Consider the following 40,452-nt stretch of genomic DNA (forward strand, 5'->3'; position numbering starts at 1 on the left):
ACTGCTCGAGCTGCGCCTGCGGACCGAGGCTCGCCACGAGCGCGTCATCGCCCGAGATCCACATCGCCACGAGCACCAGCACGAGCAGGAAGCCGGCGGCGACCGCGCCGGTGGTCCACCGGATGCGGTACAGGGCGGCGGGGAGTTGCAGCGCGAAGAAGCGCGGGATCTGCCGCAGCACGTTCTCGGGCGCGCCGGTCAGCTGCAGCCGTGCCCGTCCGAGCATGGTGGAGACGTGATCACCATGGGGCGTCCGGCCGGCCGCGGTCTTCATGCCCGCCAGGTCCGCCGAGGCGGCTCGGTAGCGCGTCACGAGCTCGTCGACGTCGGATCCGCTCAGCCGTCGTGCACGGCTGAGGTCGTCCAGCCGCTGCCATTCCTCGCGCCGGGCGGCGGCGAGCGCGTCGAGATCCATTTGCTTTACTGTACCCATGCCCCGCCCCGCAGCACCCGTCACGTCGCCCGCGCGCGCGGTCGTCGAGATCCACCAGGACGAGGTCCTCACCGGCGAGGCGGTCGCCCTCGACGTCCAGCCCCTCGGCTTCTTCCTGCGCGGGCTCGGCGCTCTCATCGACTTCGCCCTGGGGGTGGCGGCCCTCGTCCTCTTCGCCTACGTCGCCATCAACCTGGTGGCCGCCGGCCTGCTGGACGAAGCCGTCGCCCCCATCCTCACCATCGTCGTGCTCGTCCTCATCACTGTCGTCATCCCGACTGTGATCGAGACCGTGACGCGCGGGCGCAGCCTCGGGCGACTCGCGGTCGGCGGCCGGATCGTGCGCGTCGACGGCGGAGCGGCCGGGTTCCGGCACGCCTTCATCCGCGCACTGGTGGGGGTTTTCGAGCTGTGGTTCACGCTGGGTGCGGTGGCCGCGCTCGTGGGCGCCTTCACCCCCCGCTCGCAGCGACTGGGGGATCTCGTCGCCGGGACCTATTCAGAGCGCACGCGAACCCCGCGGCTGCCCGCACCCGCTCCGGGCGTTCCGGCGGCGCTGCACGCCTGGTCAGGAACGGCGGACGTCGCGCGGCTCCCCGACCCGCTCGCCCGTCGTCTCGCCCAGTTCACCGCCAGCGCGGAGCGGATGGAGCCCTCGGCACGCATCCGCCTCGCGGCGTCGCTGGCCCGCGAGGCGTCGGATTTCGTCTCGCCGACCCCGGCCTCGGACCCCGAGACCTTCGTGCGCGCGGTCGTCGCCGTCCGGCGTGACCGAGAACTGCGGGCGCTCACGCTCGAAGAGCAGCGCGTCGCAGCGCTCGTCGGTGCGCGCGCCGCTCGTCGCCGAGGCCTCCCGGAGCGCTGACCCGAAGGATCAGTACCGGTAGTGGTCCAGCTTGTACGGGCCCTCGACCGGCACACCGAGGTATCCCGCCTGCTCGTCGGTCAGCGTCGTCAGTTCCACACCGAGCGCACCCAGGTGCAGGCGAGCCACCTTCTCGTCCAGCGTCTTGGGCAGGGTGTAGACCCCGGTCGGGTACTCCGAGGTGCGGGTGAACAGTTCGATCTGTGCGAGGACCTGGTTCGAGAACGACGCACTCATGACGAACGAGGGGTGCCCCGTGGCGTTGCCGAGATTCATCAGGCGACCCTCGCTGAGCACCAGGACGCTCCGCCCCGTGGGCAGCCGCCATTCGTGCACCTGCGGCTTGATCTCGATGCGCTCGGCACCCGGGATCGCCGCGAGCCCCGCCATGTCGATCTCATCGTCGAAGTGGCCGACGTTCGCCACGATCGCCAGGTGCTTGAGGCCGAGGAGGTGCTCCGCGGTGACGACGCGGGTGTTGCCGGTGCCGGTGATGACGATGTCGACGTCTCCGATCACCGACTCCAGCCGTGCGACCTGGAAACCATCCATCGCGGCCTGAAGAGCGCAGATGGGGTCGACCTCGCCGACGATCACGCGGGCGCCCTGTCCGCGGAGCGCCTCGGCGGCGCCCTTGCCGACGTCGCCGTAGCCTGCGACGAACGCGACCTTGCCGCCCATCAGCACGTCCGTGGCGCGGTTGATGCCGTCGGGAAGGGAGTGGCGGATGCCGTAGATGTTGTCGAACTTGGACTTCGTGACCGAGTCGTTGACGTTGATCGCCGGGAACAGCAGGCGTTCGGATGCCGCGAGCTCGTACAGGCGGTGGACACCGGTCGTGGTCTCTTCGGTGACGCCGATCAGGCCGTCCGCGATGCGCGTGAAGCGCTGCGGATCCCGGGCGAGGCTCGCGCGAAGGGTGTCCAGCACGATGCGGTACTCGGCCGAGGTGCTCGCGTCAGCCGCCGGCACCGCACCGTCCCGCTCGAACTCGACGCCGCGGTGGACCAGCAGTGTCGCGTCGCCGCCGTCGTCGAGGATGAGGTTGGGGCCGTCGAAGCCCTCGGCGGACCAGTCGAAGATGCGATCGGCCAGGCGCCAGTACTCCTCGAGCGTCTCGCCCTTCCACGCGAACACCGGGACGCCGGCGGGGGCATCGGGCGAGCCGTGGGGTCCGACCACGACGGCGGCGGCCGCCTCGTCCTGCGTGGAGAAGATGTTGCAGCTCGCCCACCGCACCTGCGCACCGAGGGCGGTGAGGGTCTCGATGAGCACTGCCGTCTGCACCGTCATGTGCAGCGACCCCGCGATCCGCGCGCCGCGCAGCGGCTGGGTGGGGCCGTATTCCTCACGGAGGGCCATGAGTCCCGGCATCTCGTTCTCGGCGAGGCGGATCTGGTGACGCCCGACGGCGGCGAGGGTCAGGTCGGCGACCTCGTGGTCGAGCGTGCGCGGGCGTGCGTCGGCGGTATCGATCGGCATCCGGCCATTCTTCCACCTCAGCCCGGAGCGAGGCTCCCCGACGACTTCGGACGACGCGCGGGACGTCCGCTCAGGCGCGCATCGTCTCGTGCCGGACCACGACCCAGCCGCGCGGCACCGACAGGCGGTCGGTGTGGATCGCGCAGAGGTCGTGGGCGTGCGGGTCCGCCGCCCGGCCGAGCGGGCCGAGCGCAGCCATCTGGTCGCCGTAGTCGTACGTCAGGGTCGACACCGCCTCGCGGGCGCACCCGACCTTGGAGCAGAGTCTCTCGCGCATTGCCCCAACGCTACTCACCCCCGGGTGATGCGCCGCGGTGCCGCGCCGAAGCGAGCGCCTAGGATGGGCCCATGGCGTGGCGTCGGACCAAGACCTCCCCGAGCGAGCCTGCGGCGGCGCGCCCGCCGCGGCCGGGACGACACGGCCGCCACGGCCGCGAGGGCCGCAGTCCCGTCGTCCGGCCCCCGCTGCCGCCGCTGGAGACACGCATCGATCGCTTCGATCTCGCGGTCGGAACGGCGGCGGAGTTCCTGCGCTCGGCGTGGCCCGAGCTGCGCGACGTGAGCTTCGAGATCGCCGACATGCCTCCCGGGACCGGCGCCGACGGCATCCCTCGGTGGACGGTCATGTCCGAGACCCGCCGGATCGTCCTGTACCGGCTGCCGATCGAGCGCCTGAGCCATCTGCACCGCAACGACGATCTGCACCGGCGCATGATGGTCGAGAGCTCGGTGTTCCGCGCAGCCGCCGAGTACCTCGACCGCGACCCCTGGGACCTCGGACCGGAGCGGTTCCGGTTCCTCTGAGCCGGCGGACTACGGGTAGACCGTGATCGGGGGCGCCGCCGCGTCGGCGGGCCACACCGGGTAGCCGGCGAGCGCCCCGTCTTCGGCGAGCGAGACACCCGCGCGGACACTCGCCTCTCCCGGGTCGAGGAGGTACAGGGCCTGCGTCCGCAGACGCACGGCGGCGCTCCCGCCGCCGGGCACGGCCACCTCGCGCGCGTCGCCGCCGATCCGCTCGAGGGTGACGACGATGTCCTCGTCCGAGAGGTTGCTGAGCACCAACGAGGCGGGCGCACCCGCGGGCACCGCGAACAGGCTGGGAGACGCGACAGCCGGGGCGGGCGCGTACCACGCGAAGTCGTCGCCGGCGTCGAAGCCGGTGACCTGCCACGCGCCCGACACGACGGGCGCATCGGCCTCGATCCGCACGGTGTAGAGCCCCTCCGGCAGATCGCCCAGTGCCACCTCGGTGGGGACGCCCGCCGTGAGTGGGACGTCCTGCGCCGAATGCGCGGCGACGCTCTCCCCCACCGCGGTCACGGTGACGGCGGCGACGGCGTCGCGGGAGGGCGAGACGACGCGGACCACTCCGGCGGCGTCCGTCCCGGCTTCGGAGGCGGCGCTCACGCGCAGGCCCTCGACGACCTGCACGGTCTCGGGCCCGACCACCGGGCCCACCTGGTCGGCACCGCCGGGCTCGAGCACCCGCGTGATGCTGGTCTGCAACGACGCCTGCACCGGCGCACCTGCGGCTGTCACCCGCAGCACGGGCCTCTCCTCGCCCAGCGCCAGGCCTGAGAGCGGGATCACCCTCTGGGTGCCGGGCGCGACCACGACCGCCTCGCCCCCGGCCGGCACCGCGGCGCCCTCGGCGCCGTAGACGGTGAGCTGCACGGTCGCAGCCACCGAACCGGGGTTGGCGAGGACGACCAGATCCGCCGCCCCGGTCGCCCCCGACCCGCCCACCAGCCATGACTCCAGCAGCGGGGGGCGGCACGCCGACGCGGCGTAGCCGGCGATGTCGTCGGCACGCACGCTCGACGAACCGGCGGCGGCGACGTCCGTGCGCGATCGCCCGTCCGGCGCAGCGGTGAGAGCCACGGGCCCCTCCCCTTCGTCGACGGATGCCGCCTCGAGGCGCACCTCGTCGGGCTGCGGTGCCCCGTCGACCACTCCGGACACGACGCTCTGCTGCGTGGCCGAGGCGATGCCGGCGGCGTCTTCGAGATCGCGCCCGATGATCATGAGCCCACCGGTGCAGGCCAGGACCGACGCCGACGGCGCGGGCACGGCCGACACGCTGAGAGGCTCGCGCTCGAGGGTCGGCCAGGGCACCGAGATGGAGGTGATCGTCGCGATCACCGCGACCGCCGACACCACCGTGCCGGCCAGCATCCGGGTGCTCGTCGGCGCCCAGCGGAATCCGCGTCCCTCGCTCATCGGACCTCCCTCCAGTGCGGCCCGACGATGCGCGGCGTGCGTCGAGCAACCCGGCGCGACGCGGCCGTCGGAACGGCGAGCAGCAGCGCGATCGCGACCACGGCGACCTGCAGCGTGGCGATGAGGCCGGCGACGTCGTGCACCCAGCCGGGCTCCGCCGGTCGCGGGGACAGGTCGTCATCCACCCGCCACAGCGTCCCCTTGTCGGTGTCGCCCACCGAGTCCAGCTGTTCGCGCTGATCGAGCGCGTTGGCCGCCGTGATGCGCAGGGTGCGCGCGGCGTCGGACTCCGGGGTCGCGGCGGGCGCGAGCAGCACGAACCCGATGCCCGTCCGGGCGAGGTCCGCCACCACGTCGTCCGCGGCGGGGGTGAGGAGGTCCGCCGCCAGTTCGGCGACGGCGACATCGTCGGCGGTGGGCTCGGGCCGGGTCGATACCACCGTGGACTGCGCGCCGATCGTCTCGCTTCCGCCCCACACGACCTCGACGGCGACCCCTCCCGCGTTCTGCGGCGTGAGGACGACGGTGCCGAGGTCCGGATCGTCCCGGCCCTCCGCGGCGACGTAGGCCGGCAGAGTACTCGCCGGCCCGTTGGTCAGCATCGCGGTGCCGCGCGTCATCGCCGTCAGCGAGGGCACCGCCAGCACGACCATAGCGGCGCACAGGACGACGGCGGCGACGGTGCGGAGGGGCTCGAGCCGGGGGGCCAGGCCCGCGTCCAGTGCCACCAGCGCGCCGCCCATCGCACCCAGCCATGCCAGGCTGAGCCCGGCGCCCGGCCAGAGCGCGATCGACTCCGAGCCGGCCGCGGCCACGCTCACGCCCACCGCCGCGGTGGCCGTCGCCAAGCCCGTCGCGGTCACGATGAGAAGCACGATGCCCGCCGCCCACCGCTGGGTGACGGGTGCGACCACGGCCAGGAGCGCGAGCGGCGCGGCCAGCAGCGGCACCCACCACACCGGTCCGGCCGGCAGCAGCGTCGCCCACCCGGCGATGTCGGGTGTGGGGATGCCGGAGGTGAGCAGGGCCCGGCCCGCGGAGTCGGGCCCGACCTGCGGACCGGGCCACGGCACACCGGGGTCGGCCAGGAGCGCCCACGGGGTGCCCCCGAAGAGGTGGTGCCACACCAGCGGCGCCGCCATCACGAGAGTCGGGACGAGGGTCCACACCAGCCGGCTGACCCCGCGCCCGGCGCGGACGACGATCGCGATCACGACCGCGGCGAACCACAGCACGATCATCGCGGGTGTCAGGGACGGCGAACACGCCAGAACCGCCGCCAGGAGGAGGGACGCCGCGCCGGCACCGGACCACGAGCGATGCGCCACGGATCCGGCGTAGAGGAGCCACGGAAGGAGGAGGTGCACGAGCACCCCGGTCACCCGACCGTCCACCAACGAGACCAGGAAGGTCGGGGCCAGCGCCCAGACCGCGCCGCCCGTGATCCGCAGCAGCGAACGGTCGGTCACGCGCGTCGCGGCGAACCAGCCGCCGAGGGCGGCCAGCGGGAGCGCCAGCACCCACACGACGACGATGATGCGCGAGGGATCCCACGGCGTCAGGGTTCCGAGCACCGCGACGACAGCGGCGAACGGATCCGCGGGACCGACGGTGTCCAGCCCCAGCGCCCGTCTGCCGAACGACGCATCCGCCCACAGCTGGCCCACACCCGCGCGCAGCGGTGCGAGCGCACCGCCGCCCAGCACGGGCCACGCCAGGAGCGCGGTGAAAGCGGCGATCGAGGCCAGCAGCGCGGCCAGGACGAGCCACGCACCGCCGCCGGCGAAGAAGCGGAGCTCGCCACGATGATGCCGCCCGCCGGCGTCGTCGTCGGTCTCGTCGTCGAGGTGCTCCCGCTCCTCGGCACGGGTGACCCGCAGCGGAGCCAGCTGAGCCCACCCCGCGCGACGGTTCGACGAGATGCGCCGACGCGCACGGATGACGGCGAGAACCCTGACGGCCACGACGACCGCCGCCCCCCACTCCGGCATGATGAGGCTCGGCCGCTTCCGCAGGAGGTGCAGCACTGTTCGCCCCGCGGCCGCCGGGAGGATGGTCAGCCACAACAGCGGGACCGCCCACGCCGGCGCGTACACGAGGCGCCGGTGCAGTCGCGCCACCCGTGACGCATAGGCTATCCGGCGGCGGCGACCGGCGTGCAGCGGCGCAGGCAGGCCCGCGACGCCGTCACCGGAGACGGCCACGAGCGCGGCGGGCGCCAGCACGACGCGGGCGCCGGCGAGCCGGGCACGCACCCCCAGGTCCAGACCTTCGTCCGCGCCGGAGAGCGCCGGGTCGAGCCCGCCGAGCGAGTGCCACGCATCCGCGCGGACGAGCAGACCTCGGACGTCGGCGCCCAGCACGTCGTCTCGGCCGTCGTGCTGCCCCTGATCGAACTCGCCGTCCGCGAGGCCGACGGTGCGGCCGTACCTGTTGGCCGACACCCCCAGCGAGACGATGACAGTGCGGTCGTCCCACCGCACCAGCTTCGGAGCGGAGAAGGCGACCGACGGTGCCACTTCGAGGGCGCCCGCCAGGTGCCCCAGCGCTTCGGGCTCCGGGGCGGTGTCCTGAGCGAGCAGCCACACCGCATCCGCGGCGGGATCGGCCTCGACACGGGCGGCGGCCGCCGCGTAGGACGTCGAGGCCGGCGCGCGCACGATGGTCGCCGACGCGGAGGCAGCGACCTCGGCCACGCCGGGGTCGTCCCCGCACACCACGATCGTGAGCGCGTCGACCGGTCGCGTCTGGGTTCCCACAGCCGCGAGCGTGCGTCGGAGGTGGAACGCCGCGGGAGTGCGACCGTCGGGACGCACGACGACGAGGGCGTGTACTCGGGCGGGCATGACCAGGTCAGCCTAGGCGGAGCGCCGCGTCAACCTCGCGGCACGCGCCGGTGCGCGCCGGATCCCGTGGATCCTCAGCTCGCGCGCCGCTTGAGCTTCCGGCGCTCGCGCTCGGAGAGCCCGCCCCAGATGCCGAAGCGCTCGTCGTTCTGCAGCGCGTACTCCAGGCACTCGCCACGGACGTCGCACGTGCCGCACACGCGCTTGGCGTCGCGGGTGGAGCCGCCCTTCTCCGGGAAGAACGCCTCCGGATCCGTCTGCGCGCACAGCGCATCGGTCTGCCATGCGAGAGGATTGTCGTCCTCCCCGTCGACCGGGCGACGGACGCCCGGGACCCCCAACTGAACTGGATCGACGAACCAATTGTCGGGAACGCCGGAACGGTACTGCGAAGCCGTCATCTCGTCCTCCCCCTGTGTTCCCCCCACCACGCCGGTCCGCGTGTAGGAGTAATTACACCCGTGTAGTTCCCCGCGGTCAAGTCGCAGATACTAAAACCTCAAGCCCGCGTTTAACCTTCACGACTCGCCGTCGGCGTGTCGCAACCGGATAACGGTCCCCTGCCCGCACCGGTCGACACGGCATCCATCGATCGCGTGCGCGCGACCGGAGTAGCCTGTGTGTCGATGGCCGTCCAGACGAAGCACCCGGTGTCGGCCCCGCCGGCTCCCCCGGTCCGAGAGAAGACGGGACACCTGCTGCTGCGGGGCTGGTGCATCTTCGTGCTGTTCAGCGCTTTCGCCGGGGCAGGGTGGGTCCACGCATTCGGCGAGGTCGGCGGCGGGATCGTGGCCCTCGGCGGCGGCGCGGTGTCGCTCGTGCTGTGGAGCGTGATCCGCCCCCCGATCCACTGGCAGCGCCTGCCGTGGATCGCCCTCGGCTATGTGGCGTGGGCCACCGCTTCGCTGCTGTGGTCGGCATGGCCGTCGGCCACCGCCCTCACCCTCGCGCTGCTGTACGTGACGACACTCCAGGGACTGTTCGTCGCCGGCGTCCTGACGTGGCGCGAGCTCGTGCGGGCCATCGCCTCGGCGCTCAAGTGGGCGCTGGGCCTCTCGCTCGTCTTCGAGCTGTGGGTCGCCCTGCTGGTGGGGGTGCCGGTGCTGCCGGGATTCGTGCCCCGCACCGAGCCGGTCGACCCGATCCTCTACTGGTCGCGCAGCAATCTGCTCGACGGCGGACGCATCCAGGGGATCATGGGCAACGCCAACCTGCTCGCGCCCGTCGCGCTGCTGGCGATCATCGTCTTCGCGATCCGCTACGCCGCACGGGCACCGCGGCGCACCCTTCTGCTCGGCTGGATCGCACTGTCGGGGTACCTCTTCATCCGCGCCGCCTCGGCGACGGCGTTCCTCGCGGCCGTGGCCGTAGCCGTCGTGCTCGTCACCGTCCTGCTCATGCGCACCGCCCGCAGACCGGGCGAGCGGACGCGGTACTACCTCGCGTACGCGGCCGTGGGCGTCGGCGGTGGGGCAGCGCTGTGGTTCGGGCGCGAGGCGCTCTTCGCCGCCGTGGGGCGCAGTTCCGACCTCACCGGACGCGAAGACATCTGGCAGGACGTCCTCGCCCGCGCAGCCGAGCGCCCCGTCGCCGGCTGGGGCTTCAGCACCCCGTGGCTGCCGTGGGTGCCCGAATTCGACGGGTGGATCGTCGACCACGGCGAGACCGTCCTGCAGGCGCACAACGTGTGGGTGGACGTGTACCTGCAGCTCGGAGCGATCGGCGTCGCCCTTCTGGTGCTCACCTATGCGGCCTACATCTGGCGGTCGTGGTTCTTCGCCGTCGACCGCCCGCGGTGGGACCTCCGCGACGACCGGCCGTTCTCGCCGCTCAGCCTGCTGCCGACGCTCGTGGGCGCCGTCCTTCTCGTGCAGGGCTTCGCCGAGTCGACGCCGCTGCTGCTGTGGGGCTGGATGCTGGTGGTGATGCTCGGAGGCAAGATCAAGCAGTCGCCGCACATCGGCGTCGGCCCGGCCGAGCAGAGCGCGGCGATCGAGCGGGGCGAGCCGGCGAGTCCGCTCCCGTGACCTCGACGGCGCATCGCGAGCCGGGCCGGCTCGCCGCAGTGCTGGCCTCCGCCGCGTTCGCGCGTGCGTACACGAGCGTCGTGCTCGGCGCGGTCTTCGGCTCGTACGCCATCGAGCGCCTCACCAGCCACATCACCTACATCACGATCGTCGTGGGGCTGTGCGTCATCGGCGCGGGGGTGCTGGGCGCGCGCCGCGAGGAGATCTCCCTCATCAGGCTGGTGCCGACCACGCTCGTCGTCTTCCTCGGGTGGACGCTGTCGAGCGTGTTCTGGAGCACCGATCGCGGGCTGTCGTTCACCAGCTGGATCTCCACAGCGGGGATCGCGTTCCTGGCCATCGTGCTCGGCCATGTGCGCGACACCCTGCAGACGGCCCGGGCCCTCGGCGATGTGCTGCGCGTGCTGCTGTCGGTGTCGCTGGGGATCGAGATCCTGTCGGGCGTGCTGCTCGACATGCCGTTCCGCTTCCTCGGCGTGCAAGGCGACATCGCGCAGCTGGGACCGATCCAGGGGATCTTCGGCACCCGCAATCTGCTGGGCTTCGTCGCGGTGCTCGCCCTCATCACGTTCCTCATCGAGTACCGCACGCAGTCGGTGCGGGTCGGCACCTCGGTGGCCTCGGTCGCCCTCGCCGGCTCGCTCGCCGCACTCAGCGACTCACCCACCGTCCTCGTGCTCGCCGTCGGCGTCGGTGCGGCCACCGGGGCGCTGGCGCTCGTGCGGCACACGTCCGCGTCGGGTCGCACCACCCTCCAGTGGGCGCTGGCCGTCCTGGTGGTGCTCTCGATCATCGTCGGCTACGTCGCCCGGCATCCGATCATCGCCTTCATCAACGCGGGGCAGGACTTCTCGCTGCGGGTGGACCTCTGGAACGCGATCGTCGACTTCGTGCGCGCCCGACCCGTGCAGGGATGGGGATGGTTCGGGCCGTGGGTCGCGGACGAGCTGCCGTTCAACGTGATCAACTTCCGGCTGGACAGCACCCACGCGACGGCGCTCAACGCGTACTTCGACGTCCTGCTGCAGGTCGGGTGGGTGGGCCTCCTCGCCTTCGGCGCGTTCGCCGGCGTCGCGCTGGTGCGCTCGTGGCTCGATGCCGGCGAGCGCCACAGCGTGGTCTACGCGTGGACGCCGCTCATGCTGATCGCCATCCTCATCGACGCCTTCTTCGAGAGCTTCGCTCTGGCAGGTCTCGGCTGGCTGATGCTGGTGCTGTGCGCCGTGCGCGCGGGCCAGTCCTCGCGCGCCTGGCGGGAGAGGCTGGACCGCCGGCCGCCCTCGTCGGGGCTGCTGTAGGGCTCCCGGGGGTCGCCCAACCTGTCGCGCTAGGATGCACTCTTGGTCGCGCCCGGCCCATTCCGCTGAACCCCGGAGCTGTTTTGACTCACGTTCTCCAGAAAGTCGTCCTCCCCCAGGAGCGCGACCCGGACCTCCTCCCCCTCTACGTCGACCCCGAGACGTGGTCGATCATCGACGAGGAGCACGTCCGCGTCTCGAACCGCGCACACATCGGCAACGTCCTCGGTCGCCACCGCTCGCGCATCCAGCCGGGTCGGCGGGTGTCGTTCGGCACGTACTTCAACGCCTTCCCCGCGTCGTACTGGCAGCACTGGACCTCGGTCCGTGAGATCCAGCTGACCGTGCGCACCTCGGGACCGGCGACGATCCTGGTCTACCGCTCCAACGGCGGCGGCACCCCGCAGCGCATTGACACGCGAGAGGTGAAGGGGCAGTCGAGCACGACCTTCGATCTGACCCTCACGCAGTACAGCGACGGCGGGTGGATGTGGTTCGACATCGTCTCGGACGACGAGGTGGCCATCTTCGAGGGCGCCGAATGGACGACGGAGGAGCAGCCCGCGCGCCATGGCAAGGCGTCGGTCGGGATCACCACTTACAACAAGCCGGACTACTGCATCGCGACGCTGCAGGCCATCGCCGCCAACCCCGACGTCGTGGAGCTTCTCGACCGCATCTTCGTGGTCGACCAGGGCACGCAGCGGGTCGACGCCGAGGCGCAGTACCCCGAGGTCGCGTCATCGCTCGGCGAGACGCTGCAGATCATCACCCAGCCGAACCTCGGCGGGTCTGGAGGCTTCGCCCGGGCCATGCTCGAGACCCTCGACAGGCCGGAGAGCGACTTCGTCCAGCTGCTCGACGACGACGTGCTCATCGAGCCGGAGTCGCTGCGTCGCTCTGTCGTCTTCGGCCGCTTCACGACGGATCCCACCCTGGTGGGCGGGCACATGTTCGACCTCCTCGACCGGCCGAAGCTGCACGCCTGGGCCGAGGTCGTCGACGACAAGCCCTTCATGTGGCGGAACCTCTTCCAGGAGAAGATGCCGCATTACTTCGGCGAGACGAACCTTCGCCAGACCGGCATCCTCCACATGCGCATGGACGCCGACTACAACGGCTGGTGGATGTGCCTCATCCCGAAGCAGGTCATCCGCGAGATCGGACTCTCGCTGCCGGCCTTCATCAAGTGGGACGACGCGGAGTTCTGCGTGCGCGCCGGCAAGGCCGGGTATCCCACGGTCTCCGTGCCGGGCGTCGCCCTGTGGCACGTCTCGTGGCTGGGCAAGGACGACGCCATCGACTGGCAGGCCTATTTCCACGGCCGCAACCGTCTCGTGGCCGCTCTGCTGCACTCGACGCAGAAGCACGGCGGCACGCTCATCCGTCACAGCCGTCGCATCGACATCAAGCACCTGCTGATGATGCAGTACTACCCCGTGGCGCTGCGCAATCGCGCGCTCCGCGACGTGCTGCGCGGTCCCGAGCACATGACGAAGAATCTCGCGACCGCCATGCCCGCCGCCCGGGCGCTGGCCAAGAAGTTCCCCGAGACCGTCGTGCACAAGGACGTCGACAAGATCCTGCGCGCCCGCAAGGGCCGCCAGACCTTCGGGCGGCTGAAGCGGAACGTCTTCGACAGCCCGACGGGCTTCTGGCTGCGGTGGTTCACCGCGACGACGCTCGTCACCCATTGGTTCCACGCCCCCCGGCCCGAGAACGTCGAGATGCCCGAGGTCGAGTTCGGCAAGGGCGACGCGAACTGGTGGCGCCTGCCGCTCCACGACAGCGCGCTCGTGAGCGCGGCGGACGGATCGGGCAAGAACGTCTACATCCGCGACCGTGCCTTCTTCCGGCGCGCGATCGTGGAGTCGGTGCTGCTGCACTGGCAGCTGCAGTGGTCGTGGCCGCGCCTGGCGAAGCGCTACCGCGCACACCTGGGCGACATGACCTCGCCGGAGTCGTGGGCGCGCATCTTCGACGAGAGCGGCCGCTGACGATGGCCGATGCCGCGGATCGCCGCGACTTCGACCCGGCCACGGCGACGATCGCGATCGTCACCTTCAACCGCTCCCACCTGCTCGCCCGCCTGCTGACGAGTCTGACCCGGATGGATCCGCAGCCCGGCCACGTCGTCGTCATCGACAACGCCTCCACCGACGACACCACCGAGGTGGTGGAGTCGTTCCGGGAGCGCCTCACGGCGGAACTGGTCTACCGGCGCCTCGACACCAACACCGGCGGCTCCGGCGGGTTCAGTGAGGGCATGCGCGTGGCCTACGAGCTCGGCTCGGAGTGGATCTGGCTGATGGACGACGACGTCGAGGTCATCCCCGACGGCCTGGCCAAGATGGGCCGGTGGGCTCCGCGATTCCAGAGCATCCAGGGTCGCCGCTACGACTACGACGGCAGCGAGTTCTACTGGCAGTACCGCATCGCGGAGCGCATGGGGATCCCCATCCCCTTCGCGCCCGCGGGGTTCGACGAATCCGGTTTCAAACCCATGAACTCCGGATGCTTCGAGGGGATGTTCATCCATCGCGACATCGTGCGGCAGATCGGGCTTCCCGACCCCCGCTTCTTCATCTACTGGGACGACCAGCTCTACGGCTGGCTGGCCTCGCGCAGGACCACGTCGGTGATCGTCGACGAGTTCGTCCTGCGTCGCACCCGCGAGATCAAGCAGTGGGACATGGGCGTCCGCCACATGAACGCCTCGAGCAACGCCTACCGGTACTACATCATGCGGAACCGGTCGATCATCAAGCAGTACTACCGCTCGCTCGGTGTCTACAACCCGGTGCTCTTCGGTCTCGGCACCGCGCTGACCTTCGCCAAGGAGCTCATCCGCCTGCTGTTCGTCGAGCGGACCGTCCGCGGCACCTCGAACCTGTTCCGGGGTCTGCGTGACGGCCGTGCGATCGCCCGCGACCGCTCCTGGCGGCCGATGCCCGCGCTCGACTGACCGCTCACCCGCCGAGGATCGCGCTGATCTCGCGATCGAGGTACGGGGCCAGCGACCGCGCGTACGTGGCGGTGAGATGCGATCCGTCTCTCGTGGTCACGACGCCGCCGACCACCATCGAGCACACAGCCTCGTCGCACATGAAGTCGTTCAGGTCCACGAGGTGGGAGTACGGGTCCAGTGCCACGGCGTCGGCGAGTCCGTCGTCACGCAGAGCCGTATCTCGGGGCAGGCTGCACCGACCTGAGCGGGCGTCCTCCGCGTCCAGGACGCACGTCATCGCCTCGCTGCCGAAGATCGGATTGTCTCGCACTGCGATGACCGGCGTCGTGGGGTCGCGTCGGTTCGCCCACGCAGAAACGTACCCCTCTGCACGACTTCTCATCGGATCCGAGGTCGGATCGACGACGTACCGGGCCCGGCTCGAGTTGGTGACCAGGATGCCGTCCAGGTCTGTGCTGCCGACGTACCGGTCGACCGCCTCGTTCCACGCCGCGCACCGCCGGGTCAGCGCGGCGTTGTGCTGCTCCCTTTCGGCATCCGTCCAGTGACAGGCGGCACGGCCGGCGATGTCCACCCGCCACCCATGGGCGAGGGCGATCTGCTCGTACACGCCCAGGAGCGTGTTGCTGTGCGAGTCGCCCACCGCGAAGAGATGCTTCGTGTACCCCTCCTCCCGTCCGACGCTGCACAGTGCGAAGTCCTCCGAGGACGGACCCGCCCAGCATCCCGCCCGATTGTCGTCGTCCTCGCGAAGATCGGCGAGGTCCGGCAGGAGCGGCTCATCCTCGTCGATGGCGTCCGCGCATTCGGGTCGGTCAGGATCGGCGGCCGCGGCGCCGTGGCAACCGCCGGCGTCGACCGAGGGCCGCACACGATCGCTGACCCACAACGCCCCCAATGCAAGAACGGGAACCAAGAGAATCGATGTGAGGGCGATTCCCGCGCCGCGCAGCGCGCTCGGACGCGACAAGTGCCGGATGACGGGTCTCTCCACGCCCCACCACGTCGCTGCGGCGAGGACCAGGGATACGCCGAGAACCACCACGGCACCGCGCCAGCCCACGCGACCGTCGACGCGCCCGCTGAGCGTGAGAAAGCCGATGAGGACGGGCCAGTGCCACAGATAGAGCGCGTAGGAGATGCGGGTGAGCGCCGACAGCGCACGCGACCGCAGCAGTCGCGTGGCACTGATGCTCCTCCGGCTCCCGATCGAGAGGACGACGAGCGCGGCGCCGCCGATGGGGACCAGGGCGCCCGGTCCCGGATAGGCGGTCGCTCCGTCGACGAGGAATCCACTCCCGAGGATCATCGCCAGGCCGGTCCACCCCGCAACGGTGGGCATGGGCATCCGCGCCGCCGCCCCGATCCCCAGCAGTCCACCCACGATCAGTCCTGCGCCGAACTCCCAGGCGCGAGCGAAGGAGTCGAAGTACGCCGCGGCGGCGTCCTCCGCCTGACGGACGACGGCGTAGGCGAACGACGCGAGGGTGGCCAGCACCGCGAGCATCCACAGCACCACGCCGGGACGCGGCCCCGCTCCGCGCACGGAGTACACGAGGGCGACGAGTGCGGGCACCACCACGAACAGCTGCCCTTGGATCGATAGGGACCAGAAGTGCTGAACCGGGCTGGTGAGGGGGCCCGCCGCGCCGTACGCGAGCTGGGAGCCGATGAGCTGCCAGTTCTCCACGTAGAGAGCCGCTGATACGACCTCCATCACGGTCTGAGCGCGCGTCCAGGGCGGGAGCACCGTGAACGCCATCACGGCCACGGCCGCGAGCACGATCGCCGCCGGCGGCGCCAGGCGGCCGAACGTCCTCGCCCATCGATGGAGCAGACGGCGCTCATTCCCCCGGTCCACACTGGAGCGCAGCGAGATCGCCATCACCACCCCCGAGACGAACAGGAAGACGTCGACGCCGCCCGAGACGCGCCCTTGACCGAACAGGTGGAAGACGACCACGAGGGTCAAGGCGACAGCGCGCAATCCGTCGATCTCAGGGATCCGGGACGAACCGCCGGGTCCTTGCCGCACGGACCGGCGAGAACCGACAGCCGGGGCGAGGTCGTGCACTGCGCTCACACGCGTGCCCCACCGACGCCCGCCGACAAGACGACGCTGACGTGAGAGCACGCAGCACTCACGGGCTGTCCGCGTTGTAGCGGTCGAGGACCTCATCGATCGGCCCGTCCATGGTCAGCCGGTGCCGTTCGAGATAGAGGCCGCGGGTGCAGAACCGGCGCAGGTCCCGTTCGTTGTGGCTGACGAAGAAGAGGGTCCGCCCCGCGGCGAGCATCTCGTCGATGCGCCGGTAGCACTTCTCGCGGAACGCCTTGTCACCGACAGCCAGCACCTCATCGACCAGGAGGATCGGCTCGTCCAGCTGGGACACCACCGAAAAGGCCAGCCGCACCTTCATCCCGTTGGAAAGGTGCTTGTAGGGGGTGTTCTGGAAGTCGGCCAGCTCGGCGAAATCGATGATGGAGTCGTAGCGTCGTGCGACTTCGGAGCGCGGCATCCCGTGGAGCCCCGCGGTCAGTCGCACGTTCTCCTTCACCGTCAGATCCCCCACGAATCCGCCGGTGATCTCGATCAGCGGCGCGACGCCACCGTTGACGACGACCTCGCCCTCGTCCGGAAGCAGGACTCCCGCGACCAGCTTGAGCAGTGTCGACTTCCCCTGGCCGTTGCGTCCGACGACGCCGATCGCCTCACCCGCACGCACATCGAACGACACCCCGCGCAGAGCCCAGAACTCGTCAGGACGGCTGCGGCGAGCGGGGTCGGCGAAGAGGTCCTTCACCGATCGGCGACCGCGGCGGTTACGGCGGAAGCGGATTCCGAGATCGCGGATCCGCATGGCGAAGTCGTCCGACTCCGGCATCACAGCTCCTTCAGCACGGGGCGCTCGAGGCGGCGGAAGGCCCAGATGCCCACCGCGAGGAACAGGAAGCACATCACGGCGCCGACGATGACGCTCACCGGGTCCCACTGGCCGGGGAAGAAGCCGACCCGGTACAGCGTGAAGATACCGGCGAGGGGATTGAACGCCGCCAGGTGCTGGATCCCAGCCGGCAGATCGGCCACCCCGTAGATGATCGGCGTGGCGTAGAAGAGCGCGCGAAGGATCAGCCTGGTCGTCCGCTCGAGGTCGCCCCACAGCACGCACAGGGGGGCCACCAGCAAGCCCAGCCCGACAAGAAGAACCGTCTGCAGCAGCACCGCCACGGGTATCCAGAGCAGACCCCAGCCGACCTGGGCGCCCGCGGCGATCGCGAAGATCGCGAGGACGGGCAGGGAGAAGAGGAACTCGATGCCCTTGCTGAGCACGATGCGGTTCACCCAGATCGACCTCGGGATCGCGGTGGACCGGACCAGACGCGCATCCTTGCTGAAAGCCTTGGTGAAGTCCCCGACCGCGGCGTTGAACCACACCCATGGCAGGAGGGCGGTGATCAGGAACACGATGTACGGCTCCTCACCGACCCCTCGCCCGAAGACCTGCGTGAAGACGAACCAGTAGATGAGGCTCATGACGAGCGGATCGAGGACCGACCACAGGTACCCGAGTGCACTCGTCGCGTATCTGACGCGCAGATCGCGTGCGGACAGAAGCCACAGCGAGTGCAGGTAGCGCCGCGGCGATCCGGCGGCGCCGACGAGGGCGGTGGTCACGTACGGGAGTCTATGGTCCGAGGCGTCACGCGAGTTGGTTGTTCCACATCGACAGCGCGGCGCCGATCGCCATGTGCATGTCGAGGTACTGGTAGGTGCCGAGACGACCGCCGAAGTACACGTCCTTCTCCCCTTTGGCCAGATCGCGGTAGGCGAGCAGGCCGGTGCGGTCCTCGGGTGTGTTCACCGGGTAGTAGGGCTCGTCCTCGCGGGCGGCGAAGCGGGAGTACTCCCGCATGATGACGGTCTTGTCGGCGGGGTAGCTCTCGGCGCGCTCGGGGTGGAAGTGCTTGAACTCGTGGATGCGCGTGTAAGGGATGCCGGCATCGGCATAGTTCATGACCGGTGTGCCCTGGTAGTCGCCGACCTCGAGCACTTCCTCCTCGAAGTCGAGGGTGCGCCAGCTCAGCTCGCCTTCGGCGAAGTCGAAGTAGCGGTCCACCGGGCCGGTGTACACGACGGGCACCTGTCCCACGGTGGCGCGCTTGTTCAGCGGCTGCGACTCGTCGAAGTAGTCGGTGTCGAGCTTCACGTCGATGTTCGGGTGATCGGCCATGCGCTCCAGCCACGCTGTGTACCCATCTGTGGGCAGGCCCTCCCACGTGTCGTTGAAGTAGCGGTTGTCGTACGTGTAACGCACCGGAAGCCGGCTGATCACCTCGGCGGGCAGGTCCTTCGGGTCCGTCTGCCACTGCTTCGCGGTGTAGTCGCGGATGAACGCTTCGTACAGCGGACGGCCGATGAGGGCGATGCCCTTCTCCTCGAGGTTCGCGGCGTTCTTGACGTCGAATTCCCCCGCCTGCTCGAGGACGAGCGCGCGGGCCTCGTCGGGCGTGTAGGCGGCCTGGAAGAACTGGTTGATCGTGCCCAGGTTGATCGGCATCGGGTACACGACGCCCTTGTGGTTGGTGTACACGCGGTGCACGTAATCGGTGAACGTCGTGAAGCGGTTGACGTACTCCCACACGGTCGCATTCGAGGTGTGGAACAGGTGCGCGCCGTACCTGTGCACCTCGATGCCGGTCTGCGGTTCGTTCTCGCTGTAGGCGTTGCCGCCGATGTGGCGGCGTCGATCGATCACGGTCACGCGGCGACCGGCGTCCGCCGCGCGCTCGGCGATCGTGAGGCCGAAGAATCCGGAGCCGACGATGAGAAGATCCATGCCTGAGTGCCTCGTATTCGGTTCGTGAGCGCGACGGTGCGACGACCGGAGCCGCCGCGACCTGACGATCCTAGTCGATGGGCCTGACCGAACCCTGTTGCACGCGAGGCCTCACGCGGGGTAGAGCTGGTCGGCCAGCGCCTGCTTCCGTCGCGCGAGTGATCGTGCCCGCTCGGGGAAGGCGGGATCTCGCGTTGCCTGGTGAGCCGGGTCCCGCATGTCGTCGCCGGCCTCGATCATGCGCCAGCCGGTCCCCAGGGCGAGCAGCGAGCGGTGCTTGACGTCGTAGTAGCCGGGACGCCCTGAGATCACGGTGCCCGCAGCGCCCGCCGCCGCGGCCATCAGGTGGACGTGGAAGCGTGTGGTGAGCCAGTCCTGCCCAGCTCGAGCCGGCAGGCCGTCCGCCCAGACATGGCCGAACGGATAGAACTTCGCGCTCGGCGCGGCCAGGCGGGCGAAGTGGATGTCATCCGGGGGCACCGCTTCGATGAAGCCCACCTGCTGGAGGGGCACGCCATCGAGGAATCCTCTCAATGATCGGAGGACGTCGTCGTCGGCCCACGACCGAAGGTCGCCCTGGACGAGAGCCATCCGATCCGGGGACGAGGATCGGTCGAAGACGGCGCGACTGCCTGCGAGGGCGAGGAACGCGTCGTCGAGCCCGACATCGCCTCCGGTGATCGCCGCGGATTCGGCGTCTCGCACCTCGATGACATCGAACGCGGCAACCTGCTCCCGCAGCCACGGACCGTACTGGCCGAGCGGCGCGAGGCCTTGACCGGTCATGTGAACCGGGATGCCGAATTCGCGCCGGAGGGTGCGCAGTGCCGTGACCAGGCCGAGGTTGTCCTGCCACATCTCGTTGAGGTACCCGCCGCCGAGGAGATGAACGGACGACATCGATCTCAGGGCGAGCATCCCCTGGTCGTACTTCGGAGACCCGAGGTCGGTCAGAAGACGGACGACACGAGCCTCGTCCTCGCGCGGGTCGTGCGACGGACTTGCCATCGCCAGCTCCCACAAGGTGTCGGTGAACCTGACCCGCGGATGTGTGTCGTGGAACAGGTGGACCGCGCGTCCGGGATGCGGACAGTCGAGCCACACCTCCCGTTCAGGGTGCCGTACCGCGAGATGGTCCAACCACGCGCGGGTGATGAGCTCGTCGCCGTAGTTCGGATGGCCTGCCGTGGACACCAGGTACACGGGGGGCGGTGCTGCGGTGCGTCGGAACGGAAGCCTCATCGGCAGGACGGCCTTTCGAACGGCGCGGACGACGCGCGTCCCCGGGACCGCCGCGGGATGGTGGCGGCGAGCACCACCCTATCGGCGAGACCCATGCCGGGCACGGAGGAACGACCGCGTAAAGTCTTCACGTGGCAGACGGCGATTCACCCCCCGCGCAGAGCGGCCCATCCCTGGGCCAGCGCGCCGCGCGAGGCAGCGCGATCACCCTGGCGACGCAGCTGACCCGGTCGCTGATCCTGCTCGGCGGCACGATCGTCCTGGCCAGACTGGTGGCGCCCGAGGACTTCGGCCTGATCGCCATGGTCCTCGCCGTCAGCGGGGTGGCCGAGATCCTCCGGGACTCAGGTCTCTCATGGGCGGCTCTGCGCCGAACAGACCTCACGCAGCAGCAGCGCTCCAACCTGTTCTGGATCAACACCGCCATCGGCCTCGGCCTCGCCGGTATCGTCTTCGTCCTGTCCTGGCCCCTCGCGGCGTTCTACGGGGAGAGCGTCCTTATCCAAGCGGTGCAGTGGGTCGCGCCCATCTACTTCCTGAACGGCGTGGCCACGCAGTTCCGTGTCGCCATGAACCTCGAGCTGCGGTTCGGCGCGCTCGCCGTCGTCGACATCCTCGCCCCGGCCGTGGCTCTCGTCGTCGCCGTCTTCCTCGCCTCCGGAGGCCAGGGTCTGGCGGCGCTCGTCGCACAGCAGGTCGCGACATCGGCGATCGGCCTCCTGCTCGCGCTGTCCCTCGCGCGATGGTGGCCGAGCCTGCCGCGTCGGGCCCCCGAGATGAAAGCCCTCTTCGGCTTCGGCGTCAGCTTCGCCAGCGTGCAGCTGTTGTCCTATGCGACGCGGAACGTCGACAGCATCGCGATCGGACGGGTCTTCGGCGCTCGCCCGCTCGGGCTCTACGACCAGGCATATCAGCTCTCCGTAGCGCCGCTCGTCCTGCTGAACTCGCCGATGAGCCGGGTCGCGGTACCCGTCCTCGCGCGAGTCCGAGGCGAGCAGGACCGCTATATCGCGGCCCTCCGGGATGCCCAGCTCATCGCCGGCTACGTCACCGCGACGGTCCTCCTGGTCGCGGCAGGGCTCGGCACCCCGCTGATCACCCTGCTGCTCGGTCCGAACTGGGCCGCGGCCGGCCCGATCTTCTCGGTTCTCGCCATCGGATCCGTGTTCAGGTCGATCCAGCAGATCGCCAACTGGATCTTCGTGGTCGAGGACCGCGCGGGTTCCATGCTGCGACTCAATCTGATCGGCCAGCCGATCATCGTCGCACTCATCCTCCTGGGGCTGATGGCGGGGCCCATCGGGGTCGCCGCGGGAGGTGCGCTGGGTTGGTGCGTCTTCTGGCTCATGTCCCTGGCGTGGGTGCATCGGACGACCGGCCTGCCCGTTCGGCCCTTGCTGATCGATGCGGTCCGAATCGTCGGCCTGGTCGGCCTCCCGGCCGGAGTCGCCACGTTCCTCGTCGCGTCCTTCGTGCCCCTCGCGCCGGTCTGGGTCGTGCTCCTCGGACTGGCGGTCGCGGCCGCCTGGTGCGCCTGCATCGCGCTGCTGTCCCGACGCGTGCGGGCGGACATCCGGACCCTCACGCGCTTCGCACGACTGGCGGTCAAGCGTCAGGGGCCGTCCGCGGCTGCGCCCGCCGAGTGAGACCGTCTGGTCACCGCGGTTCGGAGACGCGGATCACCTTCGCCGGGACGCCCGCGACGGTCGCGTGGTCGGGGACGTCCTTCGTCACGACCGCGTTGGCCGCGATGATCGCGTGTCGTCCGATCTTGACGGCGCCGACGACGACGGCTCCCGCGAAGATCACCGCGTCGTCCCCGATCTCCGGGTAGTTCCCCGCCTGCCAATCGCCCACTCTGGCGCCGCCCAGGGTGACGTTCTGGTAGATGCTCACGCGCTCGCCGATGCGAACGCCTTCGCCGATGACGATGCCCACCGGGTGCGGCATCCGCATCGTCGTCGAGAACACCGCCTTCGGGTTCACGTAGACCCCGTACCTCCGCGCCAGCCGGGCCGACACGAACTGCGCGAGTTGCGGATGGCCGCTCGCCTGCAGGCGTGCCAGCCGCCGCAGGCGCCGGCGCACGCTGGGTCCCGGTGCCCCCACGAGGGCACCCGCCAGCTCCCTGAATCTCCGCCGCATCGTCATCGGGCGCGTCGGTACTCGCCGTACCAATCGACGAATGCCTTCACGCCGACTTCGAGCGGCGTCTCCGGCACCGCCCCGACCAGCTCGCGAAGCAGCGAGGGATCCGCCATCGTGGCAGCGACGTCGCCGGGCTGCATGGGCAGCATGTTCTTGCGCGCGACCTTGCCGGTGACGTGCTCGACGGCCTCGATGAAGGCCATCAGCCCGATCGGAGCGCCTCCGGCGATGTTCACCACTCGCCAGGGGGCGACCGGTGACAGCGAGTCGAGACCGGGAGGACCCACTCGCTTGCCGAGTTCGGGAGCGCACGAAGCGAGCGCCACGATCCCATCGACGAGGTCGTCGACGTACGTGAAGTCGCGTGACATCCGGCCCTCGCCGTACACGTCGATGGCCTCGTCCCGTTCGATGCGCTCGACGAACTTGTAGAGCGCCATGTCCGGACGGCCCCATGGCCCGTAGACGGTGAAGAACCGGAAACAGGTCGTGGGCACGTCGAACAGGTGGGCATAGGAGTGGCTCAGCGCCTCCCCCGCCTTTTTCGTGGCCGCGTAGAGGGACACCGGGAAGTGCGACGGGTCGTTCTCACTGAACGGCACCTTCTCGTTCCCGCCGTAGACGGAGGACGTGGAGGCGATCATCAGGTGCTTGGGCGCCCGGGCCCGAGCGGCCTCCAGGATGGCCTGGGTGCCGACGAGATTGGCGTTGATGTAGGACTCGGGGTTCTCCAGGCTGTAGCGGACACCGGCCTGGGCCGCCAGGTGGACCCAGATCTCCGGATCGTGCCCGTCCAGAGCCTCCGCCATCGCCTCGGGATCCTCCAGCTTGCCGTGGACCCAGCTGAAATTCGGATGCTGGTCGAGCACGTCCAGCCGCGCCGCTTTCAGCGCGGGGTCGTAGTACTCGGTCACGGCGTCGAGTCCGCGGACGGTGTGACCGTCGGCGAGGAGCCGGCGGGCGAGGTGGAATCCGATGAAACCGGCGACCCCGGTCACGAAGTACTTCACAGCCACCCCGCGTTCGCGCCGAGGGACTGGAGCTTCTCGGCGAAGTCGACGTAGCCGCGAGAGATCTGCCAGGCGTCCGTCACGGTGGTCTCACCGTCAGCCATCAGCCCGCAGATGGCGAGCGCCGCTCCGGCACGTAGATCGAGCGCTCGTACGGACGCGCCGCTGAGCTTGCCGCCCGCGCCCTCGATGCGCAGCCAATCTCCGTCCACGCGGGAGGTCAGGCCCATCTTCCTCATCTCGTCGGCATAGCCGTAGCGGCCCGGGAAACGCAGGTCGATGATCTTCGACTCACCTCGGGCCCGGGCCGCCCAGGCGCCCATGATCGGCTGCACGTCGGAGTTGATGCCCGGGTGGGGACCGGTGCTGATCTCGAACGGGTAGCAGTGCTCACCACGCACGAACAGCGCGCCATCCCGCTGGAGGTAGGTCGCTCCGGCGGACCGCAGATGCGCGAGGACCACCTCGAGATCATCGACCGGGAATCCGGCGATCTCGACCTCGCCGCCGGTGACGCTCGTGGCGATGAGCCACGTCAGCGCTTCCATGTTGTCCGGCATGACCGAGTAGTCGGCTGCGCCCAGGGCTTCGACGCCCTCGATCTCGATGTGCTCCTGCCCGTGCACGACGATCTTCGCGCCCATCGAGTTGAGCATCGCGACGAGGTCGAGGACTTCCGGGCGGATGTGCGGATTCCACACCCGCGTCGTTCCTGTCGCGAGGGTCGCGGCGAGCACGGCGTTCTCGGTGGCGCCGGTCGAGCGCAGGCGCAGGTGCACGTCGGCGCCCACCAGACCGTTCGGAGCCTCCGCGTAAAGATACGACTCGTCGTCCCACACGCGGGCGCCGAGCTGCTCGAGCAGACTGACGTGTATGTCGTACTGCCGCTCCCCGAGCCGGCACCCGCCGGGCAACGGCACCGCCGCAGCGCCGTAACGCGCGGTGAGGGTACCCAGGATGAGCAGGGTGTTGCGGATGGACCGGCCCGGCCAGACGAGCTGCGTCGACAGCGGCGCTGCTTGCGTGATCCGGATCTCGTCGGTTCCGATGGTCTCCGCCGACTTGCCGAGCGCTTCGAGCATCCCCACGTGGATCTGGGCGTCGAGAAGGCCCGCCGGGTAGTTGGTGAGTCGCACGGGAGCGTCGGTGAGGATCGAGGCGGCGAGCAGACGGAGCGCGGAGTTCTTGGCTCCAGCCACCGTCACACGGCCCTCCAGTCTCGACTTCGTCACATGCAAACTCTGGTAATCTGGCATGTCGTCCAGCCTATCGGCCCATTCGCGGCCACTGATTCACCCCCTCCCAACCCCGATCGACATGTCGGTGCCGAGCTTCATGCACGAGCAGCTCTGCCTCTCACCGGGCAGCGACGACGAGCCGGGCGTCGCGTGGGACGGAGCAGCCCTTGACCATGATCAACCCTGACCTCGTCGGACTGCTCGAGCAGATCGCGCCGGACGGAGTTCGCACCGGTGTCGACATGGCGGAAGTCTCCGCATGGCGCATCGGCGGACCCGCAGCCGTCTTCGTGGAGCCCGACACGGCAGAGCAGGTCGCGGGCGTCCTGAGGCTGATGTCACGGCGGCCGGAGCCCCTGCTCGTCATCGGCGAGACCACGAACCTCTTCTTCGACTCCCGCGGATTCCACGGAGTGCTGCTCCGCATCGGCCCGAAGCTGTCACGCGTGAGTATCGACGGCAGGCGCGTGCGCGCGCAGGCGGGCGCTCGGGTGCCCGAGCTCGTCCGCGCCCTCGCCGAGGCAGGCCTCGGCGGCATCGCGCACGCGGGCGGCGTCCCCGGCACGATCGGCGGTCTCGTGCTCATGAACGGCGGCAGCCAGCGGAAGGGCATCGGCACCCACGTCGCCAGCGTGCTCGTCGCCGACCCTGCGGGTGACCTGCAGCGCATCGACTCCGCCGGCCTGGGCTTCTCCTACCGGCGCTCGAGGCTTCAGGGCGACGGCTCCGTGATCCTCGACGCCGAGCTGGAGCTCGAGCACGGCGAACCCGACGAGCTCATCGCCGAGATCGACGAGATCATCGCCTCGAGAGCGGCGAAGTTCCCGCTCGACCTGCCCAACGGCGGGTCGGTCTTCCTCTCCGACCCCGCCATGTACGAGATCGTCGGCCCCCCGGGACAGGCGATCGAGACGGCCGGGCTGAAGGGCCTGACCGAGGGCGGCGCGCAGATCTCGCCCAAGCACGCGAACTTCATCGTGAACCTCGGCGCCGCCACCGACGACGACGTGCTGCGGCTTGTGGCGACCGCGCGCAACAGGGTCCGGGCGACAACCGGATTCACGATGGACTGCGAGGTGCGCCACGTCGGAACGGACGGTCGGCTGCGACCCGCGCACGAAGTCGCCGACGAGCGCTGGCCCTCCCTCGACCTCACGGAGCGATGACCGTGCCCACGGTGTCGGTGATCACGGCCTTCTACAATCGCGCGCCCGTGCTGCGACGCACGATCGAGTCGATCCTCGAACAGTCCTACGCCGACCTCGAGCTGATCGTCGTCGATGACCACTCGAGCGACGACACGGTCGAGCGGCTCGCCGAGCTCGCTGCCGAATGGCAGGACCCGCGCCTGCGGATCATCGTCAACGAGCACAACAAGGGCTTCGTTCAGACGATGCGCGACGCGATCGAGCAGAGTACCGGCGAATACATCGCCATCCAGGGCTCGGGTGATGTCTCGCTGCGCGAACGCATCGCGCGGCAGGTGGAACTGCTCGACGCCGAGCCGGATGTCGTCGCCGTCGGCTGCTGGTATGAGAACATCGACGACGTCAGCGGTGCGCGTGAGACCGTCCGCCCCGATGCCGCCGCCGCACGAGGCGGAGTCACGACGTTCTCGCACGGCGAGATGATGATGCGGCGGTCGGCATATGAGGCGGCCGGGGGCTACCGCACGGAGTTCAAGGTGGCGCAGCTCACCGACTTGGGTTTCCGCCTGCACCGGCTCGGAGGCTTCGCGACGGTGCCGCAGTTCCTGTATGAGCGACATGTGCAGAGCGACGGCGTCACCTACAACGCGTCGAAGATCATGGAGCAGGCGCAGTTCCTCCGGCTCGCCCGCCATCTGCAGAAGCTGCCGACCGAAGAGGCAGTTCAGGCCGCACTCGCCGCCGTCCGCGACGGGGGTGTCCGAGCCGTCATCCCCGTAGAGGACAGCGGCGTGCAGTTGATCCTCACCGAGCGATGCATCCGGCTGTGCGCGTACGACCGCCCGGCGGATGCCGCCCGGATCGCCGCGCACCTGACCAGCGCCTCCCGTCGGCGGCTGATCACCGCGCTCTCGCGCGGGGCGCAGTCTCCGTTCTCCGCTCCGCTGCGTTCCGCGCTGCGCATGGCGCTCAAGGCGACTCCCGCGATGCGATCGCTCTGGATGCGGCAGACCCGCTGATGAGCGCGCACCTGAAGTACCTGCCGCATGTCGACGGAATCCGCGCGTTTGCCGTCCTGCCGGTCGTGCTCTTCCATCTCGGAGTGGCAGGGGTGCCCGGTGGCTTCGTCGGCGTCGACACCTTCTTCGTCATCAGCGGGTACTTGATCACCGGCATCCTCTGGCGCGAGATGGACGGCCGGTCCGGGGACCCCGGGCGGTTCTCGATCTGGGCGTTCTACCAGCGCCGCGCGCTGCGGATCCTCCCCGCCCTGGTCGTCGTCCTCGCCGCCGTCGTCATCGCCTCGGCATTCGTCCAGACCGCCGCTGCGCAGGCCGCGCTCGGCCGACAGGTGCTGGCCGCGACGCTCTTCGTCTCGAACTTCTACTTCTGGCAGAACGAAGACTACTTCGCGGCCGACCCGAGCAGTCAGCCGCTTCTCCACACGTGGTCCCTCGCCGTCGAGGAGCAGTTCTACCTGCTCTTCCCGCTGCTGCTCCTCCTCGTCGCCCGCTGGCTGAACAAGCGGGTGCTGGTGGTCCTCGCCGCGATGATCGCAGCCTCACTCGCGGCGAGCATCCTCCTCACCCCGGTCGAGCCCGGCACGGCGTTCTACCTGCTCCCCACGCGAGCGTGGGAGCTGGGCGCCGGCGCCTTCCTCGCCATCTGGCAGATGCGCCGGGGTCGAACGTCATCGAACCCCTGGATCGCCACCGTCGGCCTGGCCCTCGTCCTCGGGTCGATCTTCCTCATCGACAAGTCGATGCCTTTCCCCGGCGCCGTCGCCATCGCGCCCGTGCTCGGCGCGACGCTCCTCATCGGCTGGGCCCGGGACACCTGGGTCGGTCGCGTGCTCGAGCTCCGTCCTCTCATCTACATCGGCGCCATCAGCTACAGCCTGTACCTGTGGCACTGGCCGGTCATCGTCTTCTGGCGGACGATGACGGGCAATGCACTCGATCCGCTCGAGATCGTCCTCCTCTTCGCGATCTCGTTCGCTCTCGCCGCTCTTTCGACCGCGTTCATCGAGAAGCCGTTCCGCACCAGGAAGGCAAGGGACCTCTCGCCCCGCCGCGTGCTCATCCCCGCGACTGCCGTGATCCTGGTCTGCGCGACGGTCGGCGGCCTGTGGACCCGTTATCACTTCAACGTGATCCCGATGTCGACGGCTGCCGAGGAGATCGCAGAGACGGCCGAGAACGCCGAGGCGGCGAGCTACCGCGAGCAGTTCCGTCGCGGCACGTGCTTTTTCAGCGGCAAGGAGGACGGCGCGTTCGAAACCTATGACAAGAAGGTCTGCGCGACCCCCGACCCTGATGCGCTCAACGTGCTCGTCATCGGCGACTCGCACGGCGCGATGTGGTGGCGCGCGCTCGATCTCGCCTATCCCGACGCCAATGTCATGCAAGCCACCGCCTCAGGCTGCTTCGGCCTGAAGACGGGCGGCGGCGAGCACGAGTGCCTGAAGCTGCGCGACTGGGTGTGGGGCGAACTCATCCCCGGTGGCGATATCGACGCGGTCGTGCTGGCCGGTCGCTGGCAGTCGAGCCACCTCCGCGCCGTCGAGGCCACGATCGCCGCCCTCGAGGCGGAGGGGATCCGGACGGTGGTCATGGGCCCGACCGTCGAGTACGACGGCGATCTGCCGCTCCTGCTGGCGCGGAGCGTGCAGGCTCAGCGCGAGTTCGACTTCGAGACGTTCCGTATCCATCAGCGCGACGAGGTCAACGCGCAGGCTCGGGCGATCGCGGATTCCGCCGGAGCCGACGCCTTCATCGACGTCATCGACGTCCTGTGCGGCGACACGCCCGAATGCGTGCTGCAGACGCCCGACGGCACGCCGATGCAGTTCGACTACGGACACCTGACCCTCGCCGGCACCGAGTGGGTGATGGACGAGATCGAGGCACAGCTCGACCCGCACCTCGAGTCCGCCGCCACTTCCCCGAGCGCCGCAACCGGCTGATCCGGGCGACGGCCGCACTCCCCCCGCTCGGACGGGCGATGCACCAGCCGTCCTCGTCCGGCTCGTGAGAGCGGAGCGCGTCAGCCCGCGGGGGTCTCGTCCAGCATCCCTCGCTCGAGCAGGTCGTCCTGGAGGTCTCCGGGAAGGACCCAGATGCGGAAGCTGTTGTAGTCCGGCTCGCCTTGCACGGGAAGCGCGCCTTCGGCCCGGTCGCCTGCGAAGTCCCCGCATGCGACGACGAGGTCGGCGGCGAAGGGCTCTTCTCCCCTGACGACGTCGACCTGGCGCGGGGCGAACCAGAAGCCCACCCAGTTACGCGCCTGGTGGATCGCCAACGTCGAGTCGCATCGAGAGAAGTAGAAGTCGACGGGCAGCTTTTCGCCGTCCTGCTCGACGCTCTCGAGTGCGGCCGTCAGGTCGTCGGGGTAATCGCGGAACTGATCGGGGTTCGCGCCGTTGGCCATCACGAGCGAGGCGGCGAGCCAGACCACGGCGAAGGCCTGTGGCCGACGCCGCAGGAGCGCGACGATTCCGAGGGCGAGGATGACCCAGATCGACGCGAGGAGCCAGAATCTGTTGGGATTGGTCAGGCTGGGGATGAGCGGCCAGGCGAAGGGCTCCGTGGGCCAGGACCACTGCCACTGCAGGATCGCGGCCGAGTTCGCAGGACCGTCGGTCAACCCCCACGTAGGCACGGAGGGTGCGACCCAGAAGAGCACGGGCAGGATGACGGCGACGCTCGCGGCTGCCGCGACGCCGATGACGGCCAGGCTCACGCCGCGGACGATCGCGGCGAGGGCCAGAAGCACGACGACCACGATGAACGGGTCCAGATAGCGGCTGTACACCCAGACGTCGAAGCGGAGTGGTTCCGTGTGCAGGAACTTCGATCCACCCCATGCGATGACCGAGATGATGAACGCTCCGACCGCCCCACCGGCGACGAATCCCGCGGGACCGACCTGCCAGGACCGCAGATCGCGCACCACCCAGACGATCACGACGACCGCGCCGATCGCGATCAGGCCCGACGTCCCGACGAGCTGGACCCAGGTCTGGTTGAACGCGATGCGGAGCAGGTCTCCGGGTGGCGCTGAGGTGAGCTTGCTGATGAATCCTGCGTCCTGTCGGAAACCGCCGGGGACGAGCTGCGCATTGATCGCACGCGACACCGTCTGGACAGCGAGGGCGCCGACCACGAGCACGACGAGACTGACCGCCGACACCTGCCAGCGCCGTCGGATGAACAGAACGAGCCAGATGCCTGCCACCGCCACGAAGACGAGAGCGCGCGCGTGCGCGAAGTACGCACCCACCGCGGCCAGGGAGAAGAGCACGCCGTTGAGAACGGTTGGGTTCTTCCAGACGGCGAACGCAGCCAGGGTCGCCCAGATGATGAGCGTCGAGAGGAGCTGCTCCGAGAGGACGTAGTCCGCAAGGCCCACGCGGCTCGGCAGCATCATCGTGAGGGCGGCGATCGTCACAGCCTTCGCGGTCGTGAGCCCGATCCGGCGGGCGATGAGCGCGAGCGGGATGATCGCCGACAGCGCCACGATGTTCAGGACGATGTTCGACGCGCGGTAGACGGTCGCGGGGTCCTGAGTGATGAGCCAGATCGGGGCGAGCAGGAACGACGTCCCGGGGAAGTACCCGCTCAGCGACATGGTCGCCACGCGCTCTCCGAGGATGATCCGCCCCATCTGGAGGATGCCGTTCTCGTCCCACGGAGTCCGCGGCGCCGTGGCGGTGATCGACACCACAGCGTGCATCACGACGCAGACGATCACCGACACCACTGCCGTCCACCGCCACCAGAGCTCCGGCCCCGGCTCGTGCCGCGGCGGTCGGGTGCGCTGCGTCAAGCTACGCGGCAGCTCGAGGGGGGCAAGCGTGGGCACGGCGGACAGACCTTTCAGGGTGTGCGTGAGGCGAGGGCGTCGGACCTGTTCAGGCCCGAGCGGTCACGCGCGGAGAATCCGCCTCGGCAATCGGATGCTGCGCGATGACCGCGTCGACGCTCACCGACAGCGACGGGTGCTGTGCGGCGTCGTCGAGACCCACGAGATTCGGGTCGAGCCGATTCTCGGGCGCGTACTGCAACTGCTTCAGGCGTTCCAGCGAATCCTCGAGAAGGGTGCGGTTCGTGCGGAGCATGTCGGAGATCACCGTCAGCGCGAGGCTGAGCAGCGCCCCCACGAGCATCGCACTGCCGAAGATGAGCGACTGGATGTGATCGCCGGCGATCCCCAGCCAGGTGAGCACGAGGAACCGCCCGAAGGGGATCGCTGCGCCGACGAAGAAGAGCAGTGCGAGCGTCAGGAAGACCACGTGCGGCTTGAACATGATGTAGCTGCGCATGATCGCCTGAGCCGAGCGACCCATGTGCTGGAACATGTTGTCGAAGAGCCGCGACTCTCGGGTCTTCGGGTTCGTCTTGACCGGCACACTCGCGATCCGCAGGCGCTTGTTACCGGCCTGGATGATCGTCTCCATGCAATAGCTGAACTGCGTGACGATGTTCAGGCGGATCAGCGACTCGCGAGAGTAGGCGCGGAAGCCGCTCGCGGCGTCCGGAAGCTTCGTCTCCGCAGCGAAGTTGACCACTCCACTGCCCACGCCCTGCATGAGCTTCTTGAAGGCTGAGAAGTGTGCGATGGTCTTCGTCTGGCGATCCCCGATGACGATGTCGGCCTCGCCGTGGAGGATGGGCTGCACGAGGTCGGCGATGCGTTCCTGGGGGTACTGGTTGTCGCCGTCCGTGTTGACGACGATGTCAGCCCCGTGCTGCAGCGCGTAGTCGATCCCATCGCGGAACGACCTGGCCAGGCCCATGTTGCGGGTGTGGAAGACGAAGTGCTGCACGCCCAGCTCCCGAGCCACTTCAACCGTGCGATCGGTCGAGCCGTCGTCGACGACCACGATGTGGATCTCGTCGATTCCCTGGATGCGCTTCGGCATCGACGCGAGCACGAGGGGCAGCGTGCTCTCCTCGTTCAGGCAGGGGATCTGGATGAATAACCGCATATCGATGGATTCTAACGCCTCGAGCCTGTGAGGCTGTTTAGCGCGCACGTGTGGACAGCACGCCGCCGTCCCGCTCAGCCGGCAATGGCGGCGATGGCGTCCTCGACGCCGCCGTCGAAGGCGACTTCCCCCTTGCGGATCACGACCGCGCGCGTGCACAGCTCTCGGACCATCTCCATGTCATGGCTGACGATCACCAGGGTCTTGCCGGCGGCGATGAGCTCATCGAACTTTGTCCGGCACTTGGCACGGAACGGCGCATCGCCGACCGACAGGATCTCGTCGACGAGCAGGATGTCCACATCGACGTGGATCGCCACGGAGAAGGCCAGCCGCATGAACATGCCCGAGGAGTAGTGCTTGACCTCCTGATCGATGAACTCCGCCATCTCGCTGAAGGCGACGATCTCGTCGTAGCGAGCCTCGATCTCCTTCTGCTGCATGCCGAGGATGGCCGCGTTGAGGAAGACGTTCTCGCGGCCCGACAGTTCAGGGTGGAATCCCGCACCGACCTCGATGAGCCCGGCGACCCGGCCGCGCGTGAGCACGGCACCGGCGTCGGGCTGCATCACTCCCGACAGCAGCTTCAGCAGCGTGGACTTGCCCGACCCGTTGTAGCCGAGGATCGCCACCGACTCGCCTTCATGGATGACGAGGTCGAGACCGCGAAGTGCGTGGAACTCGGTCGCGATCTTCTTCCGTTTGATCCAGCTCACCAGCGTGTCCTTGAAGGAGTGCGCGTGGTTGAGCCAGAACGTCTTGCGCACGCCGTCGACGATGATGCTGGGCCGAGGTGCGGAGTGGGCGGTGCGGTGATCGCTCATAGGTCCTGTGCAAACTTTCCCTCGAGTCGACGGAAGACGATCTGGCCGAGAAGGATCGTCCCCGCCGCGATGAGGAGCGCCCAGAGCGTCCCCCAGGCGAGGTCGGGCGGAAGCTCCAGGCCACGCGCCTCGATCTCATCGATCGTCACGGGTTGCCAGAAGGCGTAATGGAACAGCTGCACGGCTTGGGTGATCGGGTTGAGGAGGTAGAGGGTCGTCACCCACGGGACCGCGGCGAAGGCGTTCTGCACCATCGTCCAGAAGTAGAGCACCGGCGACGCCCAGGTCACGAGCATCAGGAGCAGCTCGACGATGTTCTCGGCATCTCGGTAGCGGACGTTCACGGCACCGAAGAAGAGGCCCGCTCCGAAGGCGACCAGCATGAGGATCAGCACGGCGGCGAGGATGGCGAGGATGCTGAGCACCGAGATGTTGACGGCCCACCCGAGGAAGAGGCAGACGATCAGCAGCAGGACGACCTGCGGAAGGAAGTGGACGAACGCCACGAAGACCGCGGACACCGCGAAGAGCTGTCGGGGCAGATAAACCTTCCGCACCAACGGGGCGTTGCCGACGATCGAGGTCGTCGCATTCTTGAAGGCCTCATTGAAGAGGTTGATGCAGATGATCCCGGAGAACAGGTACACCGCATAGTTGGGAATCCCCTGCTGCAGTTGCAGGAAGACGCCCATCACCAACCAGAAGACGAGGAACTGCGCTGCAGGTCGCACGTAGGACCACGTCCACCCGAGGGCTGAGTTGCGATACCGGGTGGTGACGCCGGTGCGGACGAGGAGCCGAAGGAGGTAGTGCCAGCGGAACGCGTCCAGAAGTCCGCGGCTCTGGCCGGGGGTGTCGAACTGCGAGCGCGGCACCTCGGCGAAGAGATCACGGTTGACGGCCACGAAAGGCCATCCTAGGCGAGCCATGCTGGGTGCCCGCCGACCGCGCCGACACTCAGTCCAGGTAGTCCCCCCGGATCCAGCCCGTCCGGGTTCCGACAGTCACCTCGCGCCAGAGGCCCGAGACGCCGATGACAACCACCTTCGTGCCCTTCGGCAACGTCGCGAGGATCTTGGTCGTGGTGCTGGGCCCGGAGCGGAGGTTCGCCGTGGCGGTCGTCGCCATGCGAACGTGGTGGATGTCTGACATCGGCACCCAGAGGTCACCCGCGGTCGTCCGGAGCTTTCGCCACGCGCCGTCCGCCGTGACCGCGACCGCCTTCGCGATGGTTCCCGCAGGGAGGTCGACCGCGCCTGCTCCGCACAGCGCGTTCGGCGCGCTGCGCGCGGTCGTCGGCACGAGCGCGACGAACGTCCAGGTGGACGAGATCGTCCCGGTCGGGGGCAGGCAGGCCAGGTCGGCGGTTGTGGCCTTGCGCAGCTGCGAGGCGAGGATCCAGCGCTCGCCCGCGGCCGTGCGCACCTTGCGCCAGAGCAGATCCGCCGACGCCGCCACGGCAGGGACGACGGTACCCGCGGCGACGGTGCCGGCTCCGAGTCCGCACTCCTGGGCGGGCGAGATGCGCGCCGGAGCCTCGGCCGTCGTGACATATCTCCACGAGGCCGGAACCGAACCCGGCTGTGCCGCGCACGCGGTCTCGCCCGCGTCTGCCCGCCTGATCGATGTGCGCTCCACCCAGTAGAGCCCCGACTCCGTCTGCAGTCGTTGCCACGCACCGTCCGCAGATGCCGCCACCGACGTCGCGATCGTGCCGGCTGACAGCGTCGACGCGCCGGTCGCGCACGTTGCGTTGGGCACTGCACGACCGGTCGTCGCGATGTCGATCGCGTAGGTCCAGGTCGCTGGAAGAGTGCCCACCGGCTGGGCGCAGGCCGCCTCGGCCGTCGTCGAACGTCGGAGCGCGTTCGCCGGCACCCACAGCTCTCCGGCGGTCGTGCTCAGCTTGCGCCAGGCGAGGTCTGCCGACGCCGCCACCGCCTTGCCGACAGTCCCGGCAGCGAGCGCGGCCGCTCCCGGCTCACACCCGGAGTTCGGTGCGACCCGTCCGGTGGTGGCAGCCGTCACCGTATAGGTCCAGGACGCCGGGACCGACGGTGTCAGCCGGCAGGATGCTTCGGCAGTCGTAGCCCTCTGCAGGAGGTCGAACGGCACCCACCGTTCACCGGTCTCGGTCTGCACGCGTCGCCACTGACCGTCGGCGGATGTCGCGACCGACTTCACCACGACGCCCGCAGCCAGCGGCTCGGTACCGAGCTCGCAGCCGGCAGACGGGGCGGAGCGTGCGAGGACATCGGCCGTGAGCACGTATGTCCACGAGGCCGGCGCGGTGGTGGATGCTGCGCAGGGCGCCTCCTCGGACGTGGCGCGGCGCAGGTCCTCTGCCGGCACCCACTTCTCCCCCGTCGCCGTGCTGAGTTTGCGCCATTGACCGTCAGCCGAGGCCGCAACGGCCTTGCCGATGTCTCCGGAGTAGACCGGCGCCGCGCCGGCCTTGCAGTCGTCGTTCGGCGCTGTGCGTGCCGTCGTCCGGTCTATGGCCGTATACGTCCAGCTTGCCGCGACGGACCCGGGCGGCTCGGCGCAGGGGTCGCCCTGCGTCGAGCCGAACCAGTCGGTGAAGTAGTTGAAGAAGTTCCTGTTCCCATACGCGGAGCAGCCGTCGCCCTCGCCGTAGCCCGCCCGGATGGCCGCCGCGTTGGGCTGATAGGGCGTGTAGTAGTAGAGGTTGGAGGTCGCCTGGTTCTGCACGTAGACCGGCGAGGTCCCGCAGCCGTGGTTGGGGTTGAAGAGGATGTTCCAGGTCTTGCCCGGCGCGTACCAGGTGAAGAACTGGCTGGTCCCTGCTGGGTTGGCGTAGCGCTTCAGCTGCCACGCGGCGCCGTAGACCTGGTTGAAGAAGCCGTAGTAGCGCGTGTCGCATGCCGCGGTGTCGGGGCAGCCCTGACCCATCGCGATCGTGTAGCGCCAGTCGCTCGGCCACGTGTGAGTGACCAGCCCCTGTTCCTTCTGCAGGGTGACCAGGATGACCTGCGGGTTGATGCCGCAGGCCTGCGCAACCTTGAAGATGATGCGGGCGGCGCGCTCGCGGGTGCCCCCGCTGTAGGCGCCGCACATCGCATCGGCAGTGGTCGTGCGCGACGTGTCGTACCAGTCCTTGAGGCACGTGTAGCCGGCCTGGCAGGAGGGCACTCGCTTCTCGAGGAAGGCCTGAATCTGCGCCTCCGTCATCGTGCTCTCGTTGAAGAAGACCGCATCGCTGACGATGTTGCCCGGGTCGAAGGCCGACAGATCAGCTGTCTTCACAATGCCGGTCGGAGCCTCGGGTGAGGCCGCGACGGCGGCAGGAGCCCCCGTCGCGATGGGCTCGGCAGCGGACGCAGACCCTGCTCCGACAAGGGAGATGACCACCGTCAGGGCGGCCGTCATCGCCGCGATCTTCGTCCGGACGGTCACGACATCGCTCGCTCAAGGATCTGCTTCACGTGACCAGTGTGACGGATGTGACTGGCGCGATACAACAATCGTTCGAATTCCGGCGCTGAGACACGCGGAGATCGGCGAACTCCCGGGGAGGACCGGCGAGTGCGAGGATGACGGGATGAGGGGGATCATTCTTGCGGGTGGGTCGGGGACGCGGTTGCATCCGATCACGTTGGGTGTGTCGAAGCAGTTGGTGCCGGTGTATGACAAGCCGATGGTGTATTACCCGTTGTCGACGTTGATGTTGGCGGGGATCGACGAGATTCTGGTGATCACGACGCCGCATGATGCGCCGTTCTTCCAGCGGTTGCTGGGTGATGGGTCGCAGTTCGGGGTGTCGTTGTCGTTCGCGGTGCAGCCGTCTCCGGATGGGTTGGCGCAGGCGTTCACGATCGGGGCGGATTTCATCGGGTCCGAGAAGGTCGCGTTGGTGTTGGGTGACAACTTGCTGTACGGGCCGGGGTTGGGGACGCAGCTGGCCCGGTTCCGGGATGTGTCGGGTGGCGCGATCTTCGCGTATTGGGTTGCGGAGCCGTCGGCGTACGGGGTGGTGGAGTTCGACGGGTCGGGGCGGGCGGTGTCGTTGGAGGAGAAGCCGGTGGCGCCGAAGTCGAATTACGCGGTCCCGGGGTTGTATTTCTATGACAACGATGTGGTGGGCATCGCTGCGGGGTTGATGCCGTCGGCGCGGGGTGAGTACGAGATCACGGATGTGAACCGGGCGTATCTGGAGCGGGGTGATCTGCAGGTGGAGGTGCTGCCCCGGGGTACGGCGTGGTTGGACACGGGAACGTTCGATCAGATGACCGACGCGGCGGAGTATGTCCGCACGATGCAGCGGCGCACGGGTATGTCGATCGGGGTGCCGGAAGAGGTCGCGTGGCGGCAGGGGTTCCTGGACGATGAGGGGTTGCGGGTGCGGGCGGAGAAGCTGGTGAAGTCGGGGTACGGCAGGTATCTGCTGCAGATCCTGGAGCAGGGGCGATGAGCCGCCGGCTGCTGGTCACCGGCGGGGCGGGGTTCATCGGCTCCAACTTCGTCCACCACGTCCTCGAGCACACCGATGATCACGTGACGGTGCTGGACAAACTCACCTACGCCGGAAACCTCGCCTCGCTGGACGGGCTCCCGCAGGACCGGTTCCGCCTCGTGCGGGGGGACATCTGCGACGCGGGCGTGGTGGACGAGCTGTTCGCGGAGGTGGACGCGGTGGTGCATTACGCCGCGGAGTCCCATAACGACAACTCCCTGGATGACCCGCGACCGTTCCTGGATACCAACATCGTCGGCACGTACACGCTGCTGGAAGCGGCCCGCCGCCATCACCGGCGGTTTCATCACATCTCCACCGACGAGGTCTACGGGGATCTGGAACTGGATGACCCGGCACGGTTCACCGAGACCACCCCCTACAACCCCTCCTCCCCCTACAGCAGCACGAAGGCGGGGTCGGATCTGCTGGTGCGGGCATGGGTGCGCTCGTTCGGGGTGCCCGCCACCATCTCGAACTGCTCGAACAACTACGGCCCGTACCAGCACGTGGAGAAGTTCATCCCCCGCCAGATCACCAACATCCTCCGCGGGATCCGCCCGAAACTGTATGGCCGGGGTGAGAACGTCCGCGACTGGATCCACGCCGACGACCACTCCTCCGCCGTCCTGACCATCCTCGATCGAGGCGTCACCGGGCAGACGTACCTGATCGGCGCGGACGGGGAGAAAAGCAACAAAGACGTCGTGGAGCTCATCCTCACCCTGATGGGGCAGCCCGCCGACGCGTACGACCACGTCACCGACCGGGCAGGCCACGACCTGAGGTACGCGATCGACTCCACCCGGCTGCGCACCGAACTCGGCTGGCAGCCCCGGTACGCCGACTTCGAGGCCGGGCTGGCCGCGACCATCCACTGGTACCGGCACCACGAACCCTGGTGGGCGCCCACCAAAACCGGTGTCGAAGCGTTCTACGCCGGCAAAGGCCAATGACCCGTGTCGATCGAGTTCGGTAAACCCCTCGCCCCCACCCCCACCCCCATCCCCGGACTGGTGGTCTGGGACCTCCCCGTCCACGGCGATACCCGCGGCTGGTTCAAAGAGAACTGGCAACGGCAGAAGATGCTGCCCCTGGGGCTGCCGGATTTCGGGCCGGTGCAGAACAACATCTCCTTCAACGACCAGGTCGGCACCACCCGCGGCATCCACGCCGAACCCTGGGACAAATACGTCTCCGTCGCCACCGGCCGCATCTTCGGCGCCTGGGTCGACCTACGCCACGGCCCCACCTTCGGCGCCGTCTACACCACCGAACTCGACCCCTCCCGCGCGATCTTCGTCCCCCGCGGCGTCGGCAACGCCTACCAGACCCTCCACCCCGACACCGCCTACACCTACCTCGTCAACGACCACTGGACCCCCACCGCCCCCTACACCTTCCTCAACCTCGCCGACGAAACCGCCGACATCCCCTGGCCCATCCCCCTCCACCAAGCCGAGATCTCCGACAAAGACCGCACCCACCCACGCCTGGCCGACGTCACCCCCCTGCCACCGCGCAAAACCCTCATCACCGGCGCGAACGGGCAACTCGGCCGCGCACTACGCGCCGAATACGGCGAGCACCCCTGGATCGAATACACCACCCGTCACACCCTCGACCTCACCCACCCCGACCTGCCAACCGCGCGGCACTGGCGCGACTACGACACCATCATCAACGCCGCCGCCTTCACCGCCGTCGACCACGCCGAAACCCCCACCGGCCGCCGCGACGCCTGGGCCGCCAACGCCACCGCCGTCGCCGCGCTGGCCCGCATCGCCACCGAGAACGACATCACCCTCGTCCACATCTCCAGCGACTACGTCTACGACGGCACCAAACCCACCCCCTACACCGAAACCGACCCCCCCAGCCCCCTCAACGTCTACGGACACACCAAAGCCGCCGGCGACGCCATCACCGCCACCGTCCCCCGCCACTACATCATCCGCACCAGCTGGGTCATCGGCGACGGCCACAACTTCGTCCGCACCATGACCACCCTCGCCGCCCGCGGCATCAACCCCAACGTGATCGACGACCAAACCGGACGCCCCACCTTCACCACCGACCTCGCCGCCGGCATCCACCACCTCACCCGCACCCAGGCCCCGCACGGCACCTACAACCTCACCAACACCGGCCCACCCACCACCTGGGCCGACATCGCCCGCACCGTCTACCACCTCACCGGACACGACCCCCACCGCATCACCCCCGTCACCACCCACGACTACTACGCCAACGCCCCCGGCCCCGTCGCCCCACGACCCACCAACAGCGTCCTCGACCTGGAGCGCCTCCAGCGCACGGGGTTCATACCGCGTGAATGGCGCACGTCGCTAGCTGAGTATCTGGCGAGGTGAGAAGGCTGAATCGGCCTGACTTTCGTTCCGTTCTTCAAGCAAGGATGGAACTCGATGAACAGGAAGTATTCGCCGGAGATGCGTGAGCGGGCATTGCGGATGCTCGCGGAAACGCGGCCGTCGCACCCGACGATGATGAGCGCGGTCCGTCACGTGGCGGGACTGCTGGGGATGAGCCCGGAGACGCTCCGGCTGTGGCAACGGCGTTACGAGGTCGACGCGGGCGTGAAGCCGGGCCTGACCACGGACGCGGCGGCCGAGATCAAGCGGCTGCAGAAGGAGAACGCCGAGCTGCGCAAGGCGAACGAGATCCTCAAGGCTGCGAGCGTGTTTTTCGCGAAGGAGCTCGACCGCCCTTGACCGAGATGATCCGGTTCATCACCGAGTACCGGGATCGTTTCGGGGTCGAGCTCATCTGCCGGGTGCTGCGCCCGGCAGTTCAAGGGTTCCTCACCTCCCGCGACTATCGCGCCGCGGTCGGGCGTGCGCCATCGGCACGGCAGCTGAAGGACGAACTGCTCGTCCCTGAGGTCGCCCGGTTGCATGCGGAGAACTACGGCGTCTACGGGCGCCGGAAGATGCACGCCCTGATGCGCCGGCAAGGGTGGGAGATCGGCCGCGACCAGACCGAGCGCCTCATGCGCCTCGCCGGCGTCAGAGGTGTTCGCAAGTCGAAGCGGGTGTTCACCACCCGCTCCGATAAGACGACGGTCCTGCCGAGTGATCTTGTGAACCGTCGGTTCATGGCGCCGGCGCCACGACGGCTCTGGGTCTGCGACGTGACCTATGTCGCGACGTGGTCAGGGTTCGCCTACGTCGCGTTCGTCACCGACGTCTACTCGCGCCGAATCGTGGGCTGGAACGTCGCATCGACGTTGCGGTCGAAGATCTTGCCGATGCCGGCGCTCGACATGGCCGCATGGAACGTCGGCGGACGCCTCGATGGGCTCATCCACCACGCCGACAGTGAGACTGTTCGTGCTGGTGTTCTCAGGGGTCCTGACCCTCACAGCGATGGACGCGCAAG

34 protein-coding genes (1 of these 34 running past the window's edge) are annotated in these 40,452 nt (G+C 69.0%); 15 read left to right on the forward strand and 19 right to left on the reverse strand.

Features of this window, described 5'->3' with window-relative positions; translation table 11 throughout:
• Nucleotides 1–415, reverse strand: the 5' end (the start) of a protein-coding gene (locus Q9S36_RS24245; protein ID WP_311287378.1) for a stage II sporulation protein M. The gene continues 581 nt to the left of window position 1, outside the view; only the first 415 of its 996 coding nucleotides appear in the window; it begins with the start codon at nt 413–415; its stop codon lies beyond the left edge, outside the window.
• Nucleotides 416–431: 16 nt separating this feature from the next.
• Between Q9S36_RS24245 and Q9S36_RS24250 the strand changes: the two genes are divergently transcribed.
• Nucleotides 432–1,298 (forward strand): RDD family protein, encoded by an 867-nt coding sequence (locus Q9S36_RS24250; RefSeq protein WP_311287379.1) that lies wholly within the window; start codon nt 432–434, stop codon nt 1,296–1,298.
• Nucleotides 1,299–1,307: 9 nt separating this feature from the next.
• Here Q9S36_RS24250 and ahcY read toward each other — a convergent pair whose 3' ends face one another.
• Nucleotides 1,308–2,780, reverse strand: coding sequence for an adenosylhomocysteinase (ahcY, locus tag Q9S36_RS24255; RefSeq protein ID WP_311287380.1), 1,473 nt, complete (start codon nt 2,778–2,780; stop codon nt 1,308–1,310).
• Between the two features lie 70 nt (nt 2,781–2,850).
• Complete coding sequence (locus tag Q9S36_RS24260) at nt 2,851–3,057, reverse strand: DUF3499 family protein (protein ID WP_251453241.1); 207 nt, start codon at nt 3,055–3,057, stop codon at nt 2,851–2,853.
• 71 nt (nt 3,058–3,128) lie between these two features.
• Here Q9S36_RS24260 and Q9S36_RS24265 point away from each other — a divergent pair, with 71 nt between their 5' ends.
• Nucleotides 3,129–3,584, forward strand: coding sequence for a metallopeptidase family protein (locus Q9S36_RS24265; protein ID WP_251453242.1), 456 nt, complete (start codon nt 3,129–3,131; stop codon nt 3,582–3,584).
• A 9-nt stretch (nt 3,585–3,593) separates the two neighbouring features.
• Here Q9S36_RS24265 and Q9S36_RS24270 read toward each other — a convergent pair whose 3' ends face one another.
• From Q9S36_RS24270 to Q9S36_RS24280, 3 genes are all read right to left on the reverse strand, one after another.
• Nucleotides 3,594–5,003: a DUF5719 family protein gene (locus tag Q9S36_RS24270; RefSeq protein ID WP_311287381.1), complete on the reverse strand. Its 1,410-nt coding sequence runs from the start codon at nt 5,001–5,003 to the stop codon at nt 3,594–3,596.
• Nucleotides 5,000–7,849 carry a glycosyltransferase gene (locus Q9S36_RS24275; protein ID WP_311287382.1) on the reverse strand — a complete coding sequence of 950 codons (2,850 nt, stop codon included), beginning with the start codon at nt 7,847–7,849 and terminating at the stop codon, nt 5,000–5,002. The genes Q9S36_RS24270 and Q9S36_RS24275 overlap by 4 nt, the downstream gene beginning before the upstream one ends.
• Before the next feature lie 74 nt (nt 7,850–7,923).
• On the reverse strand, nt 7,924–8,250 hold the full coding sequence (locus Q9S36_RS24280) for a WhiB family transcriptional regulator (RefSeq protein ID WP_285814585.1): 327 nt from the start codon (nt 8,248–8,250) through the stop codon (nt 7,924–7,926).
• A gap of 225 nt (nt 8,251–8,475) precedes the next feature.
• Here Q9S36_RS24280 and Q9S36_RS24285 point away from each other — a divergent pair, with 225 nt between their 5' ends.
• The 4 genes from Q9S36_RS24285 to Q9S36_RS24300 all read left to right on the forward strand — a co-directional run bounded on the left by Q9S36_RS24285 (nt 8,476) and on the right by Q9S36_RS24300 (nt 14,139).
• Nucleotides 8,476–9,876 (forward strand): O-antigen ligase family protein, encoded by a 1,401-nt coding sequence (locus Q9S36_RS24285; protein WP_311287383.1) that lies wholly within the window; start codon nt 8,476–8,478, stop codon nt 9,874–9,876.
• Complete coding sequence (locus Q9S36_RS24290) at nt 9,873–11,174, forward strand: O-antigen ligase family protein (RefSeq protein WP_311287384.1); 1,302 nt, start codon at nt 9,873–9,875, stop codon at nt 11,172–11,174. The genes Q9S36_RS24285 and Q9S36_RS24290 overlap by 4 nt, the downstream gene beginning before the upstream one ends.
• Before the next feature lie 83 nt (nt 11,175–11,257).
• Complete coding sequence (locus Q9S36_RS24295) at nt 11,258–13,171, forward strand: glycosyltransferase (protein WP_311287386.1); 1,914 nt, start codon at nt 11,258–11,260, stop codon at nt 13,169–13,171.
• A gap of 2 nt (nt 13,172–13,173) precedes the next feature.
• Nucleotides 13,174–14,139, forward strand: a complete 966-nt coding sequence (locus tag Q9S36_RS24300; protein ID WP_311287387.1) for a glycosyltransferase — start codon at nt 13,174–13,176, stop codon at nt 14,137–14,139.
• Nucleotides 14,140–14,143: 4 nt separating this feature from the next.
• Here the strand turns inward: Q9S36_RS24300 and Q9S36_RS24305 are convergent, their stop codons facing one another.
• The 5 genes from Q9S36_RS24305 to Q9S36_RS24325 form a co-directional block, all read right to left on the reverse strand.
• On the reverse strand, nt 14,144–16,321 hold the full coding sequence (locus tag Q9S36_RS24305) for an acyltransferase family protein (protein WP_311287388.1): 2,178 nt from the start codon (nt 16,319–16,321) through the stop codon (nt 14,144–14,146).
• Nucleotides 16,284–17,027, reverse strand: a complete 744-nt coding sequence (locus Q9S36_RS24310; RefSeq protein ID WP_311287389.1) for an ABC transporter ATP-binding protein — start codon at nt 17,025–17,027, stop codon at nt 16,284–16,286. Before Q9S36_RS24310 ends, Q9S36_RS24305 begins: the two co-directional genes overlap by 38 nt.
• Entirely contained in the window at nt 17,027–17,818 is a 792-nt protein-coding gene (locus tag Q9S36_RS24315; RefSeq protein ID WP_311287390.1) for an ABC transporter permease, read from the reverse strand. Before Q9S36_RS24315 ends, Q9S36_RS24310 begins: the two co-directional genes overlap by 1 nt.
• Before the next feature lie 25 nt (nt 17,819–17,843).
• The gene (gene glf / locus Q9S36_RS24320) at nt 17,844–18,980 is read right to left on the reverse strand and encodes a UDP-galactopyranose mutase (protein ID WP_311287391.1); all 1,137 of its coding nucleotides are present in this window, start codon (nt 18,978–18,980) and stop codon (nt 17,844–17,846) included.
• A 111-nt stretch (nt 18,981–19,091) separates the two neighbouring features.
• Nucleotides 19,092–20,222 carry a polysaccharide pyruvyl transferase family protein gene (locus Q9S36_RS24325; protein ID WP_311287392.1) on the reverse strand — a complete coding sequence of 377 codons (1,131 nt, stop codon included), beginning with the start codon at nt 20,220–20,222 and terminating at the stop codon, nt 19,092–19,094.
• 131 nt (nt 20,223–20,353) lie between these two features.
• On the opposite strand from Q9S36_RS24325, the gene Q9S36_RS24330 reads away from it, so the two are divergent.
• The gene (locus Q9S36_RS24330) at nt 20,354–21,868 is read left to right on the forward strand and encodes a lipopolysaccharide biosynthesis protein (RefSeq protein ID WP_311287393.1); all 1,515 of its coding nucleotides are present in this window, start codon (nt 20,354–20,356) and stop codon (nt 21,866–21,868) included.
• A gap of 10 nt (nt 21,869–21,878) precedes the next feature.
• On the opposite strand, the gene Q9S36_RS24335 is transcribed toward Q9S36_RS24330, so the two are convergent.
• The 3 genes from Q9S36_RS24335 to Q9S36_RS24345 are packed head-to-tail and all read right to left on the reverse strand — an operon-like array spanning nt 21,879 to nt 24,612.
• The gene (locus tag Q9S36_RS24335; RefSeq protein ID WP_311287394.1) at nt 21,879–22,331 is read right to left on the reverse strand and encodes a hypothetical protein; all 453 of its coding nucleotides are present in this window, start codon (nt 22,329–22,331) and stop codon (nt 21,879–21,881) included.
• A 38-nt stretch (nt 22,332–22,369) separates the two neighbouring features.
• Entirely contained in the window at nt 22,370–23,380 is a 1,011-nt protein-coding gene (locus tag Q9S36_RS24340; protein ID WP_311287395.1) for an NAD-dependent epimerase/dehydratase family protein, read from the reverse strand.
• Nucleotides 23,377–24,612 (reverse strand): UDP-N-acetylglucosamine 1-carboxyvinyltransferase, encoded by a 1,236-nt coding sequence (locus tag Q9S36_RS24345; protein ID WP_311287396.1) that lies wholly within the window; start codon nt 24,610–24,612, stop codon nt 23,377–23,379. The genes Q9S36_RS24340 and Q9S36_RS24345 overlap by 4 nt, the downstream gene beginning before the upstream one ends.
• Before the next feature lie 179 nt (nt 24,613–24,791).
• Here Q9S36_RS24345 and murB point away from each other — a divergent pair, with 179 nt between their 5' ends.
• The 3 genes from murB to Q9S36_RS24360 are packed head-to-tail and all read left to right on the forward strand — an operon-like array spanning nt 24,792 to nt 28,731.
• Nucleotides 24,792–25,784, forward strand: a complete 993-nt coding sequence (gene murB / locus Q9S36_RS24350) for a UDP-N-acetylmuramate dehydrogenase (protein ID WP_311287397.1) — start codon at nt 24,792–24,794, stop codon at nt 25,782–25,784.
• Nucleotides 25,781–26,785 carry a glycosyltransferase family A protein gene (locus tag Q9S36_RS24355; RefSeq protein WP_311287398.1) on the forward strand — a complete coding sequence of 335 codons (1,005 nt, stop codon included), beginning with the start codon at nt 25,781–25,783 and terminating at the stop codon, nt 26,783–26,785. Before murB ends, Q9S36_RS24355 begins: the two co-directional genes overlap by 4 nt.
• A complete protein-coding gene (locus tag Q9S36_RS24360; protein ID WP_311287399.1) occupies nt 26,785–28,731 on the forward strand; it encodes an acyltransferase family protein in 1,947 nt (648 codons plus the stop codon). Before Q9S36_RS24355 ends, Q9S36_RS24360 begins: the two co-directional genes overlap by 1 nt.
• Nucleotides 28,732–28,811: 80 nt before the next feature.
• Here Q9S36_RS24360 and Q9S36_RS24365 read toward each other — a convergent pair whose 3' ends face one another.
• The 5 genes from Q9S36_RS24365 to Q9S36_RS24385 form a co-directional block, all read right to left on the reverse strand.
• Nucleotides 28,812–30,503 carry a hypothetical protein gene (locus tag Q9S36_RS24365; protein ID WP_311287400.1) on the reverse strand — a complete coding sequence of 564 codons (1,692 nt, stop codon included), beginning with the start codon at nt 30,501–30,503 and terminating at the stop codon, nt 28,812–28,814.
• A 175-nt stretch (nt 30,504–30,678) separates the two neighbouring features.
• Nucleotides 30,679–31,755 (reverse strand): glycosyltransferase family 2 protein, encoded by a 1,077-nt coding sequence (locus tag Q9S36_RS24370; RefSeq protein ID WP_396653839.1) that lies wholly within the window; start codon nt 31,753–31,755, stop codon nt 30,679–30,681.
• Nucleotides 31,756–31,829: 74 nt separating this feature from the next.
• Complete coding sequence (locus Q9S36_RS24375) at nt 31,830–32,579, reverse strand: ABC transporter ATP-binding protein (RefSeq protein WP_311287402.1); 750 nt, start codon at nt 32,577–32,579, stop codon at nt 31,830–31,832.
• Entirely contained in the window at nt 32,576–33,484 is a 909-nt protein-coding gene (locus Q9S36_RS24380; RefSeq protein WP_311287403.1) for an ABC transporter permease, read from the reverse strand. The genes Q9S36_RS24375 and Q9S36_RS24380 overlap by 4 nt, the downstream gene beginning before the upstream one ends.
• A 52-nt stretch (nt 33,485–33,536) precedes the next feature.
• Nucleotides 33,537–35,996, reverse strand: a complete 2,460-nt coding sequence (locus Q9S36_RS24385) for an SH3 domain-containing protein (RefSeq protein ID WP_311287404.1) — start codon at nt 35,994–35,996, stop codon at nt 33,537–33,539.
• 145 nt (nt 35,997–36,141) lie between these two features.
• On the opposite strand from Q9S36_RS24385, the gene rfbA reads away from it, so the two are divergent.
• From rfbA to Q9S36_RS24410, 5 genes are all read left to right on the forward strand, one after another.
• Nucleotides 36,142–37,011, forward strand: a complete 870-nt coding sequence (gene rfbA, locus Q9S36_RS24390) for a glucose-1-phosphate thymidylyltransferase RfbA (RefSeq protein WP_311287405.1) — start codon at nt 36,142–36,144, stop codon at nt 37,009–37,011.
• Nucleotides 37,008–38,009, forward strand: a complete 1,002-nt coding sequence (rfbB, locus tag Q9S36_RS24395; protein ID WP_311287406.1) for a dTDP-glucose 4,6-dehydratase — start codon at nt 37,008–37,010, stop codon at nt 38,007–38,009. The genes rfbA and rfbB overlap by 4 nt, the downstream gene beginning before the upstream one ends.
• A gap of 3 nt (nt 38,010–38,012) precedes the next feature.
• Nucleotides 38,013–39,425, forward strand: a complete 1,413-nt coding sequence (gene rfbD, locus Q9S36_RS24400; protein ID WP_311287407.1) for a dTDP-4-dehydrorhamnose reductase — start codon at nt 38,013–38,015, stop codon at nt 39,423–39,425.
• 54 nt (nt 39,426–39,479) lie between these two features.
• Nucleotides 39,480–39,785, forward strand: a complete 306-nt coding sequence (locus tag Q9S36_RS24405; RefSeq protein WP_039711338.1) for a transposase — start codon at nt 39,480–39,482, stop codon at nt 39,783–39,785.
• A gap of 5 nt (nt 39,786–39,790) precedes the next feature.
• Nucleotides 39,791–40,452: IS3 family transposase (locus tag Q9S36_RS24410; protein ID WP_311287419.1), on the forward strand; the 662-nt coding region annotated here is incomplete at its 3' end.

It is taken from the genome of Microbacterium sp. ARD31, from assembly GCF_031844425.1.

What these genes read in the sequence shown, in the direction of transcription:
- Q9S36_RS24325 (WP_311287392.1), bottom strand. Translation starts at nt 20,222, where the DNA reads ATGAGGCTTCCGTTCCGACGCACCGCAGCACCGCCCCCCGTGTACCTG.
- Q9S36_RS24370 (WP_396653839.1), bottom strand. Translation starts at nt 31,755, where the DNA reads ATGCGGTTATTCATCCAGATCCCCTGCCTGAACGAGGAGAGCACGCTG.
- Q9S36_RS24355 (WP_311287398.1), top strand. Translation starts at nt 25,781, where the DNA reads ATGACCGTGCCCACGGTGTCGGTGATCACGGCCTTCTACAATCGCGCG.
- Q9S36_RS24375 (WP_311287402.1), bottom strand. Translation starts at nt 32,579, where the DNA reads ATGAGCGATCACCGCACCGCCCACTCCGCACCTCGGCCCAGCATCATC.
- Q9S36_RS24260 (WP_251453241.1), bottom strand. Translation starts at nt 3,057, where the DNA reads ATGCGCGAGAGACTCTGCTCCAAGGTCGGGTGCGCCCGCGAGGCGGTG.
- Q9S36_RS24405 (WP_039711338.1), top strand. Translation starts at nt 39,480, where the DNA reads ATGAACAGGAAGTATTCGCCGGAGATGCGTGAGCGGGCATTGCGGATG.
- Q9S36_RS24250 (WP_311287379.1), top strand. Translation starts at nt 432, where the DNA reads ATGCCCCGCCCCGCAGCACCCGTCACGTCGCCCGCGCGCGCGGTCGTC.
- glf (WP_311287391.1), bottom strand. Translation starts at nt 18,980, where the DNA reads ATGGATCTTCTCATCGTCGGCTCCGGATTCTTCGGCCTCACGATCGCC.
- Q9S36_RS24265 (WP_251453242.1), top strand. Translation starts at nt 3,129, where the DNA reads ATGGCGTGGCGTCGGACCAAGACCTCCCCGAGCGAGCCTGCGGCGGCG.
- Q9S36_RS24285 (WP_311287383.1), top strand. Translation starts at nt 8,476, where the DNA reads ATGGCCGTCCAGACGAAGCACCCGGTGTCGGCCCCGCCGGCTCCCCCG.
- ahcY (WP_311287380.1), bottom strand. Translation starts at nt 2,780, where the DNA reads ATGCCGATCGATACCGCCGACGCACGCCCGCGCACGCTCGACCACGAG.
- Q9S36_RS24275 (WP_311287382.1), bottom strand. Translation starts at nt 7,849, where the DNA reads ATGCCCGCCCGAGTACACGCCCTCGTCGTCGTGCGTCCCGACGGTCGC.
- rfbB (WP_311287406.1), top strand. Translation starts at nt 37,008, where the DNA reads ATGAGCCGCCGGCTGCTGGTCACCGGCGGGGCGGGGTTCATCGGCTCC.
- Q9S36_RS24270 (WP_311287381.1), bottom strand. Translation starts at nt 5,003, where the DNA reads ATGAGCGAGGGACGCGGATTCCGCTGGGCGCCGACGAGCACCCGGATG.
- murB (WP_311287397.1), top strand. Translation starts at nt 24,792, where the DNA reads ATGATCAACCCTGACCTCGTCGGACTGCTCGAGCAGATCGCGCCGGAC.
- Q9S36_RS24305 (WP_311287388.1), bottom strand. Translation starts at nt 16,321, where the DNA reads ATGAGGTCCTCGACCGCTACAACGCGGACAGCCCGTGAGTGCTGCGTG.
- Q9S36_RS24300 (WP_311287387.1), top strand. Translation starts at nt 13,174, where the DNA reads ATGGCCGATGCCGCGGATCGCCGCGACTTCGACCCGGCCACGGCGACG.
- rfbA (WP_311287405.1), top strand. Translation starts at nt 36,142, where the DNA reads ATGAGGGGGATCATTCTTGCGGGTGGGTCGGGGACGCGGTTGCATCCG.
- Q9S36_RS24280 (WP_285814585.1), bottom strand. Translation starts at nt 8,250, where the DNA reads ATGACGGCTTCGCAGTACCGTTCCGGCGTTCCCGACAATTGGTTCGTC.
- Q9S36_RS24310 (WP_311287389.1), bottom strand. Translation starts at nt 17,027, where the DNA reads ATGCCGGAGTCGGACGACTTCGCCATGCGGATCCGCGATCTCGGAATC.
- Q9S36_RS24360 (WP_311287399.1), top strand. Translation starts at nt 26,785, where the DNA reads ATGAGCGCGCACCTGAAGTACCTGCCGCATGTCGACGGAATCCGCGCG.